Origin of the sequence: Achromobacter sp. GbtcB20 (assembly GCF_019091095.1) — a bacterium.
Classification (GTDB): domain Bacteria; phylum Pseudomonadota; class Gammaproteobacteria; order Burkholderiales; family Burkholderiaceae_B; genus Achromobacter; species Achromobacter mucicolens.
Window position 1 is genome coordinate 1 of record NZ_JAGXJZ010000023.1, and the last position, 54,049, is coordinate 54,049.

Here is a 54,049-nt window from a genome sequence, read left to right on the forward strand (position 1 = left end):
TGATTTCTTGTGCTTGCGATAAGGCCGAAACCCAATCGCTGCACTCGCATCAAGCGCCCACACTTATCGGTTGTTTAATTGTTAAAGAGCGGTACTGCTAAAACTTCAAATCACGGCGCTGATTTCTCAGCGCTTAGCGACTATCGAAACGTCAGGGTAAACCCTAATTTTTCGGCAACCGCCAAGCCCTCTACTATAACACAGCTTTTGCAGATTGTGCAACCGGCTTCTGCCTGATTTGCATCCCATCTTGCAACCCCGCTTGCTTTGCAAGCGGCTTCGGAACCCCGAAGGCTGGTTACCGCACAGGTGGCTGAAATTCAGTTTCGGGGTAAACCCTGATTCGTCATCACCAGCCAAGCCCAAGACTATAGCACAATTTTTGCAGATCTTGCAACTGGCTTCTGCCTGATTTGCGTCGATCTTTGCAATAACCGCTTGGCGCCGTTTCCAGCTGCTTTTGCGGCAGACCTGCCCTTGGGCCGGCCTGTTGCACTTGCTTGGCTTCGCTGTCGAAACTGCGTGAGCAGCGAAGGAGCGAGACTATAGCACAGAAATTCTGCGTGTGTGGCCAGCATGACACCCATTTTGCAGAAATATGATTCTTTTCGGGGACGCACCGCGATCAGCCTGCGGGGCGGCCCTCCTTCGCTCCTCTATATATAGGGAGGTGACTCCAGGCCCCTCTATATATACGTGGTTGCGAGCCGGTGCGATCACAACCCGCCCGTCCAGGCTGGGCAAGACCGGAGCGAGCGGTGCCGACCGACTGGCATGCAACATCCCGCCGCTTCAACGGCCAGGGCCGGCAGGAGCACCGCACCGCGCTATCTATATACGAAGCTCCGTCGTTTCCTTGATCTGCTGCAGGGCGAAGAACGAGCGCATGTCCACGACTGCAGGGTGGCGCATGAGCGTGTCCATGGCGAAGCGCGAGAAGTGCGCTAGGTCGGCGACCTGAATGCGCATCAAGTAGTCCATGTCGCCCGACATGGCGTAGCACTCGACGACCTCCGGCCACAACTGGACGTCGCGCGCGAAGTCGCTCATGGGCGCGTGACTGGAGCCGCTGTGCTTATTCAGTCGGATGTTCACATAAGCGAGCAGCCCCAGCCCGACCTTGGCCGCATCGATGAGCGCCACGTATTTCTTGATGAAGCCCTGCTCTTCCAGGCGCCGCACCCGGCGCAAGCAGGGGCTGGGAGACAGGGAGACGCGGTCCGCCAGTTCCTGGTTGCTGAGGCGCCCGTCCCGTTGCAGCTCGGCAAGAATCCTTAGATCTGTCCTATCGAGCTCAATTGCAGACATTTTCAACCCCATGATCACAATATTGGGCAATATTATTGCCGAAACCACGTGCTTTTGCGCCATGTTTGCAATTGTCTGCCCACCCTTCCTACCTACAATCTGCGTCTAGACTTGAAGAACAAGTCGTCCACTTAAAACATGCAAGGGAGCAGACTTATGAGCAGCGCTTTCCAACCCTGGGACAACCCGATGGGCACCGCCGGGTTCGAGTTCATTGAATATGCCGCGCCGGACCCCGCCGCGCTGCGCAAGGTGTTTGAACTGCTGGGATTCAAGGCCATTGCCAAGCATCGCCACAAGGACGTGACCCTGTACCGTCAAGGCGGCGTGAATTTCCTGATCAACGCCGAGCCCGATTCCTTTGCCCAGCGCTTTGCCCGTTTGCACGGCCCTTCGATCTGTGCGATTGGCTTTCGCGTGCAGGACGCCAATGCCGCCTACAAGCGCGCGCTGGAACTGGGCGCCTGGGGTTTCGACTCCCATAGCGGCCCGATGGAACTGAACATCCCCGCGATCAAGGGCATCGGCGATTCGCTGATCTATCTGGTGGACCGCTGGGCCGGCAAGGAAGGCCACGGCGGCATTGGCGACATCAGCATCTATGACGTGGACTTCATCCCGCTGGATCCGGCCAACGCGCAGACCGACGTCAACTGGCGCGGCGCGGGTCTGACGTTGGTGGACCACCTGACGCACAACGTGCACAAGGGCCGCATGGCCGAGTGGTCGGAATTCTACGAGCGCCTGTTCAACTTCCGCGAAGTGCGGTACTTCGACATCGAGGGCAAGGTGACGGGGGTGAAGTCCAAGGCGATGACCTCGCCTTGCGGCAATATCCGCATTCCCATCAACGAGGAAGGCACCGACGAGAAGGGCCAGATTCAGGAGTACCTGGATCTGTACCGCGGCGAGGGCATTCAGCATATCGCCATGGCGACCGATGACATTTATGCCACGGTGGAAGCGCTGCGCAAGACCGGCGTCGTGTTCCTGGACACGCCGGAGACCTACTACGAACTGCTGGATCGGCGCCTGCCGAACCACGGTGAGGACGTGGCGCGCCTGCAGAAGAACCGCATCTTGCTGGACGGCGCGCCGGGTGGCGGACTGCTGCTGCAGATCTTTACCGAAAACCAGATCGGCCCGATCTTTTTCGAGATCATTCAGCGCAAGGGCAATGACGGCTTTGGCGAGGGCAACTTCAAGGCCCTGTTCGAATCGATCGAGCTGGACCAGATGCGCCGCGGTGTTTTGAAGACCGTGGAATAACGCTTGAAGACAAGCGCCTGGCGTGCGTCGACATAGCCTGTTCAAACCCCGCCGAGTGGCGGGGTTTTTCTTTGAGCGCGCGTCGAGCTGCCACGCGCCGCATCGGGAAAAGCACCGCGCGGGGAAAGACCCCGCATGAAAAAAGGCCCCGCAGCGGTCGGCGCAACGCGTGTCCGCCGTACGGGGCCTTCAGTCACGCGCAGTGATTGCCGCCGCTTAGCGCTTCAGGCGATCCTGGAATTGCTTGCGGAACTTGGCGACCTTGGGTGCGATCACGAACTGGCAATAGCCTTGCTCGGGATGCAAGGCGAAATAATTGCTGTGATAGTCCTCGGCCTGCCAGAAATGCGCCGGCGCCAGCAGCTTGGTGACGATGGGCGCATCGTAGATTTTTTGCGCCTCGACCTCGGCGATGACGGCCTGGGCCTGCTCACGCTGCGATTCGTTTTGCCAGAAAATGGCCGATTCGTACTGCGGGCCAATGTCGTTGCCCTGGCGCCCCGGCGTGGTGGGATCGTGGGTGGCGAAAAAGACGCGCAGCAGATCGCTGTACGAGAGTTCGGCGGGATCGAACTCGATGCGGGCGACTTCGATGTGGCCGGTGTCCTTGCCGCAGACCTGTTCGTAGCTGGGATTGTCGACGTGTCCGCCGCTGTAGCCCGGCAACACGCTTTTAACTCCGCGCAGGTCGGCAAACACTGCTTCGACGCACCAGAAGCAACCGCCGCCAAGAACGGCGACTTCATTGCCCGGTGATGGTTGTTCTGCCATGACGATTCCTTTGCATTAGGCGGCCGCTGCGTGCGGCCCGCGCCCCCGGCTCGATACCGGGGCATGAAAATAAGACTACTGCTTTGCCGGCGCCAGCGACAAGATCCATTCGGACAAGGCGCGGGCGTCTTCGGGCGATACATGAGTCTGAGCGGGCATGGGCACCGCGCCCCAGGCGCCGCGACCACCGCTACGGATCTTGCCCGCCAGGTAATCGACCATGGCGTCGCCCTGCCCCGCGTATCGCTGCGCCACGCTCATCAAGGGCGGCCCGACCCGCTTGGCTTCCACCTGATGACAGGCCATGCAGGCCTTGCTCTTGGCCAGGTCCAGGCCAGTGGTTTGCGCATGCGCCGCGCCAGCGTTCAGGACGCCGGCCGCGGCCAACAACAGACTAATCTTCAAAAGCATCGGTTACTGCCCCACGGCTGGCGGTGCTGGCGAGCTTGCCGAACTTGGCAAGCACACCGCGTGTATAACGCGGCTTGGGTTGGACCCAGGCCTGACGACGAGCCGCCATTTCTTCGTCGCTGATGTTGAGCTGCAGCAGCAGCTTGTGGGCATCGATGGTAACCGAATCGCCTTCCTGGATCAGCGCGATGGGACCGCCCACATACGCTTCTGGTGCGACGTGTCCCACGACCATGCCCCAGGTACCGCCGGAAAAACGTCCGTCGGTGATGAGCCCGACGGTTTCGCCCAGCCCTTGTCCCACGAGCGCCGAGGTGGGCGCGAGCATTTCGCGCATGCCCGGGCCGCCCTTCGGGCCTTCATAGCGGATCACGACGACGTCGCCGTCGCGGATCTGCTGGGCCATGATGGCCGTCATGGCATCGTCTTCCGAGTCGAACACGCGTGCGGGGCCCGTGATGACGGGGTTCTTCAGGCCGGTGATCTTGGCGACGCACCCTTCGGGCGAGAGATTTCCCTTCAGAATGGCGAGGTGGCCCTGCGGATAGAGCGCGCGGTCGATGGGCATGATGACATCCTGGTCCGCGCGGGGCGCGTCAGGCACGTCCGCGAGCGTTTCCGCGATGGTCTTGCCGGTGATAGTGATGCATTCGCCATGCAGCAGCCCGGCATTGAGCAGGAGCTTCATGACTTGCGGAATGCCGCCGGCGCGATGCAGGTCGGTGGCCACGTACTTGCCGGACGGCTTCAGGTCGCACAGCACGGGCACGCGCCGGCGGATGCGTTCAAAGTCGTCGATGGTCCACGGCACTTCGGCCGCGTGCGCGATGGCCAGGAAATGCAGCACCGCATTGGTGGAGCCGCCCGTGGCCATGATGACGGACACGGCGTTCTCGATGGATTCGCGGGTGATGATGTCGCGCGGGCGCAGGTTGCGCTTGACCGCGTCGACGAGCACACGCGCGGACTCGGCGGCCGAGGTGACCTTTTCCTCGTCTTCGTTGGCCATCGTGCTGGAATACGGCAGACTCATGCCCATGGCTTCGAATGCCGAGCTCATCGTATTGGCGGTGTACATGCCGCCGCAAGAGCCCGAGCCGGGAATCGCGCATTTCTCGATCTGCTTGAAGTCCTCTTCGGGCATGCGGCCCATGGTGTATTCGCCGACGGCCTCGAACACGGACACGATGGTGAGGTCGTTGCCCTTGTAGCGGCCGGGCTTGATGGTTCCGCCGTAGACATAGATGCCGGGCACGTTGGTGCGCGCCAGGGCGATCATGCCGCCAGGCATGTTCTTGTCGCATCCGCCGATGACGACGACGCCGTCCATCCATTGGCCCTGCGCGGCGGTTTCGATGCAGTCGGCGATGACCTCGCGCGACACCAGCGAATACTTCATGCCTTCGGTGCCCATGGACATGCCATCAGAGATGGTGGGCGTGCCAAACACCTGGGGATTGGCGCGCGAGGCGCGGATCGCGTCGATGGCGGCGTCGGCCAACCGCTGCAAGCCGCTATTACAGGGCGTGATCGTCGAATGGCCGTTGGCCACGCCGATCATGGGGTTTTCGAAATCGGCTTCTTTGTAGCCCAGCGCGTAGTACATGGCGCGATTGGGCGCGCGCGCGACGCCTTGGGTGATGTGGCGGGAACGTTCGTTGTGCGGCATGGTCAGTGTCTCCTGTCGGCCGTCGGGGCGCGGACATGGCGAACGCACCCGGGGAAGCTGGCTCGCTTGGCATGCGAATCTTCAGTGCTCGCCGGTTATTATCATTCAACTTTATTGTGTCGGGCAGAACATGCTGGAATATCCAAAAATCGACCCCATCGCCCTGCAGATCGGGCCGCTAGCCATTCATTGGTATGGGCTGATGTACCTGGCGGGCTTCGCGCTCGTGTATTTGCTGGGCCGCCACCGCATCAAGAGCGGGCACACCACGTCCCTGAACGTGCGGGACCTGGAAGACCTGATCTTCTATAGCGTGCTGGGCGTGGTGCTGGGGGGCAGGCTGGGATACGTGCTGTTCTACAAGCCGGGCTATTACCTGTCGCATCCGCTTGAAGTGCTGTATCTGTGGCAAGGCGGCATGTCTTTCCACGGCGGCCTGATCGGCGTGATCCTGGTGATGCTGCTGTTCGCGCGCAAGAAGGGCCTGCCGTTCTTTGCGATCAGCGATTTCATTGCGCCGCTGATTCCGCTGGGACTGGGCTTTGGCCGGCTGGGCAATTTCATCAATGGCGAACTGTGGGGCCGTCCCACCGACGTGCCGTGGGCCATGGTGTTCCCCGACAGCGGCGACGGACTGCCGCGCCATCCGTCGCAGCTCTATGAGCTGGGCCTGGAAGGCATCGTGCTGTTTGCGCTGCTGTGGTGGTTTTCGAGCAAGCCGCGGCCGCTGGGTCAGGTCAGCGGATTATTCCTGATGGGCTATGGAACGTTCCGCTTCCTGGTGGAATTCACGCGCGAGCCGGACAACTTCCTGGGTCTGCTCGCGGGTGGATTGAGCATGGGACAGTGGCTGTCCCTGCCGATGGTCGCCCTGGGCGCCATCATGTTCAGTCTTACTGCAAAACGATCGTCCCGTTGACCGCGACGCTGACCGTCACGTTCCCTGCTTCAAGGGGAACGCTGACGTCGGCGCTGCTGAACGAACCGCCCTTGGCCATTGCCGCGCCGACCATGCGTTGCACCGGCACGGGGCCGCCGGAACCGCCGAGTTCAATCTTGGACAGGCGGTAGCCGGAAAAGCCGAAGGCATTGGCCGCGGCCAGTGCGCGATCCTTGAACGCCTGCGCGGCTTCTTTCAGCAGCTTGCGCTCTTCGGCTTCACGGGCGGCCGGCGACAGCGAGAAGCTGATGTTGGAAATGGCGGTCTTGTCGGACAGCTTGGAAGCCAGCGCGGCGGCAGCCGCGAAGTCCTTGGACTCCAGCACGATTTCGCCCTGGCCGCGCCACGAGGCGATCTTTCCCTTGTTGTTCATGTTGGGCCAGACATTGAAGCTGCTGGTGCGCACTTCCACGTCCTTCGTGTCGCGCGCACGCTTGACGGCGTCTTCGAGCGCGGCGGTCAGCTTCTGGCCGGCGGCCGGCTGGTCCGGCGCTTCAACTTCCGCGGACAGCGCAATGCGGACCGTGTCCTGCTTGACCTCGGAAGACGCCATGGCTTGCAAGGTCAGTTCGGGCGAGCGGTTTGCGGCGGGCTCGGCGGCGGCCGTTGCGGCAGGCGCCTGCGTCTGCGCGAAAACGGGTTGAGCCACAGCGATGGCGGCCACGGCTGCGCACGCCGCACCAAGCTTGGTGAGCGAAAAAACGGGGTGTTTGAACATGGACTGGTCCTAGGAGGGAGGACGAAGGGGATTTGCCGAGAGGCACCCGACGCGGACCTGCGCTAATGGCAGGCCCGCTGGGATAGATGCCCCGCCTGTGCCGTCAAGGCCGGCATCTCGAACCCTGAGGTTCAAGGTGGTCGCGTTCCGAAGAGCATCGGGTTCGTCTGCAAGAGACAATCACTCCAGCTCTGCACTCCCGCAACCAATATGCCAAAAAGACATAGGTTCAGAGAATGTATGGCCTAGTCACGAACACGGCAGGGACAAACTGAAAAATCTTGAATGCTGCTTATGAACGTTAGAGCAGTTTTTCCTGACCCGACAAGGCGTCATCGAGTACTGCGTTCATGTCCTCAATTCTACGCTTGAAGTCGCCGACCGCCAAACCGCCCAGCGGACCATCGGGCGCTTTCATTGCAAGCAACTCGCCAGCGACCTGCAATGCGGCCATCACGGCGATGCGTTCATTGCTGGAAACCTTGCCCGTGCCCTGGATGCGCAGCATGAGCTGATCGACATGGCGCACGGCGGCCAGCAACGTGGGCTTTTCTTCGGCGGAGCATGCAAGCGAGTACTCGCGGCCGAGGATCGATACGTCTACACGTTCCATTAGTGTTGCTCTCCGGACGGCGCACCCGGCAAGCGGGCCAGGACGGCGTCGATGCGCTCGCGGGCCGACGCGGCGGCCACGCGCAAGCGCTGTAGTTCTGTGTCGCGCGATTGCAGGCTACCCTGCAGTTCGCTTTCGCGTGCGGCGAACCGCGATTCGAGCGCGTGGCGCTCGGCGGTCTCGCGCGCGAGTTGTTCGCGCAGCGCGGCTTCCGCCCGCTTGGCTTCTTCGAGCATGGCCGAGACGGCGCCGTCGTTATCTTGAAGTTTGCTTTGCAGCGTGACGACTTCGGCTTCGCGGTCAGCGGCGCGCTGCTTGAGCACGCGCTGCTCGGCTTCGAATTCGTTCACGCGTAGACGCAACGCGTCACGCTCGGCGTGGAGTTGGCGGGTGCGTTGCACCAGTTGCCCGATTCGGGCGGCGAGTTGGTCTAGATCTTGCAGCATGGGCGCTATCGTAAACCATCCTGGGATGGACCGGGCCTCTTCACGCAAGGTGAGAAACCCGGCAATATTCAGTAGGAAATACGGTTGGGTTTTGGCGCGCGAAGGTTACCGGCTCTTGCCTGCCATGAAAAGTCCCATCCGCCGAAATTGCCGCATCCGGCCGATCCGGCTTTCGCGATTCTTTCTATAAACTTTCACTTAGCTTTCAAAAAGCCCTCAAACTTTCGACCGCGTTACAAACGGGGATCGGGAGTTCCCCAATTCTAGGGAAAACCCCAGGCTTTCACCGACCTTACAGGGTTTGCAGCGTGGCAGGCGTCCATTACCATTCGGCCTTTCAAGAAACCACGTCGTCGCTTTCAGAATAATTAATGGCACCCCGAAGTGCCTTTTTTGTGCCTGTCACTCGCCTTTCGGCGGGTGTCCCATCCGGCTACAAACCTCTTTTATCTACATGCTGTAAACAGGAGCCAACCAATCATGCAGCTACGCAATCGACAGGACTTCTGGTCGGGGGTGATGTTCATCGCCCTTGGGCTGGGATTCGCCTGGCAGGCCAGCAGCTACCAAATGGGTACTGCTGCCCGAATGGGACCCGGATACTTTCCTTTCTGGCTGGGCATTGTTCTCGCACTACTCGGCGCCATCGTGCTGCTTGGCTCGCTGTCCAAGAAAGCCCATGAAACGCATGTCGACAAGTTCGACTGGCGCATCGTCTTCCTGGTGGTGGGCTCGGTCGTTCTATATGGCCTGATCCTCAAACTTCTGGGCGTCTACATCTCGGTGTTCGTGCTGGTGGTCGTCAGCAGCCTTGCCAGCCATGAATTCAACCTGAAGGTCGCCGTGGCCAACGGCATCTTCCTGGTGCTGTTCACCTACCTGGCATTCATCAAGGGGCTGGGGCTGATTTTCCCGCTGTGGCCGTCGTTTCTGGGCATGAACTGAGGAGCAATCGGCCATGGAATTGTTTGACAACCTCATGATGGGTTTCTCGGTGGCGTTCACGCCCGAGAACCTCCTGTACGCACTGCTGGGCTGCATCCTGGGTACGCTGATCGGCGTGCTTCCGGGCATCGGCCCCGTCCCGACCATCGCCATGCTGCTGCCGATCACGTACGTGCTGCCCCCGGTGGCCGGCCTGATCATGCTGGCGGGTATTTACTACGGCGCCCAGTACGGCGGATCCACGACGGCCATTCTTGTGGCGCTGCCAGGGGAAACGTCTGCGGTGGTGACCGTGCTGGACGGTCACCAGATGGCCCGCAACGGCCGGGCGGGCGCTGCGCTGGCAATTGCCGCGCTGGGTTCGTTCTTTGCCGGTTGCGTTGCCACGCTGCTGCTGGCTGCCTTTGCGCCCCCGCTGGCTGAAGTCGCGTTCAAGTTCGGCCCCGCCGAGTACTTCTCGCTGATGTGCCTGGGCCTGGTCGGCGCCGTGGTGCTGGCTTCGGGTTCGCTGCCCAAGGCCATCGCGATGATCATCCTGGGCCTGCTGCTCGGCATGGTCGGCACCGACGTCAACTCGGGCGTTGCCCGCTTCGACTTCGGCGTGCCGGAACTGCAGGACGGCATCGACTTCGCCATCGTGGCCATGGGCGTGTTCGGCTTTGCCGAAATCATGACCAACCTCGAGCAGAAGGAAAACCGCGTCGACATCACCGACAAGATCGGCACGCTGTATCCGAACAAGCAGGAATTCAAGGAAGCCGCCCCGGCCGTGCTGCGCGGCACGGCGCTGGGTTCGGCCCTGGGCATCCTGCCGGGCGGTGGCGCGGTGCTGTCGTCGTTCGCGTCGTACACGCTGGAAAAGAAGATCTCGAAGAATCCGGAACGCTTCGGCAAGGGCCACCCGGCCGGCCTGGCGGGCCCGGAATCGGCGAACAACGCCGCAGCCCAGACTTCGTTCATTCCGCTGCTGACGCTTGGTATCCCCGGCAACGCCGTGATGGCGCTGATGGTGGGCGCCATGACCATCCACAACATCCAGCCCGGCCCGCAAGTCATGTCGAGCCACCCGGAGCTGTTCTGGGGCCTGATCGCCTCCATGTGGATCGGCAACCTGATGCTGGTGGTGCTGAACCTGCCGCTGATCGGCCTGTGGGTCAAGCTGCTGAAGGTGCCCTACCGCATCCTGTTCCCGGCGATTCTGGTGTTCTGCACGATCGGTGTGTACTCGCTTAACTACAACCCGTTCGACATCTTCACCACAGCCATGTTCGGCATCATCGGGTATGTGTGGTCGAAGCTGAAGTGCGAAGGCGCCCCGCTGCTGCTGGGCCTGGTGCTGGGCCCCATGATGGAAGAGAACTTCCGCCGTGCCCTGCTGCTGTCGCGCGGCGACTTCTCCACCTTCGTGACGCGTCCGCTGTCCGCTACCCTGCTGGCCGTCGCCGTGTTCCTGGTGATCCTGGTGGCCCTGCCGGCCATCCGCAAGAAGCGCGAAGAGACCTTCGTCGAAGAAGACTAAGGCACAGCGCGCCGCCCTTGATGCGGCGCCCCAGCCTTCAAAACCCCCGGGACTGTCCCGGGGGTTTTTCTTTGGGCGCTCGCCGCGCTGAAGAATACAAATAATTACGCCAAGCAACCAATCGTACAGAGACGGATTCATCTACGTTAAGCTACGGGTTTACCCCACGCGATGATTCGGACATGAATTTCGACTGGAAGAATCCCTACACGACCACCCGCACGCCTGTCTTCGCCCGCAATGTCGTCGCCACGTCCCACCCCTTGGCCGCTCAGGCAGGGTTGCGGATCCTGGCGCAAGGCGGCAATGCGGTGGACGCGGCCATCGCCGCGGCCTCTACCCTTGCATTGACCGAGCCAGTAAGCAACGGGCTGGGCTCGGACTGCTTTGCGATCGTCTGGGATGGGGCGAAGCTGCATGGCCTGAACGCTTCCGGACCAGCGCCGGCGGCCTGGAACGTGGACTACTTCCGGCGCAAGCATCAAGGCGCGATCCCCGCGCGCGGCTGGGACAGCGTGACCGTGCCGGGTTGCGTGGCCGGCTGGGGCGCCTTGCATGAGAAGCTGGGCCGCCTGTCTTTCGCCGATATCCTGGCGCCCGCCATCGAATACGCCGAACGGGGTTTCGCGATCACGCCGATGGTGCACCAGAAGTGGGCCGCGCAAGCCGACGTGCTGCAGCCGCAGCCGGGCTTTGCCGATCATTTCCTGCCGCGCGGGCGCGCGCCGCACATTGGCGAACACTTCGTGCTGCAAGGCGCGGCAGCCACGCTCAAGCGCATCGCCGCGACCAGCGGACGCGACTTCTACGAAGGCGAGACCGCCCACAAGCTGGTGGCGCACGCGCAGGCGCACGATGCAGCCCTGACGCTAAAGGATCTGCGCGAATTCGCGCCCGAATGGGTGACCCCGATCAGCCAGTCGTACCGCGGCCATACGCTGCACCAGATTCCGCCCAATGGCCAAGGCATCGCCGCGCTGATCGCGCTGGGGATCCTGCAGAATTTCGATCTGGCTGCTCGCCCGATCGATCATCCCGAGACGCAGCACTTGCTGATCGAGGCGATGAAGCTCGCCTTTGCCGATGTCTATGCGCACGTGGCCGATGCACGCCACATGCAGATCGCGCCCGAGCAGATGCTGCGCGCGGACTACCTGGCCGAACGGGCGCGCCTGATCGATCCGCGGTCGGCGCAAACCTTCGCCACCGGCCACGCGCCGCAAGGCGGCACGGTCTACCTGACCGCCGCCGACCGCAACGGCATGATGGTGAGCTTCATCCAGTCGAACTACATGGGGTTTGGGTCTGGCGTCGTGGCGCCAGGCACCGGCGTCAGCCTGCAGAACCGCGGGTACGGTTTCAGCACCGATCCCGATCATGCGAATGTGGTCGCGGGCGGGAAGCGGCCGTTTCACACGATCATTCCGGGTTTCCTGATGCGTGACGGCGCCCCGGTGATGAGCTTTGGCGTCATGGGCGGCAACATGCAGCCGCAGGGCCAGATGCAGGCGCTGGTGCGCATGCTGGACTACGGCCAGCAGCCGCAGGCCGCGTGCGACGCGCCGCGCTGGAAGTGGAACCGCGGCCTTGAGGTGGACCTGGAGGCGACGGTCTCGCCCGCTGTTGTCCAGGGGCTGCGCGAGCGCGGCCATGTGCTGCAGGGCATGGAAGATCCCTACATGGACTTTGGATCGGGCCAGTTCATCTGGCGGCTGGGCGATCCGGCCGTCGATGGCTACGTCAGCGCCAGCGACAGCCGCCGAGATGGACTCGCCGCCGGCTTTTGATTGCGTTAAGGTTAGTGTCCTGAAACAGACCTACCCTTATTCAGCGGAGTCCACTGCATGGCAACGATCGGTACCAAGAGCTACGACGCAGCCGTAGCCCAGAAAGTCGCTTTCCTCGGATTGGGCGTGATGGGCTTGCCCATGGCCGGTCACCTGGCCCGCGCCGGGCACGACGTCACCGTCTACAACCGCACGCCCGCCAAGGCGCAAGCCTGGGTTGCCGAGTTTGGCGGCCACAGCGCCGCCACGCCGCGCGAAGCCGTTGCCGGCGCACAGATCGTCTTTGCCTGCGTGGGCAACGATGACGACCTGCGCAGCGTCGTGCTGGGCCCGGACGGCGCGTTTGCGGGCATGGCGCCCGGCGCCGTGTTCGTCGACCATACGACCGCTTCCGCCGACGTGGCGCGTGAACTCCATGCGCACGCCAAGGAACTAGGCCTGAACTTCATCGACGCCCCCGTGTCGGGCGGCCAGGCGGGCGCCGTCAACGGCGTGCTGACGGTCATGTGCGGCGGAGAGCAGGCGGTGTTCGACGCGGTCAAGCCGGTGGCCCAGTGCTTTGGCCGCGCGGTCACGCTGGTCGGCCCCCCGGGCGCCGGCCAACTTGCCAAGATGGTCAACCAGATCTGCATCGCCGGCATCGTGCAGGGCCTGTCGGAGGCGATCGCGTTCGGCCAGGCGGCAGACCTGGACATGAAGCAGGTGCTGGACGTGATCAGCAAGGGCGCGGCGCAGAGCTGGCAGATGGAGAACCGCGGCGGGACCATGGTCGACGACAAGTTCGACTTCGGCTTTGCGGTGGACTGGATGCGCAAGGACCTAGGCCTGGTGCTGGCAGAAGCGCGCAACAACGGCGCGCGCCTGCCCTTGACCGCGCTGGTGGACCAGTTCTACGGCGACGTCCAGAAGCTGGGCGGCGGCCGCTGGGACACGTCCAGCCTCATCAAGCGGCTGCGCGACTGAAGATCTGGTTTTTTCGCGCCTACGAAAAAGGCGAGCCTCGCGGCTCGCCTTTTTTATGCCCGGTGCGCGCGGTCAGGCGGCAAGCGAGGCTTGGCCGGCGGCCGGCAGTAGCGCATCGATGCGTTGCTTGGTCAGGGCCAGCCCTTCCAGCGCGGCCACTTCGCCCATGGCCATGCCTTCGGCGGCAATGAAGGTCACATCGGTCATGCCCAGGAAGGCGAGCATCTGGCGCAGGTAAGGCGTCATCGTGTCCGAGGGCGTGCCCTCGGCCTTGCCGCCACGCGCGGTCAGCACGACCACCTGCTTACCCTTGACGAGCCCCTCGGGCACGCCTTCCGGCGTATAACGGAACGTGACCCCGGCGCGCGCCAGGTGGTCCAGATAGGACTTGAATTGCGCCGGCAGGTTGAAGTTGTACACGGGCACGGCGAACACGATGCGATCGGCGTTCATCAGTTCAGCAATGAGCGAGTCGCTCAGCTCGACCAGCCGCTGCTGCTCGACGGTGCGGGACTCGGCGGGCGTGAACAGGGCGCCGGCGGTGTTGCCATCGAAGTAAGGAATGGGTTGCGCGCCGATGTCGCGGACCTTGATGGCCGAGGCCGGGTTGGCAGCCTTGACGCGGGCAATCAGGTGATCGGCCAATTGCTTGCTGTTGGAACGTTCGCCGAGAATCGAGGAAAGGATGACCAAGGTCTTCATTGCAGTATCTCCAGTGGGTTCCCCCGGGCGGGGGTCTGGATCTGTCAGCGCCGTACCCGTCAGGATGATCGGGCGGGGCCTTGCCGCTTGGGCGGCGTTGGCAGATCCGTTGTGCATGGCGTCACTGTAGTTGGACCGATTGAATACATAAATACGGTTATGATGAACTGTTCGTTCCAAACATAGAACAATCATGCAAGATCTCAATGACCTCTACTACTTTTCGCAAGTCGTCGAGCAAGGAGGCTTCAGCGCGGCGGCACGCGCGCTGGACATCCCGAAATCCCGTCTCTCCCGCCGAATCTCACACCTGGAAGAAAGCCTGGGCGTGCGTCTCTTGCAGCGCACCACCCGCCGGCTGCGTCTGACGTCCGCCGGCGAACGCTATCTGCATTACTGCCGCGAGATGGCCGCCTCGGCTCGGGCTGCGGACGACGCCATGCGGCAGTTGCAGGCCGAACCCACCGGTCCGGTCATCGTGAGTTGCCCGGTGTCGATCGCGCAGGACGTGCTGGCGCCGCTGCTGCCGGAATTCCTGGATGCGTGGCCGGCGATCTCGGTGCAATTGCTGGTCACCAACCGGCGCGTGGACCTGATCCGCGAGGGCGTGGATCTGGCGTTGCGGGTCCGCACGAAGCTGGACACGGACGCGGAACTGGTCGTGCGGCATCTGGGCACGGCGCGCGGCACGCTGGTGGCCAGCCCCGGCTATCTGCAACGCCACGGCGCGCCCGACACGCCGCAGGATCTGGCCTCGCACGTCACGCTGAGCTTCAGCGATCCGCAAAATGAAGTGCGCTGGCCCCTGCGCAACGACAAGGGCGAAGAGGTGCACATCGAACTGAAGCCGCAGTTGTCATGCAACGATTTCATCGTGCTGACGGAAGCGGCCGTGCGCGGACGCGGCATTGCCCTGCTGCCGTCGATTGCCACGCAGGAGGAACTGCGCCGCGGGCAGCTAGTGCCGGTGCTGCCGCAATGGCAGTCGCCCGAGGGCATCGTGCACTGCATCTATCCGTCACGGCGGGGCATGATGCCCGCCGTGCGAACGCTGCTGGACTTCCTGTCGCAGCGCCTGCCCTCGATGTACGAGCGTCTGGATAAAGCCGCGTCTCCCGCGCCTCAGTAGCCGCGCGAGCGTTCCACCACGCCGGTGATGGCTTCGCCGCGCTTCAGTTGCGCGACCTTGCCCGCGATCTGCGCGATGCTTTCGTCGCGCAGTGTGCGCGCCGCGATATGGGGCGTGACGTGAACTCGCGGGTCGTGCCAGAACGGGTGATCCTTGGGCAGCGGCTCGGTGTGAAAGACGTCGAGCGTGGCGCCCGCGATCTCGCCCTCTTCAAGCATCTGCACCAGATCGTCCTCGACCAGATGCTCGCCGCGCCCGACGTTGACCAGATGCGCGCCGGGCAGCAGCCGCGACAAGGTCTCGCGATTCAGGATGCCCTGCGTGTCGGGTGTGAGCGGCAGCACATTGACCAGAAAGCGCGTGCGGCCAAGGAATTCAGGCAAGGCGGCTTCGCCTGCGAAGGATTCGACACCGGGAATCTGGCGCGGCGACCGCGACCAGCCCGCGACGGGGTAGCCGAACTCGGCCAGCGTTTGCGCCACGCGCGCGCCGACCTGTCCCAGCCCCAGAACCCCCACGGGCCAGTCGGCTTGCCGGGTGCCTTCGCGGGTGTCCCAATGCTGCCGTGCCTGCGCCTGGTCGAAGGCTTCGAAATCGCGCGAGACGCGCAGCAATGCATACAGCGCGTATTCGGCCATCTGCACCGCCATGCCGGCGTCTTCGAGGCGCACGATGCGCACGTGATCGGGAATCTCGGGCATCTTCAACAAGGCATCGACGCCCGCGCCCAGATTGAAGAGCGTCTTCAAACCGGTTTCGTGCTGGAAGAGCTGGACGGGCGGACGCCAAACCAACGCGACTTCGGCGCCAGAAGGCGGACCGTCCGGGTTCCAGACCGAAATACGGCAGCCGGGCATCGCGGCCTCGAGGCGAGGCACCCAGGCGTCGGGATCGTGATGGGGACAAGCAAAGAGAATGTGCATGGTGGCAGCGGGCAGGCGATGAAAACCCCAAGCATGAGGGATGCCGCCGCACAAATCAAACGGCCCGGGCGCAAGCGGGGCCTGCACAAGTAGAACGGCCCGACCTAAGCCGGGCCGCGTGTGCCGGATGCCGAGACCGGGGATCAGGCCGTCTGCGGCACTTCGGGCTTGTTCTTGTGCTTGTTGCGGCGCAGGAAGGCCCAGACCTGCAGCGTAATCAACAATGCGCTCGCGCCGATGAACCATGCGCTGATCGGACGTTCGACGAACACGGCCAGGTCACCGCGCGAGAGCAGCAGCGCGCGGCGGAAGTTCTCTTCGACCATGGGGCCGAGCACGAAGCCCAGCAGGATGGGCGCGACCGAGAATTCCAGCGTCATGAGCACCGCGCCAATCACGCCGAACGCCAGCACTTCCCAGATCTGGAAGAGACTGTTCTGCGTGCTGTACACGCCCACTGCGATGAAGAACAGCGCCGACGGGAAGAGGTAGCGGTAAGGCACCTGCAGCAGCTTGACCCACACGCCGATGAGCGGCACGTTCAGCACCATGAGCAGCACGTTGCCCACCCAGAAGCTGGCGATCAGGCCCCAGAAGATGTCCGGATGCTCGGTGATGAGCTGCGGGCCGGGCTGGATGCCCTGAATCAGCAGCGCGCCCAGAATCAGCGCCATCACCGCGTCGCCGGGAATGCCCAGGCTCATCGTCGGGATGAAGTCGACCTGCGTCTTCGAGTGCGACGACGCTTCCGGCGAAGCCACGCCGGCGATCATGCCGGTGCCGAACTTCTCGGGCGTCTTGGAGATCTTGCGTTCCAGCGCGTAAGCAACGAACGTGGTGATCGTCGGGCCGGTACCGGGCATGGCGCCGAACAGCGTGCCGACGGCCGTGCCGCGCACCATGGGCCAGAAGGCGGTCTTCAGTTCCTGCTTGCTGGGCCGCATGTCGCGCAGGCGCAGCTTGGCGCCGCTGCCGATGATGGTCATGCGGTTCACGCTCATCAGGAAGTCGGCAACGCCGAACAGACCCATCGAGATCGCGACCAGTTCCAGGCCGTCGGACAGGTCGAGCAAGCCGAACGAAAACCGGATGGTGCCCGTGTTCACGTCGGTGCCCACCACGCCGCACATCAGGCCGAACAGCGTCATTGCCACGCCCTTGAGCGGCGAGCCGCGCGACATGGTGGCGCCTGCCAGGAGGCCCAGCAGCATGATCGAGAAGATCTCGGTCGGGCCGAACTTGAACGCGACTTCAACCAGCAGCGGCGAGGCAAAGATCATGACGATGATGCCGACCGATGCCGCGAAGAACGAGCAGATCATCGTGATGCCGAGCGCTGTCCCGCCCTTGCCCTGTTTGGTCAGTGGATAACCGTCCAGGCAGGTAACCGCGTGCGGCGGATGCGAAGGCAGGTTGAGCAGGATCGCGCCGATGGCGCCGCCGTATTGCGAGCCATAGAAAATGCCGGCCAGCATCAGGATGGCGGGCACGGGCTGCATGACGTAGGTGAGCGGCAGGAGGATCGAGATCGCGGACAGCGCACCCATGCCGGGCAGCACGCCGATGAGGTTGCCCACCAGCACGCCGAAGAACGACCACATCAGGTTGTGCCATTGGAACGCGACGCCGAAGCCGTACCAAAGGTCTACCAAAGCTTGAGAAATCATGGCGCTTCAACCCCAACGGAACAGCGGAAGCTGCAATTGCAGCGCCCACCAGAAAACGACGACCGCGATCGCGGACATGGCGATCGACAGCAGGACGGCCTGCTTGATCGTGTTGGTGCGGTCGCCCAGCGCGGAGATGAAGACGATGGCGAATGTGGCGGGCAACAGGCCGCCGTAATGGCCCAGCAGCAGGAAGGCCAGGATGCCGAGCAGGATGCAGACACTGCCGCGGATGTCCGGCATGCCGGTGGGATGGCCTTCAGCGGGCGCGGGAGCCGAAGGTTCGGCCGAGCGCGCCGACATCGCGATCAGCAGGCCCGTGAGCGCCAGCAGGCCGCCCAGCGCCGCGGGAAAGAATCCCGGGCCCATGTGGCTGAGCGAGCCGATGTGATAGTCCGTGCCGCCGTAGATCGCGGCCAGACCGATCAGGACCATCAGCGCACCGCCGTAATAGTCCTTTCTGTTGATTGTCTTTTTCACTTCCGTCCTCCTTCCTTGTGCCGGACAGCGCCGGCCTTTCATGCGCTGCTCGAAGCGGGCAGCGCCCGGCCCCTGACGACAGGCCGGATCGCAGATTACGGAAGGAAGCTGCTAATCCGCTTTCTATGCGCTGTCGCATTCCTGAATCCGGGGGTTATCCCTGATCGGCAGGCGCGCCAGGCGCAAGAAAGTAGCGGACAGTGAAGAAACGGGCGCTATTGATCGCCCTTGAGCTGGACCTCTGCGGGCCTCGGATACTGCGATACGGTGGGCGCCAGCGGCAGCCACAGCACCGACGCAAGGCCAACGCCGCCCTGGTCGTTGGGCTCGCCGTCGCGCAGTTCGATATCGCCCTCGTTGCGGCGCGCATAGGCGCGCGCAATGCCCAATCCCAAGCCGGAACCGGAGGAAGTCATGGGCTTGTCGGTGCCCACGCGCTCGAATCGCGTGAAGGCGCGCGTGCGCATGACCGGATCCAGGCCGGGGCCGTTGTCGGACACGGCAACCTCGACGCGGTTGTCGGCGCGGCACACGGACACCGTGATGCGCGCGCCCGCCGGGGCGTAATGGATGGCGTTGTGCACAAGGTTGGACAGCGCTTCGTGCAGCTCGGCTTCGTTGCCCGACACCGGCACCGGCGTGTCCTGGCCGTCTTCGGCATCGGCCTGCACCCAACCCAGGTCCTGCTGTTTTTCGTGCGCGAGCGGCAGGTACTGCAACACGACTTCGCGCGACACGGCGTTCATGTCGAGCAACTGGCGCGGGGTCTGGCCGGCCTGGTTGGCGTGCGCCAGCGACAGCAACTGCTCGGTCAGCCGGCGCGTGCGGCCCAACTGGTCGACGATGGCGCGCAGCCCTTCGCGCACGCGTGCCGGGTCGCGTTCGCGCAGCGTGTATTGGGCCTGCGTCAGCATGATGGCAAGCGGCGTGCGCAACTGGTGCGAGGCGTCGGCAAGGAAGCTGGATTGCTCGTCCAGCACCCGCCGGTAACGGGCGATATGGTGATTGACGGCCTCCACCAGTGGAGCGACTTCACTGGGCACGCGCGAGGCGTCCAGCGGCGTCAGGTCGTCGGGGCGGCGGCTGCGGATGTCGGACTGCAGCCGCCGCAGCGGCTTCAGCGCCCAGGACACGCCCCACCACACCAGCAGCACGACCAGCGCCAGCATCCGCGAATCGCGCAGGATCTCCTGGCGCCGCGCGCTGTTCTCGGCCTCGATGCGCTTGCCAGTGCTTTCGGCCACGACCACCAACACCTGGCGGTGCTGGCCCTGGTAATAGAGATCGCGCACGACGGACACGACCCGCACGGGGTCGTTGCGATACACGCCGTCGTAGAAGATGGGTTGGCCGTTCGAGCGAGGCCAGGACGGCGGACGCGGCATTTCCGGCATGCCGAGCAGCGTCTTGCCCTGCGTCTGGGGCACGGGCGACCCGTCGGGCAATGGAGGATCGATTTCCTCGATGCGGAAATACTTGCGCAGGCCCGCCCGGGATTCGAGCATGACCTGCGCATACAGCGGCGTAGCCACCTGCAGGTTGCCGTCGGGCGTGAATTCCAGGCTGCTTTCAAGCACCCGCGCCGGTTCCACCAAGGCGCTGTCGTAGGCCTCGTTGGTGATTTCGGAGAGGGTGCGGTAGTCGTTCAGGCTGTCGATGACCAGCAGCACCACCACGCCGGGCAAGAGCAGGATGATGAGAAGCGCGCGGATGCCGACGCGCGGCAAACCGGGAATCCGCAGGCTCACTTAGGGTTCCGCGGACTCGCTGGCCACGCTTTCGAGCATGTAGCCCAGCCCGCGCACGGTCACGATGCGCACGTCGCTGCCGGCCAGCTTCTTGCGCAGGCGGTGCAGCACGACTTCGATGGCGTCCGGATTGGCTTCGCTGTCGTGGGTGAAGACCTTGCCGAACAATTGCGACTTGTCCACCGGGTAGCCGCTGCGCGTCAGGAGCGCCGCCAGGGCGGCGTGTTCACGCGGGGTCAGGAACAGCAGCGATCCGTCCAGCGTGAAGGCACGGCTTTCGCTGTCGTAGGACAGCGAACCGCACTGCAGGCGCGGGTGCTGGCGGCCACGGCTGCGGCGCACGAGCGCCGTCAGGCGGGCTTCCAGTTCTTCCAGTGCGAAGGGCTTGGTCAGGAAGTCGTCCGCGCCCAGGTTCAGGCCGCGGACGCGATCCTGCAGCGCGCCTTGCGCGGTCAGCAGGAGGACGGGGGTGCGGTCGTCGCGGTTGCGCATTTCGCGCAGGACGACGAGCCCATGCTTGTCGGGCAGGCGCAAGTCCATGACGATGGCATCGTATTCCGTGCCTGCCATGAAGGCTTCCGCCGTGCGCGCATCCGCCGCGTGATCGGGTACGAACCCGCTTTGGGCGAGCGCGCGCATCAGCCAGGACGCCATGTCCCGTTCGTCTTCAACCAACAATATGCGCATGACCGTCCGTTCCTTCGGGCAAATTCTCTGCTGCCCGCTGACCATGCACACGCTGGCGCAGGTAGCGGGTTTCGTGATGGCGCCGAAAGAGGATAGCCGACAACTCGTTCAACGCCTGGGTATAGACGTCTCGCTTGAACTCGATGACGGCATCCAGCGGAACCCAGTACTGGCTCCAGCGCCAGGCGTCGAATTCCGGATGCTGCGTCGCGCGCAAGCACACATCACTGTCACGTCCCACCAGGCGCAACAAGAACCAAATCTGTTTTTGTCCTTTATAGTGGCCGCGCCACTCACGCCGGACAAAGTGATCGGGCACGTTATAACGTAACCAATCGCGTGTACGCCCCAAAATACGGACATGCTCGGGCTTCAGGCCCACCTCTTCATGGAGTTCGCGATACATGGCCTGCACCGGGCTTTCGCCATACTTGATGCCGCCCTGAGGGAACTGCCATGCATGTTCCCTGATACGCTTGCCCCAAAAGACCTCGTTTCTAGTGTTGACGAGAATGATGCCGACATTGGGGCGGTAGCCTTCGCGGTCAAGCATGGGCCACCCCCACCGAATTCAATACAATTACGGTCGATTATACGTATCTGCTGCCACCTTTAAACATGCGCGCATCCAACTACCATCTCAACACCCTCAAAGAAGCCCCTTCCGAAGCGGAAGTCGCCAGCCACCAGCTGATGACCCGCGCCGGGATGATCCGCAAGCTCGCGGGCGGCATCTACACCTACATGCCGCTGGGCCTGAAGGTCATCCGCAAGGTCGAGGCGATCATCCGCGAAGAAATGAACGCGGCGGGCGCCATCGAGTTGCTGATGCCCGTGGTGCAGCCGGCCGAGCTCTGGCAGGAATCCGGCCGCTGGGAGCAGTACGGCGCGGAACTGCTGCGCATCAAGGACCGGCACCAGCGCGATTTCGTGCTGCAGCCGACGTCCGAGGAAGTCATCACGGACATTGCCCGCAATGAAATCCACAGCTACCGCCAGCTGCCGCTGAACTTCTATCACATTCAGACCAAGTTCCGGGACGAGCGCCGTCCCCGCTTCGGCCTGATGCGCGGCCGCGAATTCACGATGAAGGACGCCTACTCCTTCGACCGCGACGAAGCCGGCGCCCAGCGCAGCTACGACACCATGTTTGCTGCCTACATGCGCATCTTTGGCCGCCTGGGCCTGGAATTCCGCGCGGTGGCGGCCGACACGGGCTCCATCGGCGGCACGCGCAGCCATGAATTCCAGGTGATCGCCGACACGGGCGAAGACCTGCTGGTCTACAACGCGGAATCGGACTACGCGGCCAACATCGAACTGGCGGAAGCGCCCAGCCTGTATGCCACCCGTGCCGCCGCCGCCCAGGCGATGGCGGACGTCGCAACGCCCGGCGCCGCCAAGTGCGAGGACGTGGCCAAGCTGCTGGGCATTCCCCTGGAGCGCACGATCAAGTCGATCGTCCTGGCCACCGACGGCGAAAAGGGCAAGGTCGACGTCTGGCTGCTGCTCCTGCGCGGCGACCACGAACTGAACGAGATCAAGGCGGGCAAGCTGCCGGGCCTGGCGGGCTTCCGGTTCGCCACCGAAGCCGAGATCGTCGAGTACTTCGGCTGCAAGCCCGGCTACCTGGGCCCGGTCAAGACGGCCAAGCCGGTCCACGTGATTGCCGACCGCACCGTCGCCAACATGGCCGATTTCGTCTGCGGCGCCAACCGCGAAGACTTCCACATCCAGGGCGTGAACTGGGGCCGCGACCTGCCCGAGCCTGAACTGGTGGCCGACCTGCGCAATGTCGTGGCGGGCGACCCCTCGCCGGATGGCAAGGGCACGCTGTCGATCCAGCGCGGCATCGAAGTGGGCCACGTCTTCTATCTGGGCAAGAAGTACTCCGAAGCCCTGAAGGCCACCTTCCTGGACGAAACCGGCAAGCCGGCCGTCCTGGAAATGGGCTGCTACGGCATCGGCGTGACCCGCATCGTGGGCGCCGCCATCGAGCAGAACCACGACGCCCGCGGCATCATCTGGCCCCGCGCGCTCGCCCCCTTCGAAGTGGTCATCTGCCCCGTGGGCTGGGGCAAAAGTGAAACGGTGCGTGACACCGCGCAAAAGCTCTATGAATCCTTGCTCGCGCGCGGCGTGGACGTCATGCTGGACGACCGCGATGCGCGCCCCGGCGTCATGTTTGCCGAGTGGGAACTGATCGGTGCGCCACTGCGTGTAACAGTTGGAGAACGCGGTCTGAATGACGGTGTGGTGGAATTGCAGGCCCGTCGGGAAACCGAAGCGGCCAAGATTCCGGTAGAGTCCGCGCTGGAAGCGGTGCTGACGAAGCTCGACACGCTTTAACCCTGTAGCTGCTACGGACTTGCCGCGTCCCGACCCGCACCATCATTTCCTGAGTATCGTGACCGATCAGAAGTCCGCCGAATCCACCCTGCAAGTCCGCGTCTACTACGAAGACACGGATGCCGGCGGGGTGGTCTTCTACGCTAACTACTTGAAATTCCTGGAGCGGGCACGCACCGAATGGCTGCGCGATCTGGGCGTCAACCAATCCGGGTTGGCCGCCAGCGAGCAACGGCTGTTCGTTGTCCGCGCCCTGGACATGTCCTACCGCAAACCGGCCAGACTGGACGATTTGCTTACCATACGCAGCCGAGTCACCAAACTGGGCCGCGCTTCGATACACTTCGCGCAGCGCGCGGAGCGCAACGGGGAACTGCTTGCCGAAGGCAACATCCAAGTCTGTTGCGTCGATGCCGTTCACATGCGGCCGGCAGAATTGCCGGCCGACATTCGCGCAAAACTGGAATTCATTCAGGAATAACCATGCAAGTCACCAACGACATGTCGTTGCTTTCGCTGATTTCGCACGCCAGCGTGCCGGTCCAGCTGATCATGCTGATGCTGTTGGGCATCTCGATCATGTCCTGGACCTACATCTTCGCCAAGCGCATGGCCATCAAGCGGGCCCATGACCAGACGCGCCGCTTCGAAGACGACTTCTGGTCGGGCGGCGACCTGTCGATGCTGCAGCAGGCCGTGGCCTCGCGCCGCGACGAGCAAGGCGCCCTCGCCCGCATCTTCGATGCCGGCATGACCGAATTCCTGAAGGCCCGCCGCGGCAATGCCAGCGGCGACGCCACGGCAGTGCTGGACGGCCCGCGCCGCGCCATGCGCGCCGCCTACCAGCGCGAAATGGACGCGCTGGAATCGCACCTGAACTTCCTGGCCTCCGCCGGTTCGGTGTCCCCGTACATCGGTCTCCTGGGCACGGTCTGGGGCATCATGCACGCCTTCATCGGCCTGTCGAACATGCAGCAGGCCACGCTGGCCTCGGTGGCTCCCGGCATTGCCGAGGCGCTGATCGCCACCGCCATCGGCCTGTTCGCCGCCATTCCTGCCGTGGTTGCCTACAACCGTTTCACGAATGACATCGACCGCATCTCGATCCGCTTTGACAGCTTCGTCGATGAATTCCTGAACATTCTGCAACGGCAGGTGCGCTAATGCCCTCGGTAAGCTCGCGCGGCAGGTCCGGCCGCCGCATGAAGGCCGACATCAACGTGGTGCCGTACATCGACGTGATGCTGGTGCTGCTGGTCATCTTCATGGTGACCGCGCCCCTCATCACGCCCGGGCTGATCCAACTGCCGTCGGTGGGCGCCGCCTCCGACGTGCCCGTCAAGCCGCTGGAAGTCCAGATTTCGGAAGACGGCAAGATCGCGCTGCGCATGCGCGAAGCCGGCGCCACCATGCAGGACATCGCGCGCACCGAACTGGTGGCGCAAGTGCGTTCGCGCATTACCGCGGAAACGCCGGTGGTCATCGCCGCCGACGGCAAGGTGCCCTACGAGACGGTTGTGAAGGTCATGGACGAGCTGCGCACCAACGGCATCACCCGCCTGGGTCTGCTGGTGGACCAGTCCGCCGCAGGCGCCCAACAGCCCGCACCCGCCAAGAAACGCTAACGCGCCGCCATCCGCCGGCCCGGCCGGCATGCACCGCACATGACGCCACCCATAATTCGACACCGCAGCGGCCCGCCGGCCACCCCGCCCAACAACGACAACCGGAATTCGCTGATTCTGGCTGTGGCGGTGCACCTGCTGCTGCTGGTTGCCCTAATCTTTGGCGTGAACTGGCATACCGAGAACCCTGGCCCCGTCCAGGTGGAACTCTGGGCAGACGGCAATTCGCCCGTCTCGCCGCCGCCCACGCCGCAGCCCGAACCGCCCAAACCCCAACCCAAGCCGCAGCCCGAGCCGGAGCCTGAAAAGACGCCGGAGCCGCCGCCTCCGCCCCCGCCTCCTCCGCCGCCGCCTGAGCCCCAACCGCAGGTCCAGGCCAAGACCGAGGAAGTCGATCCCGAGATCGCCATCCAGGAGGCGAAGAAAAAGCGCGAGCAGGAAGAGAAGGCCCGCGAAGCCGCCGAGGCCGCCAAGGAAAAGGCGCGCCTGGAAGAGGAGCGCAAGCAGGCCGAGCTGAAGGAAAAGAAGCGCCTGGAGCAGGAACGCCAGGCCGCCGAGAAGGCCGCTGCTGAAAAGGCCGCTGCCGAGAAGGCTGCCGCCCAGAAGGCCGCGGCGGAGAAGGCTGCCGCCGAAAAGGCGGCTGCTGAAAAGGCCGCCGAGAAAGCTGCCGCCGAAAAGGCCGCCGCCGAGAAGAAGGCCAAGGAAGAAGCCGCCAAGAAGGCAGCAGCTGAAAAGGCTGCCGCCGAGAAAGCCGCTGCCGAGAAGGCTGCGGCCGAGAAGGCGGCCGCCGAGAAGGCGGCCGCCGAAAAGGCTGCCGCCGAGAAGGCCGCCGCTGCCAAGAAGGCCGCCGCCGACAAGGCATTGAAGGACGCGTTCCGCAACGACGCCCTGGGCGCCGCCGGCATTCCGGGCGGCACCGCCGACCGCAACCAGGCGGGCGGCGGACGCGACAGCGGCTACGGCGCCAAGGTCCGGGCCTGCGTGCAGCCCGGGGTGGCGTATCCGCCTCCGCCCCGCAGCGGCTCGGGAAATCCGACCGCGCAATACCGGGTACAGTTAGGTTCTGACGGGAAGGTGAATGGCGTCACGTTGACCAGTTCTTCTGGCAACCCGGGCTTTGACCGCGCGGTCGAAACCGGCATCCGCCGTTGCAACCCGTTCCCGAAGCCCTCGACGGGCCGCTACGAACCCATTATTGACGTTGTCTACAGAATGTATGACTGACAGGAGATTGACGAACATGACTCCCGCTTATAGTCGACGAGTATCCACTCTCGCGCTCTGGAGAGCGTATGGAATCGGATTGCTGATGGTGGCGCTTGCCTGCCTGATGGCCATGAAGCCCGCCCACGCGCAGCTGCGTGTCGACATCTCCGGCACCGGCGCCACGCAATACCCCGTGGCCATCGCCGACTTCGCGGTCGATGACACCCACGGCCGCGCTCTGGCCGAAGTCATTCGCGCCGACCTGACCCGCACCGGCCAGTTCCGCCTGATCAACGCAGCGGGCTCCGGCCTGAACGTGGATTCCCCGATCGCCCACGACGACTGGCGCGGCAAGGGTGCGGACTTCATCGCCTACGGCAGCATCACGCGGGGCGCCGATGGCCGCTACGACGTGCGCTACCGCCTGGCCGACACGGTCAAGAAGTCGCAACTGGACGGCGTGGCCTTCTCGGGCACCGAGCAGGAACTGCGCCGCGTGGCCCACCAGATTGCCGACCGCATCTACGAAAAGATCACCGGCGTTCGCGGCGTGTTCTCGACGCGTATCGCGTACGTGCTGAAGAAGGGTTCCACCTACGAACTGCAGGTGGCTGACGCCGACGGCCAAAACCCCCAGGTTGCCCTGCGCTCGCGCGAGCCGATCATTTCGCCGTCCTGGTCGCCCGATGGCAGCAAGCTTGCTTACGTGAGCTTCGAGTCCGGCAAGCCCGTCGTCTATGTGCACACCCTGGCCACCAGCGCGCGTGCACCGGTCGCCAACTTCAAGGGCAACAACAGCGCCCCGGGATGGTCGCCTGACGGCAGCAAGCTCGCGGTCGCCCTGACGCGTGACGGTTTGTCGCAAATTTACGTCGTTAATGCGGCCGATGGCTCGAATCCGACCCGAGTTACGCGTTCTCCCGGGATTGACACCGAGCCGAGCTTTACGCCTGACGGTGCTTCCATTATCTTTACGAGTGACCGCAGCGGCGGGCCGCAAATCTATCAGACCGGCTCGACAGGCGGCGAAGCCCGCCGTCTCACGTTTAATGGTGGTTACAACATATCACCCCGAATTTCCCCCGACGGATCGACGCTGCTGTACGTTGCAAGACGAGACGGCGCGTTTCGAATCGCATCCTTGAACCTGTCCACTGGCGCCGAAGCCTTGCTGACTGATGGTCGTGACGATCAGTCGCCCAGCTTTGCGCCAAACGGCATGCAAGTGCTCTACGCAGCCATCCAGAATGGCCGTAGCGTGCTTGCAGGTGTCTCGAGCGATGGACGCGTACGACAGACGCTTTCGGTACTGAACGGGGAAATACGTGAACCGACTTGGGGCCCATTTACCCGATAACACGTGTGACTCTCTTTGCAAAGGAACTATCATGAAGTCGCGCATTGCCAAAAGCCTAACCATCGCCGCTCTGGCTGCCGCCCTGGCAGCTTGCAGCTCCGTCCCTCTCGACGATAAAGCGGGTCAGGGTGGAGGCGCTGGCCAAGGATCTTCGGCCTCTGGCCAAATCCTTGATCCTTTCAACCCCCAAAGCATCCTGGCGCAACAGCGCTCGGTGTACTTTGATTTCGACAGCTACACCGTGTCGGACCAATACCGTGGCCTGGTCGAAACCCATGCCAAGTACCTGGCCTCGCACCAACAGCAAAAGGTCAAGATCGAAGGCAACACCGACGAACGCGGCGGTGCTGAGTACAACCTGGCCCTCGGCCAGCGTCGTGCCGACGCCGTGCGTCGCATGATGACCCTGCTGGGCGTCAGCGACAACCAGATCGAAACCATCAGCTTCGGCAAGGAAAAGCCGCGCTCGACGGGTACGACTGAAGCCGACTTTGCCGAAAACCGCCGCGCCGATATCAATTATCTGCGTTAAGCTTTTCGCTTAGTCTGGAGCCCTACCTCGCGTCGGGACGGCCAGCCGGCCGTCCCGACGTTTGTTTTTATCCCCGGGAATATTCATGCGCGATCAAGTTCTGTCCCTGCGTCCCCTGATTGTGGCCACTGGCCTGGCGCTAGCCGCCCTCACGGCCCCCGCTCACGCTTTTTCCGACGATGAAGCCCGCAAGGCCATCCTGGATTTGCGCCAGCAGGTGCAGCAGCAGAACGAGCAAAGCCAGCGCGCCAAGCTGCAATTGGCCGACCAGATTCAATCCCTGCAGCAGGAAATTGCCCAGCTGCGCGACCAGCTCGAACTGGTATCGCGCCAGCAACCGAGCGCCAAGCCGGGCGGCGCCGCGCCGGGTAGCGCAAATCCCCCGGGCGCCTCTGCCGGCGATCCCCAGGAACAGACCGCCTATGACGGCGCGATGGACCTGTTCCGCAAGGGCCAATACAAGGAAGCCGCCGAATCGCTGGCCGCCTTCACCGCGCTCTACCCCAACAGCCAGCTCGCGCCCAGCGCCCAGTTCTACCAGGGCAGCAGCCGCTATGCGCTCAAGGACTTCAAGGGCACCATCGAGCAGCTGAACGCCATGGTGCAGAAGTCGCCGGACAACGCCCGCGCGCCGGATGCCCTGCTGATCATCGCGGGCAGCCAGATCGAACTGAACAACCGCGCCGGCGCCAAGGCCACCTTGCAACGCATCGTGCGCGACTACCCCACCACGCCGGCCGCCACCACGGCCAAGAGCCGGCTGCAACTGCTGCAGTAATGCCGCACGCCGCCAGCGCGGCAGGCGCTTACCGCCAGATTCTTCGCCGCCGGGCGGGGCTGATTGCCCTGCTGCTGGCGGCGATTCTATTTGCGCTGCTGATCGACTTCACCGTGGGCCCGTCCGGCCTGCCCTGGCGCGCGCTCTGGCAGACGCTTGCCGCGCCCGTCGATGCTGATCCCACCTATCGCGTGATTGTCTGGGACATCCGCCTGCCGTCAGCCCTGATGGCGGCGCTGGTAGGCATGGCGCTCGGCCTGGCGGGCGCCGAGATGCAGACCATCCTGAACAATCCCTTTGCCAGCCCGTTCACCCTGGGCGTGTCGTCGGCAGCGGCCTTTGGCGCCTCGCTGGCGATCGTGCTCCAGTTCGGTCTGCCGGGCGTGCCCGCCGGCTGGCTGATTGCCGCCAACGCCTTTCTGTTCGCCCTGCTGGCGGCGCTGCTGCTGGATGCCGTGGCCCGCTGGGGCGGCATGAACACATCGGGCGTCGTGCTGTTCGGCATCGCGATGGTGTTCACCTTCAATGCGCTGGTGTCGCTGGTGCAATTCACCGCCAGCGCCGAAGCGTTGCAGAACCTGGTGTTCTGGACGATGGGCAGCCTGGCGCGTTCCAGCTGGACGACCGTGGGCGTGCTGGCGCTGGCGTTCGCGGTGGCCTTGCCGCTGGCCATGCGGCAATCCTGGAAGCTGACCGCGCTGCGGCTGGGCGAGGACCGCGCCGCCAGCTTTGGCGTGGATGTGCGCCGCGTGCGCGTTGCGGCGTTGGCGCGCGTGAGCCTGCTGTCCGCGCTGGCGGTCGCCTTTGTCGGGACGATCGGCTTCGTCGGACTGGTGGCGCCGCACATCGCGCGCCGGCTCTTCGGCGAAGACCACCGCTTCTATCTGCCGGGCAGCGCCCTGGTGGGCGCGGTGATCCTGTCGCTGGCGTCGATCGCATCCAAGAATCTCCTACCGGGCGTGGTGGTGCCCGTGGGCATCGTGACCGCGCTGGTGGGCATTCCCTTCTTCGTTTCCGTCGTGCTGCGCAGGCAATTGCCATGACAAGGCCCGCTCCCGCTCCACACCCCGCCGGCCTGGCGGTCCAGGCGCTTTCGGCCGGTTACGGGCGCGAAGACGTGCTGCACGACCTGACGATCCCCGCGCTTGCCGCGGGCAAAGTGACGGCGCTGCTGGGTCCGAACGGCAGCGGCAAGTCCACGTTGCTCAAGGCGCTGGCCGGCCTGGTGCGGCCCCGCGCGGGCGGCGCGGCGCTGGACGGGCTGGACCTCACGCGCCTTGACCACGCCGAGCGTGCCCGCCACGTCGTGTACCTGCCTCAAAGCCTGCCCGCGGCCGTGCACCTGCGCGTATTCGAGTCCGTGCTGGTCGCGGCCCGCGCCAGCGGCGCGGCGGCGCGCCCCGTGGACCTTCAAGCCATCGACCAGCTGCTGGCGCGGCTGGGCATCGCGCATCTGGCCCTTCACTATCTGGACGCGCTGTCTGGCGGGCAAAAACAATTGGTGGGGCTGGCGCAGGCGCTGATCCGCCACCCGCGCGTGCTGCTGCTGGACGAGCCGCTATCGGCCCTGGACCTGAACTACCAATTCCACGTCATGCGCCTGCTGCAGCACGAAACGCGCGAGCATGGCCTGATCAGCCTCATCGTGCTGCACGACCTGAACGTGGCGCTTCAGCATGCGGACCAGGCCGTGATGATCCATGAAGGGCGGCTGCACGCCGCCGGAAGCCCGGCCGACGTCATCACGCCCGACGCGCTGGCTGCCGTCTATGGCGTGCAGGCGCGCGTGGAGGCGTGCTCGAAAGGCCGGCGGCAGGTGCTGATCGACGGGTTGCAGGCGCACCCGGGCTGAACCGCGCAGCCCGGCACGGGCAAGCTCAGGCGCGCTGCGCCACGTCCGCGACGGGCGCGCCCGTCATGTCCGCCAGCTGGGCCGGCGTCAGGTTGAACACGGTATGCGGATGACCGGCGGCGGCCCACAGGCTTTCGTAATTGAAGAGGTCCGCGTCCAGCAGCATGACCGGCTTGACGGCGTGGCCGATGGGGCAGACGCCGCCGATGGCATAACCGGTCATGTCGCGCACGAAGCGCGCGTCGGCCTTGGCCAGTTCGCCCACCTGCGCCGCGACCTTGGCTTCATCCACACGGTTGGCGCCACTGGCGATGACGAGCACCGGCGCGTTGTCGGTGGCGCGGCGGAAGATGATGGACTTGGCGATCTGGGCGACTTCGCAGCCCAGCCCCGCGGCCGCCTCGGCCGAGGTCTTGCCCGTCTGGGGCAGCACCACCACGGGTTTGTCATGCCCCAATTCCACGAGCAGACGCGCAACGCGCTGAGCGGATTCCGGCAAGGCGGCGATGGATTCTGGCGACATCGTTGAAAACTCCGTTCAAGAAAACTGGCCCGCGCGCGGACGGCGCCGGCGGGGCGCAGACGAGTGTATCAGCGTCCGGCCCGGCAGCCGTGCGCCGATGCCGGGCTAGAATGCGGACCTGGCTACACGTCCCGATCCCCATGCGTTCCGAACCCGTTTTGCCTTTGCAGACCGCGCCCATCGGCGGTTATGCCATGTCCTACACCGAGTACGGCAGCGGCACGCCGCTGGTGCTGGTGCACGGCTCCCTGTCCGACAGCCGCTACTGGAAGTCGCAGATGGCGCCGCTGGGGCGTTCGTTCCGGGTGCTGGCCGTGTGCCTGCGCCGCTATTGGCCCGAGACCTGGGACGGCGAAGGCGGCGGCTTTTCGGTCGAGCAGCACGCCAGCGATGTGCTGGAATTCATCGACACGGTGGCAGGCGGCCCGGCCCATCTGGTGGGCCACTCACGCGGCGGGCGTGTCGCCCTGGAAGCCGCCCTGCGTCAGCCGAAATCGTTGCGCAGTCTTACGCTGGCGGATCCCGGCCTGCAGTTGCCCGGTTGCGTCGATGAACGCGGGGGCTTTCGCCAACGCGCCCTGACGCTGATCCGGCAAGGCGACATCGAGGAAGGGTTGGCGCTGTTCGTGGATACGGTGACCGGCCCCAACACCTGGCAGCGCATGGTCCCGTGGTTCAAGGAGATGGTGCGCGACAACGTGGGCACGCTCTTCGGACAGGTGGACGAACGGCCGGACACCCTGACGCCCGAGCAGATCGCCGGCGTGACGATGCCGGTGCTGCTGATCGGCGGCGCGCTAAGCCCGGCGCCCTATCCCGCGGTGCTCGATGCGCTGGCGCAATGGCTGCCGCAATCCCGCCGCATCGATATCGTGGGCTCTTCGCACGGCATGAACCTGGGCAACCCCCGCGCCTTCAATGACGCCATCCAGGAATTTATCGGCGGTTGATCCGCGCGGTCAGGGCTCGACCGACGGCGTGTGCTTCAGGCGCCGCAGCACAAACGTGGAACGGCTGTGCCGCACGCCGCGCAACTTGTACAGCCGCTTGCGCAGGAATTCTTCGTAGCCTTCCGTGCCCGCCACGGCAACCTTGATCAGGTAGTCGTATTCGCCCGTGACCAGAAACGCCTCGACCACTTCGGGCAGGCGGCTGATTTCCTCGCCAAAGCGCGCCAGCGTGTCGTCGTCGTGGTGCTCAAGCGTGACCTCGATCATTACCGTGTCCGGCAGCCCCAGCGCCTTCTGGTTCAGCAAGGCCGCATAACCTTCGATTACCCCCGCCTCTTCCAGCGCCTTGACGCGGTTCCAGCAGGGCGTGGGCGACAGGCCGACCGTTTCGGCCAGCTTCAGGTTCGTCAGCCGGCCATCCGCGCGCAGGGCGCGCAGGATCTTGCGGTCGGTGTCATCGAGTTTGGGCAATGTGGGCATGGTTGACGGATTATTGAAGGAAGAATCCCTATGGCAACGGATTTTACAGAAATTAGATTCTTCAAAGCGTCGTAAACCGGCGTGAATCAAGAAACCTATTTTGCGCATGACGCCGTAGACTTTCCTCAAGGCGCGCACCTATCCCGCGCGTCCCGATTCGGCGCTCACGCTGCGGCACAACCCGGCGGGTGCGCCGGCAGTTTTCACGCAGCAAGCCCGCGCGCCGATCCGCGCGGCTGGAAATCATGCCTCACGCAGCAGCACCCGCGAAATCCGGTCTCGGCCTATCCGGCGCCGTCATGCTTTTCGTCGCCCCCGCGCTCTTCGCCTCAAACATGGTTGCGGCCCGCTGGGCGCACGACGCCAACCTTCCCCCCGTCTTTCTCGCCTTCGGCCGCTGGCTGATTGCCCTGCTGATCCTGTTGCCCTTTGCCGCCCCCGCCTTGCGCGCCCATCGCCGGGCCTTGTGGCGCGGCCTGCCGGCGCTGTTGCCGCTGGCCGTGCTGGGCATGGGCGTGGCGGTGGCGCCGCAGTACATCGGTGCGCAGACCACCAGCGCCACCAACATTGCGCTGATCTTTTCGTGCAGCCCGCTGCTGGTGACGCTGCTGGAAGCGGTGTTCTGGCGCAAGCCGCTGTCAGCGCCCCGCGCGGCCGGCCTGGCGCTGGCGTTGACCGGCGTGCTGGTGGTGCTGACGCGCGGCGACGCCCACGCGCTGGCGCGGCTGGCGTTCGGACAAGGAGATCTGTGGGTGCTGCTGGCCGCCACCGGCTGGGCGTTGTACACGGTGCTGCAAAAGCGCCTGACCCTGCCCGCGGTGCCCGACAGCGCGCGGCTCGCGACGATGATGCTGGGCGGCGCGGTGGCGCTGGCGCCCTTTGCCGGCATTGAAGCGGCAGCCGGCATGGCGCCTGCGTGGACGGACCCGCGCCTGGCGGCGGTGCTGCTGTTCCTGGCGGTGGTGCCGAGCCTGGGCGCCTATTACGTCTATGGCCGGCTTATCAGCGTGGCCGGGCCCGCAACCGCGGGCCTGTCGATGTTCCTGGTGCCGATCTACGCGGCGCTGCTGGCCTGGCCGCTGCTGGGCGAGGCGCCGCAGCTCTTTCATGCCTACGGCTTTGCCATGATCCTGCTGGGCGTGAAGCTGGCCTCGTCGCGGCTGCGCCCGGCGGCGGCCGCAGCCGCCGCCTGAGGTCACTGCATGACGGTCAGCGGCCCGCGCCCTGCGCCGCCATGACTTCCTGCGCCACTTGGCGGGGCGCTTCGGCGTAGTGCTTGAACTCCATCGTGTAGGTGGCGCGGCCCTGTGTCAGCGAGCGCAGCGACGTGGAGTAGCCAAACATCTCGGCCAAGGGCACCTCGGCGCGCACGACCTTGCCGCCGCCGCCCGCGATGTCTTCCATGCCCTGCACCATGCCGCGGCGCGACGACAGATCGCCCATGACGTTGCCGGTGAAGTCTTCGGGCGTCTCGACCTCGACCTGCATCATGGGTTCCAGCAGCACGGGATCGGCGCGCCGCATGCCTTCCTTGAACGCCATCGAGCCGGCCATCTTGAACGCGTTTTCGTTCGAGTCGACGTCGTGGTACGACCCGAAGAACAGCGTCACCTTCACGTCCACAACCGGATACCCGGCCAGCACGCCGGCGTTAAGGGCCTCGCGAATGCCCTTGTCCACAGCGGGGATGAATTCGCGCGGCACCACGCCGCCCTTGATCGCGTCGACGAACTCGTAGCCCTTGCCCGCCTCTTGCGGCTCGAGCTTGAGCACCACGTGGCCGTACTGGCCGCGGCCCCCCGACTGCTTGACGAACTTGCCTTCGACCTCGTTGCAGGTCTTGCGGATGGTCTCGCGGTACGCCACCTGCGGCTTGCCCACCGTGGCTTCCACGTTGAATTCGCGCTTCATGCGATCGACCAGGATTTCCAGGTGCAGCTCGCCCATGCCGGAGATGATGGTCTGCCCGGATTCTTCGTCGGTGCGCACGCGGAACGACGGATCTTCCTGCGCCAGGCGGCCCAGCGCGATGCCCATTTTTTCCTGGTCGGCCTTGGTCTTGGGTTCCACGGCCTGCGAAATGACGGGCTCGGGGAACACCATGCGTTCGAGGATGATGATGTGCGAGGGATCGGTCAGCGTGTCGCCGGTGGTGACGTCCTTGATGCCGACGGCCGCGGCGATATCGCCCGCATACACTTCGGTGATCTCGCGCCGTTCGTTGGCGTGCATCTGCAGAATGCGGCCCAGGCGTTCTTTCTTTTCCTTGATGGGGTTGTAGACAGAGTCGCCCGACTTCACCACGCCCGAATACACGCGGAAGAACACGAGCTGCCCGACGAAGGGATCGGTCATGATCTTGAAGGCAAGCGCGGAGAACGGCTCGTTGTCGGTCGGATGACGCTCGATTTCGTGGTCGCGCTGGTCATGGCCCTTGATGGCGGGCACATCCACCGGCGAGGGCATGTAGTCGATGACCGCATCCAGCATCGCCTGCACGCCCTTGTTCTTGAAGGCGCTGCCGCACAGCATCGGCACGATCTCGTTGGCGATCGTGCGGGCGCGCAGCCCTTCCTTGATTTCCGCTTCGGTAAGCGGCTCGCCGGACAGGTATTTTTCGAGCAGGGTTTCGTTGGCCTCGGCGGCCTTTTCCACCATCTTCTCGTGCCATTCCTGCGCCTGGTCCTGCATCGCCGCGGGGATGTCCACGTACTGGAACTTCACGCCCTGGCTGGCGTCGTCCCAGATGATGGCCTTCATCTTGACCAGATCGATCACGCCCTCGAAGTGGTCTTCGGCGCCCACCGGCAACTGGATGGGCACGGCGTCGCCCTTCAGGCGCTCGGCGATCTGGCGCTGCACGCGCAGGAAGTCCGCGCCGACGCGATCCATCTTGTTGACGAAGGCAAGCCGCGGCACCTTGTATTTGTTGGCCTGGCGCCAGACGGTCTCGGACTGCGGCTGCACGCCGCCCACGGCGTCATAGACCATGACGGCGCCGTCCAGCACGCGCATGGAGCGTTCGACCTCGATGGTGAAGTCGACGTGGCCCGGCGTGTCGATGATGTTGATGCGGTGCTCGGGATAGTTGCCCGCCATGCCCTTCCAGAAGGCGGTGGTGGCGGCCGACGTGATGGTGATGCCGCGTTCCTGCTCCTGCTCCATCCAGTCCATCACCGCCGCGCCGTCATGGACCTCGCCGATCTTGTGGGTGATGCCGGTGTAGAAGAGGATGCGCTCGGTGGTCGTCGTTTTGCCTGCGTCAATATGGGCGCTGATGCCGATATTGCGATAAAGCTCGATGCGCGTCTTGCGGGTCATGGCCTCTTCCTACGGTTGGATGAAGATGCGTAAATATTACGCGCCATGCGGCAAGATACAAGCCTGAATCGGCCCGCTGACGCGAGTTTGGCGGGTCCATGAGTTTGGCCCCGCCATACCAACGTATAAGCGCATGCGCCGGGCATGAAAAAGCCCCTCTGGCAGAGGGGCTTTGGCGCATGCGGTGGCGCGCAATTACTTCTTGTCTTCCTTGACGCGATAGACCAGCACGGCAGTGGTGGCCAGCGAGAGCACCTTGGCGGTGACGCTGCCCAGCAGCAGGCGCGACAGGCCGCTGCGGCCGTGGCTGCCGATGAAGATCAGATCGCAGCCCGCATCGGTGGCGGCCTGAACGATGCCGTCAGCCACGTTGAAGTTGGACACGGCGCGCGCTTCGACCTTGACGCCAGCGGTATCGGCACGGTCGCTGATCTGCTTGAGGTACTTGTCGGCTTGCTCGGCGGAGGCCTTTTCGTAGTCTTCGTCGGTGATGGCATAGGCCGCGGCCATGCCGTCAAAACCGATGGTGGCCGCGAAGGGCTGCGTCACGTAGAGGGCGACGACTTCGGCGCCGACTTCGCGCGCGAAGCAGATACCTGCGTTGGCGGCTTGCGCCGAGAGCGGGGAACCGTCGGTGGGAATCAGGATCTTCTTGAACATCTTGCCTGCTCCTGTGTTGGAGGAATCTTTATGCTACCGGAAAGCCGCCGGGCCGACATCAGCCGAACTGGCGGCCTTGACGAGGGTCAAGGCGGGGTTTATCCCAACTGCTGGGCAGCCGCGAACAGGTTGGTGCAGCGGGTGCCGGTGCGGCAGTATGCCAGGACCGGGCCCGGCAGGGTGCGCAGCAGTTCCGCAAAGCGGGCGACGTCGGCGGCCGTCATGGCGCTGCCCACGACGGGCTGATATTCGATCTGCAGGCCGGCTTCCTGCGCGGCGCGCGACACGTCGGCGGCGGTGGGCTGGTCCGGACCGCCTTCAAAATCGGGGCGGTTGATGATGACGCTCTTGTACCCGGCGGCGGCCACGTCGGCCATGTCGTCGGGGCCCAGTTGCGGGGCGACGGCAAAGTTCTGGGTAAGGGGCTTGATGGGTGCGGACATGACGGTTCCTTCGGTGACTGGGCGATCTGGCTCGGAATTATTGATTGTAGGACCCGTTTTGCGCGAAAAGTTTTTCCAGTTCGGCCCAGATGCCCCGGTGGTCGGCAATCGATACCGAAAAGCGCAGCATGGTCGACGGCGCCTGCGTCGGCGAGAACAGCGTCCCCGGCGCGAGCAGCATGCCGCGGTCCGCGGCCTCGCGCGCCAGCACCTCGGAATCCCGGCCGCAATCGGCCCAGACGAACATGCCGGCGTGCGCCTCGTGCGGGATGGTCAGGCCCAGTTTCAGCAAGCCCTTCATGCAGCGCTGGCGCGCGTCGTCGACCCGCTGTCGCACGCGTTCGATATGGCGCCGGTACTGCCCTTCCATGAGGACGCGGTGCACGACGCGCTCGCCCAGTTCGGGTGAAGTCAGACCCGCCAGCATCTTCAGGTCGGCCAGCTTCTGCAGCAGTTCGGCATTGGCCGCCACATAGCCCACGCGCAGGCTGGCCGCCAGCATCTTGGAGTATCCCCCCACGAAGATGACGCGGTTCAGCCGGTCCAGGGCCGCGAGCTTGATGGCGCCGCCCGGATGCAGCTCGCCGTAGGTGTCGTCTTCGACGACCATGAAATCGTGGCGTTCGGCGATGCGCAGGATGCCGTAGGCGGCCCCGGCGGACAGCGTGTGGCCGGTGGGGTTGTGAACCGATCCGTTGATGATGAACAGCTTGGGCTTGTGCTGCGCGGCCAGTTGCTCAAGCAGGTCGAGGTCCGGGCCGTCGGGGCCGCGCGGCACGCCGATCAGGCGGGCGCCAAAGGCGGCAAGGCGGCCGAAGATCACGAACCAGGCCGGGTCCTCGACCAGGACGGTATCGCCCGGTTTGACCAGATGGCGCGCGATGAGATCCAGCCCGTGGGTGACGCCGTTGGTCGTGAGCAGGTTGAGCTCGGGATGGGCGGGAACGCCCTCGTTCTGCAGCACCGCGGCGATCTGCTGGCGCAGGGGCGCAAAACCCTGGGGGCTGCCGTAGCTGACGAGGTTGGCGCGCACCGAGCGGCCCACCGCGCGCACGGCGCCAGCCACGATGTCGGGATCCAGCCAATCGGCCGGCAGGAGGCCCGCCCCGCCCGGCATGCCCGGCGCGTTGGATTCCCGGAACATGCTGCGCAACAGCCAGGCGATGTCCACCCGCGCGGGCGGCGCGAGCGTGCTGGGCGCGGCGGCGGCCACCGCCGTCAGCGGGCCGCTGCGGGCCTTCACGAAAAACCCCGCGCCCCGGCGCGATTGCACCAGCCCGCGGGCCACGAGGCGGTCGTAGGCCTCGACCACGGTGAAACGGCTGACGCCCGACTGTTCGGCCATCTTGCGGATGGACGGCAGGCGCGTGCCGGGCCGCAAGCCTTGCTCGTCGATGCGGCGGGCCAGGCCATCGGCCAGTTGCGCCACCAGGGTGGCATCGGCCTGGCGCACGGGCTGCCAGGGCATGGAAGGAGAGGACGGAGCAACTGTCATGGAGATTTGGCCAGGCCAGTGATTAAAGTGACATGCCATTGTGTACCGGTACTGTACTGATGGCTGTGCGTAGAGTGACAGCAATGCCGAAAGCCTGCAACCGCAGTCGCGGCCATTGAGACATTTTTCCGGTGCTGTCATGACCCGTCCCGCGCTCTTCCCCTCGCCTTCGGCAGCTCCCGCCGCCTCGTCTTCCCTGTGGGAGGGATACGGCTACGGTTTCCTGGGCGTGCTGGTGTTTTCGCTAACGCTGCCCATGACCCGCGTGGCGGTGGCCGAACTGGCGCCGCTGCTGGTGGGATTGGGCCGCGCGCTGATCGCCGCGCTGCCCGCCGTGGCCCTGTTGTGGTTGACCCGCAGCCGCCGGCCCAATCGCGCGGAATGGCCGGGCGTGATCCTGGCGGCGCTGGGCATCGTCGTGGGCTGGCCGCTGGCCTCGTCGATCGCGATGCAGACGGTGCCTTCGTCGCAAGGCGCGGTATTCAACGGCCTGCTGCCGCTGTCCACCGCCGCCTTTGCCGCGCTGCGCAGCGGTGAAAGGCCTTCCGCCGCCTTCTGGGGCTGGGCCGTCGCGGGCGCCGCGCTGGTTACCGCTTATGCGCTGCGCCAGGGCGAAGGCACGCTGACCGCCGGCTACCTGTGGCTGCTGGTGGCCGTGGTGCTGGGCGGCATGGGCTACGCCGAGGGCGCGCGCGCCTCGCGCACGCTGGGCGGTTGGCGCACAATATGTTGGGCGCTTGCCATCAGCGCACCCGTGGTGGCCCTGCCGGTCGGCTGGATGGCGGCGCAGCAGCCCCACTGGCCCAGCTCGGACGTCATCGCTGCCTGCGCCTACCTGGCCTTCGGCTCGATGTTCCTGGGATTTTTCGCCTGGTACCGCGGCCTGGCCGCCGGCGGAATTGCCCGGGTCGGACAAGTGCAATTGCTGCAACCCTTCCTTACCGTCGTGGCCGCTGCTTTGCTGTTTGGCGAAACCGTGGAGGCGACGACGTTCGTGTTTGCCGCCGCCGTGATCGCCGTTATTGCCGGCGGACGCCGCGCCATCGTGAGGACCCCGAAATGAACCTGCTTCCTGCCAATTGGGCCGACGTCCCGCTGGCCTCGCTTTCCCTGCTGGGCCCGCTGGCGTTGTTTGCGCTGGTCAGCTCGATCACGCCCGGCCCCAATAACGTCATGCTGGCCTCGTCGGGGTTGAACTTCGGGTTCCGGCGCAGCGTGCCGCATCTGCTGGGCGTGAACCTGGGCTTCACGCTGATGATCTTTCTGGTGGGCGTCGGCCTGGGTTCGGTCTTTCAGCAGACGCCTGCCCTCTATACCGTCCTGAAGTACGCCGGCGCGGCCTATCTGCTGTATCTGGCGTGGAAGATCGCCAACTCCGGCCCGCTGGACGAGGGCGAGGCGCGCGGCAAGCCGTTCACGTTCCTGCAGGCCGCCGCCTTCCAGTGGGTCAATCCCAAGGCCTGGGTGATGGCGGTGGGCGTGGTGGCAACCTACACGCCGCAGAACGGCTTCTTCGCCAACCTGGTGATCGCGACGCTGGTCTGCGGCATCGTCAACCTGCCCAGCATCGGCATCTGGGTGACCTTCGGCACGGCTCTGCGCCGCGTGCTGCACCGGCCTGCCGCCATCCGCGCCTTCAATGTGGGCATGGCCCTGCTGCTGGTTGCCTCGCTGTATCCCGTCGCCCTGGAACTGCTCCACTGACCCGCCGTTCAGGCCAGCAGCCCCACCACCACGGCCGGCGTGACCAGCACGTTGAACAGGCCCGCCATCACCATCACCAGGCCCGCGACCGCGCCCTCTTCGGCGGCCAGCTCGCGGGCCTTGGCCGTGCCCGCGCCGTGCGCCCCCATGCCGAATAGCGCGCCGCGCGCCAATGCCGAGCGCAGCGGCAGCCACCTGCACATGAGCTGGCCGATGGCCGCGCCAAACACGCCCGTCACGATGACGAAGACGGCCGTCAGGTCGGGCACGCCGCCCACGTGGGACGACACCGCCACGGCAAACGGCGTGGCGACCGAACGCGGCAGCAGGCTAAGCCGCAGGTCCGGCGGCAAATCCAGCAGGCTGCCCAGCAGCCATGCGCTGGCGCCCGCGATGCCGCTGCCCACCGCCACCCCGGCGGCCAGCACCGGCCAGTAGCGCCGGATCAGCGCGCGCTGCTGATACAGCGGCAAGGCGAACGCCACGATGACCGGGCCCAGCATGGCCATCAGCCAGTGCGAGCCGGACATGTATTCGCGATAGCCGGTATGCAGCAGGATGGCCAGCGTCAGCAGGAGCGCGGGCGCAACGACCAGCGTGGACGTCCACCAGTAGGCATAGCGGCGGTAAAACAGACGCGCGCAGACGTAGGCGGCGACCGTCGCGGCTGGCCAGAAAAGCAGGTTGAATTCAGGCCGCATGGCGGTTCATCCAGCGGTAGCAGAGATCGATGGTCAGCGCCGTGCCTGCCATGACGAGCGCCGTGCCCAGCAGGATGACCGCCAGCAGCTTGACGCCCAGGAGTCCCAGGAATTCACGGTGGTCCAGCAGCGACATGACCGCCGGCACGAAGAAGAGCAGCATTTCGCCCAGCAGCCAACTTGCGCCGCGCTGCACATTGCGCACGCGCAACCGGCGCGTCGCCAGCAGCAGGAGCACCAGCGCCATCCCGATGACGCCGCCGGGCACCGGCAGGCCCGAGGCCTGCGCCACCGCCTGCCCCGCCAAGGAAAAAAGCACGATCAACGCGATCTGGAGCAAACGGCTGCGGCGCAGGGCGCTGCGCAAAAGGATGGAATGGCGAAAGCGGGTCATGAGACGAAATCCAGCGGCAAGGTTCCGTTGTACGCCTGCGCCAGGCATAGATAAAATGAATTCGATGAATTTCTTCTATTCCAATCAGGCATAACCATGGAACTGCGTACGTTGCGCGCCCTGGTCGAAGTCGTCCGGCAAGGCGGCTTTTCCCAGGCGGCGAAGGTCATCCATGCCACCCAACCCACGGTCAGCAAGGCCGTGCGTCAACTTGAGGATGAACTGGGCATGCCGCTTCTGGACCGGCAGGCGCAGCCGTTAAGGCTGACGGCGGCCGGCGAGATCGTGTACCGGCGCGCCATCGCCATGTTGGCCGAACGCGACGACCTGCGGGCCGAGCTGGACGATCTGAAGGGCTTGAAGCGCGGCGTGCTGCGCCTGGGCCTGCCGCCGCTGGGCAGCAGTTCTTTGTTCGCGCCAATGTTCGCGCGCTTTCGCAGCCGCTATCCCCGCATCGAGATCAGTCTGGTGGAACATGGCAGCCGCCGCCTCGAAGAGATGGTGATGGCCGGCGAAATCGAGCTCGCCGGGTCGCTCAAGCCTGTGCCCGACCATTTCGAATGGCAGCCGGTGGCACGCGAACCGCTGGTCGCCCTGATGCCCGCCGACCATCCGCAGGCGCATGCGGCCTCCGTGGGGCTGCACGACCTGCGCGACTCGCCCTTCATCCTGTTCGAGAGCGGCTTTGCCTTGAATCGCATCATCCACGACGCGTGTCAGCGGGCGGGCTTCGTGCCGGCCATCGCCGCGCGCAGCGGCCAGATCGATTTCATCGTGGCGCTGGTGGCCGCGGGGCTGGGCGTCGCCTTCCTGCCGCGCATCACGGCAGACGTGGCGCTGCACGCAGGCGTGGCGCGCGCGCCCTTGCGCGACACGGGGACGGACTGGGAAATGGTGCTGGTGTGGCGCCGCGGCGGCTATCTGTCCTACGCCGCGCAGGCATGGCTGGCGTTGACGCGCGAGGTGCATCCCGGCACCCCGTGACGGCGCCGAGCCGGCCACGCCGGAGTATGCTGATGCCGGAACCCAACCCGACTTGCCGGGTCAGACCCTTCATGCCCGCCTTGCCCCGCTTCTCTGCCCGCCGACTGTTTGCCGCCGCCGTAGTCACCGCCGCCGGCGTGGTCGGTTGCACGCAACTGGATTCCTGGCAACGCCAGACCATTTTTTCGCCGCAATCCGAGCCGCAATCGTGGTGGCGGGACCCTGCCGCCGGGACGCAGGTGTACGACCTGACGCTGGAAAACGGCGACAAGGTGCGTGCCTGGTATCTGGCAAGCCCCAAGCCGGGCGCCCCCACCGTCCTGTATCTGCATGGCGCGCGCTGGAACCTGAACGGCAGCGCATTCCGCATCGACGGCTGGAGCCGCATGGGATATTCCATGCTGGCGATCGACTATCGCGGCTTTGGCGCGTCCACGCCGCGTCTGCCGTCCGAGGAAAGCGCGCTGCAGGACGCCATGGCGGGCCTGAAGGAACTGGCGCGGCTGCAGCCCGATCCGGCGCGCCGCTTCGTCTACGGGCACAGCCTGGGCGGCGCAATCGCCATCGACCTGGCCTCGCGTCCCGAGCAGCCGGACTTTGCTGGCCTAATCGTGGAATCCAGCTTCACCAGCATCGGCGCGATGCTGGCCACCCTGCGCTGGGGCAACGTGCCCGGCGCCAGCCTGCTGGTCACGCAGCCGTTTGCCTCGGTGGACAAGCTGGCCCAACTGCACACGCCGATGCTGTTCATGCACGGCACCGCGGACCGCGTGGTGCCGCACACCATGAGCGACGAGCTCTTTGCGGCCGCCCGCAACGTGGCGCCGGACTTGAAGCGGCTGGTCAAGATTGAAGGCGCCTCGCATTCGGGCGCCTTCCGCAGCGGCACGCAGTACGAAACCGCCGTCAAGACCTTCATGCAGGACGCCCGCCAGGCCTACCAGCGCAAGAAGGGTTAAGCCTTTATGCCCCGGCGGCGGCAGCGCCGCGGCGCGACAGCCAGGCGATCACCCGGGGACGCGCGAGGTCGTAGGCCAGGTTGTAGAAGAAGGCATAGGGCAGATAGAACAGCACCAGCGCGATATCCAGCACGAAGGCTTCCCACAAGCTGATGCGGAGCCACCAAGCGGCCAGCGGGATCACGATGAGGATCAGGCCGAACTCAAAGCCGAATGCATGCACCACGCGCACCCGAAAAGTGCGCGTCCAGCCAAACCGGTTTTCGATGCGGTCAAAGCCCGCGTTGTAGATCATGTTCCACACCAGCGCGATCCAGGCGATCACCGCGGTCAGCACGCCCATTTCAAACAGGGATTTGCCCATGGCCCAGGCCGCCACGGGGGCACACAGGCCGATGGCGATGATTTCGAACAGGAAGGCATGGAGGAATCGTTCTTTGAGGGTTTTCTTGGCTTGCGTCATGACCCACCTGCGGTCGGTTTGCTTCGGAATGACGGCATTTTCCACGCCTATTCCGTTACGATAAAGATCATATCCATCGGAAAATCCGATACTCCGACCGGTCACCGCCATGCGTCATTCCCTTGAATCCCTGGCTGCCTTCGCCCAGGTAGCCGCCGAAGGCTCTTTCTCGGCCGCGGCCCGCAAGCTGGGCAAAAGCCAATCCACCATCAGCGAAACCATCGCCAACCTGGAGGTGGATCTGAACGTCACGCTGTTCGATCGCAGCCAGCGCCAGCCCGCGCTGACCGCCGCGGGCAAGGTGCTGCTGGGACAGGCCATGCAGGTGCTGGCCGCCAACGACCGGCTGAACCGCAGCGCCAGCCAGTTGTCCGAAGGCCTGGAACCCCGGCTTACGGTCGTGCTGTCCGACACCTTCCAGTCGCGCACGTTCGAAACCATGCTGAGCCAGATCGACAAGCGCTACCCGGCCCTGCGCTTCGAATGCCTGATCGCGGAATACGAGGACGTGGTGGCGCTGGTGCAGCAGGGCCGTGCCCACGTCGGCCTGATGGCCGCGCAGGAAACCTACCCGCCGGACGTGGCGCATGCGTGCCTGGCCGAGGGCTCGGAAATCGTCCTGTGCGTGGGGCGTTCGCATCCGCTGGCCAGCCTGCCGTCGGTCACGTCCGACCACCTGAAAACCGAACGCGAACTGCGCCTGAGCACGTACGAGCTGGATGACAAGGACGCCACGCCCGCGCACGCGACGTGGTCGGCGCCCGGCTACCTGATGCTGCTGGAAATGGCCAGTCTGGGATTCGGCTGGACCGAACTGCCGCGCTGGATGATCCAGCGCTTTGGCGGCGATCAGCTCGTGGAACTGAAGGTGCCAGGATGGCCGCGCCGGATCCATGTCGACGCGGTCTGGTCGACCCGGCGCGCGCTGGGCCCGGCGGGCGCATGGCTGCTGGAAAGCCTCACGCGGGGATAGCGCGTCCCACTACCGGCAATTCGTGATCGGCGCGTGTCAACGCCAGGCGCGTGATGCGCACGCCGTTGGCGTCCAGCCAGTCACCCAGCTTGGGGCTGGCCAGCACGTCGAATTCGGCACGGCGCTGGCGCGCCATCGTGCTGTCCTGCTCGTTGCTTCTAGCAAATCCCAATGCCGGATGGCACATGACGAGGTCGCCCTCGCGCGCATTGAACAGCCAGGTCTGCAAGAGCTGCGCGTAGCGGCGCTGGCCGCCGTCGAACGCATACACGCCCAGCAGGCGCCGGTTGGTCCGCAAGCCGCTTGAACGGGCCTCGCGCGCCAGCGCCGACGCGCCCAACGCGCCGATCACGTGTGCCTTGAACGATTCCTTAAGCGGAATGCCGCATTGCATGCCGGGCGCCGTCTGGCGCAACCAGGGCCGTTGCGTCCCGTAACGCTGCGCGAGCCGCGCCAGGACGCGCATGCGGATGCCGGGCAATTGATGGACGTGCTGATGCCCGTCGACATAGTCCGGCGCGCGGCCGAACGCGGCTTCGAAAGCGTCGAACTGTTCATCAAGCCGCGCATCGATCCAGGCGGCATCGAGCCGGCCCGCATAGGCCTTCAGGATCAACGCGCCGAGCGAAGGCAGCGGTTCGGCGTCCGCGCCCAGCGTTTCCGAGAAGTTCAGATGCAGGCCGATGTCCACATCCTGCGCCGCCAGCCTGGGCGCATTGGCGGCGAACGTGGGGCCCAACGAGAGGCAGCTGACCGAGCTGACCCGCCGCATGCCGGCCAGCGCAATCATGCCCTCATCGACATCCGCATTCATGCCAAAATCATCACCGCACACCACGACGCGCTTGCTCATCAGCGTCTCTCCATTCAGCTCTTCGACACATTCCCCATGCGCACCCTCATCCGGCAGATCAGTCTTTTCGTCGCCGTCGGCTGCGCTGCCGCCGCAACGCATTGGGCCGTTGCCGTGGGCTGCGTCGAAGCGTTTGGCGCACCGCCGCTGGCGGCCAACCTGATCGGCTGGCTGATCGCCTTCGTGGTGTCCTTCAGCGGCCATTACCGGCTCACGTTTCGACATTCGCCCATACCCTGGACCGTAGCGGCCCGTCGTTTCTTTTTTATTTCAGCGATCGGCTTTGCGATCAACGAATCTGCCTATGCCTGGTTGCTGCACGCCACCGACGTACCTTACGACACGTTGCTGGCGCTGATCCTCATCGGTCTGGCGTTCGGCACCTTCATCGCTAGCCGGCTGTGGGCGTTCCGGCACAAACCCGCTGCCTGAGCGCCGCGCCCGCGTCCACGCGCCACATCGCATGCCGGGCGCTCGTCACGACGGGCGCCAGCCCTTGCAGTGGCAGGTAGATGGCGCCATCGCCATGCCCGCCCCACACCCAGAACCGCGCACCGTCCGGCGCCGCGCACAGCGTGGCGTTGAACTGCTCGGCGCTGATCAGCACCTGTTTGCCGGTGACCGGATCGAACTTCGCGGCGTCGTACAGCTCCTTGCGCCAGTTGTCGCGCACCGGCACCTCGGGATTGAGCCAGTCGTCCACGACCCAGGTGGGCCGCGGGGCGCGCGCGTAAAGCGCCAGGTCGAAGGGATAGGCGTGCAGCGACACGAAGGTATCGTCCGGCCGCGCTTCCTGCCGCACGACCTGGGCCAGCGGCGCGGCGCTGCCCTTCGCATTGAATGCGGCGATGCCCACGGCGATGACGCAGATCCCGGCGGCGACCGCGGCGCTGATGCGCACCAGCCGCGGCGTCGTCAAACCGTTCTCGCTGCGCCACGCTGCCAGGATGACCTCCGCCAGCAAAAACGCGAGCGGCGCCAGCGCAGGCAGCACATAGCCGATCAGCTTGGAATGCGGCAACGAAAAAAACACCACCACCACGGCGAACCACACCGCGGCCAGGCGCCGCAGGCTGCGCGCCGGCCCCGCGATCCAGAACGCGCGGCGCAGGATGCCCCCGCCCCATAGTGACCACGGCAGGCTCAATCCGGCCAGCACGGGCAGGTAGAACCAGAACGGCTGGGCATTGTTGAAGCCGGCGGCCGCGAAGCGCTGGAAATGCTGGTAGACGAAGAAGTAGTCATAAAAGCCCGGAAACCGCACCTGCATCAGCACGAACCACGGCGCCGCCACCGCCAGGAACACCAGCAGCGCCGGCGGCCAGACCAGCGCCCTAAGCCCGCGCCAGCGCCGCTCCCAGACCAGCCACAGCAACAGGATGGCGCCGGGCAGCACCAGGCCGATCAGCCCCTTGGCCAGCACCGCCAGCGCGGCCAGCGCGCCAGCCGCCACGGACATCGCGCGCCACCGTTCGCCACGCTCGACGCGCAACACGGTTTCCGCGGCGGCCAGCACGCACAGCGTGATGAGACCGGCGACCAGCATGTCCAGATTGGCAAACTGCGCGCCGCCGTAGAAGAACGGCACGGTGCAAAGCACCAGCACCGTCAACGAGGCGGCCGCCGCGTCGCGATGCCGGCGCACGAATACGTACAACCCGGCGGCCGCGCTCCACGCGGCCAGCCATGACGGCAAGCGCGCCGCCCACGGATGCACGCCGAACACGGAAAACGACAGTTCGGTCAGCCAGTAATACAGCGGCGGCTTGTGAAAGTACGGCATGCCGTCCAGCAGCGGGACGGCGTGCGAGCCGCTGCGCAGCATGTCCCAGGCGACGCCGGCGTAGCGCCCTTCGTCGGGCAGCGTCAGCGGACGCATCCACGCCAACCAGGCCAGCCAGATTCCCGCGGCCAGCAGCAGCCATCCTGCCGGCGGGGTCCATTCGGAGCGCGCCGGCTTGTTAAGGTTGGCCATCATCAGCCCTGCGCCTTGCCGGCGGGACCGCCTCGGGTGCGTCGAACGACAAACAGCGGTCGGCCCTTCACTTCGTCGAAGATGCGGGCGACATATTCGCCCACAACGCCTAGCGAGATCAGGTTGACGCCGGCAAAGAACAGCACCGCCGTGACGATGGTCGTCCACCCGGATACGGCGTTGCCGGACATCAGGTAGTCCACCACCAGGAATCCCGCATAGGCCAGCGCCAGGACGGCAAACGCCACGCCCACCAGGCTGACCATGCGCAGCGGCCAGGTCGTAAAGGCAGTCAATCCGTCCAGCGCCAGACGGAACAGGCGCAGACCGCTGTAGGTGCTGGTGCCGTGCATGCGCTCGTCGGGCGTGTACGGCAGGGCCTCGCCCTTGAACCCGACCCAGGCATACAGGCCTTTCATGAAGCGGGTGCGCTCGGGTAGCGCGATCAGCGCGTCGACCACGCTGCGGTCCATCAGCCGGAAGTCGCCGGCGTGCGCCGGCACCTGCACGCCGCGCGCATTGCTAAGCAACTGATAGAACCAGCGCGCGCCCGAGCGCTTGAGCCAGGACTCGTCGGCGCGGTCGCGCCGCACGGCGTACACCATTTCAGCGCCGGCAGACCAGCGCGCGAGCATCAGCTCGATCAGCGCGGGCGGATGCTGCAGATCGGCGTCCAGGCAGATCACCACGTTGCCGGTGGAGGCCTCCAGGCCCGCGCTCAGCGCGGCTTCCTTGCCGAAATTGCGCGACAGCTGCACATGGCGAAAGCCCTCGTGCTCGGTCCATTCCGACATCAGCGCTTCGGTGCCGTCGGTGCTGCCGTCGTCGGCCACGATGATTTCCCAGCTGGTGCACAACGCCGACAGCCGGTTGCGCAGAAGCGGCAGCAGCACGCGCAGGTTCTCGCACTCGTTCAAGCACGGAATGACGCAGGTAACACGGGTGTCATACGGCACGTCGGCCGTCTGCGGCGGCCACACGGAACGCAGGGGCAGAGGCTTACCCAACACCTGCGGCGCTGGGGGGTCGGACCGGAACTGGATGTGCATGGGACTTTGATTGGACGGAATGCGGGGCACGATGCGGTGCAGTATGCGCAGGGGCTCGTCGAATTTTCATGAAATGCCGGCGCGCCCCGATCGTTACAATGGCGGGCAGTTTTCAGGCTTCGACACGTCATGCAATACCAAGTCCGTCCCATGCTGGCCAGCGATGTGGACGCCATCCTCCAGGCCCAGGCCCTCGCCTATCCGCAGTTTCTGCTGGAGGGCGCCGGCTTTTTCCTGAACCGCCTCGCGCTCGCTCCCCAATATTGCTGGGTTGCCCAGCCGGATGCGCCACGCAGATCCGGCGCGGTGCTGGGCTATCTGATTTCCTATCCCTGGGACGCGGGCCTGCCGCCCGCCCTGGATGTGCCGCTTTCCGCGCTGCCGCCGCGGGCCGATCACTGGTTCCTGCATGACTGCGCGGTCGTGCCGGCGGCGCAGGGCTTGGGCGTGGGCCAGGCGCTGGTGGGCGCCGCCGCCGCGCGCGCCGTGGACAACGGCCTGACGCGCGCCAGCCTGGTGTCCCTGGCGTCGGCGGCCGGCTACTGGCTGCGGCATGGGTATGCGCCGCTTGCCCCGCAGCCTCCCGGCCTGGCCGAGAAACTCGCCGGCTATGGCGCAGGCGCCAGTTACATGTCGCGCGCCTTTCCCTTCCCGGCCTCAATCCCCGCACGCGCCTGATAAAGCCGTCTTTCAAAACGTGTACAGCCACGCTTTGCCGGACGTAAGATAGGTCCGCAGTCCGCAAACGATGCGGCGGCAAAACGGTCTGAAAACGCGGTTTGAAAACGGCTTGAAATCGGTTTGAACAGTCTGGCTTGCTGCGCCCCGGCGGGGCGCGAAGGTTCATATGATCTCCCTTTCGCCCGTCCAATCCCTGCTCGCCTGCTGTCTCGTGCTCGTCATCGGACGCGTCATGACCACGCGCATCGGCGTCCTGGCGCGCTACAGCATTCCGGACCCCATCGTGGGCGGGCTGCTGTTCGCCGTGCTGGCCTACCTGCTGTCCACCTGGGGCGGCGTCGCCGTTTCGCTGGAAACCAGCATCAAGCCCACGCTGCTGCTGCTGTTCTTTGGCTGCATCGGGCTGACCGCCAACTTGAAACTGCTGGCCCGGGGCGGCCCCCGCCTCATTGCCTTCCTGCTGGCGCTGATCCCCTTTCTCGTCTTGCAGAATGCCGTCGGCCTGGGCATGGCCTGGCTGCTGGACATGCACCCGCTCATGGGACTCTTGGGCGGCACGATCACGCTCGTGGGCGGACATGGCACCGGCGCGGCCTACGCGACACGCTTTGCTGACTTCAACAACATCCAGGACGTCATGCCGCTGGCCATGACAGCTGCGACGCTGGGCCTGGTGCTGGGCGGCGTCGTGGGCGGGCCCGTGGCCGAATGGATCATGCGCCGCCACAAGGTGTCGGGCAGCCTTGACCATACCGCGGCTCAAGGCGACCAGCCCCCCGACCTGAACGAAGACAACCAGCCGCCCACGGCCGGGACGTTCATCCTGTCCATGACCGCGGCGTTTGTCTGCCTGGTGGTCGGCGGCGTCCTGGCGGCGCTGGTTGAAGACGCGCCCGTCAGCCTGCCCAACTTCCTGTGGTGCCTGGCCACCGGCGTGCTCATCCGCAACGCCGGTCCGCTGGTCGGCATCCGGCTCGACGACCGGGCCACCGACATCATCGGCACGATCTCGCTGTCGCTCTTCCTGGGCATGACGATGATGACGCTGGACCTGTCGAGCGTCGCGCGCCTTGCCGGCCCGCTGGCGCTGATGCTGGCGGTGCAGACGCTGGTGTGCGCGATGTACGCCGGCTGGGTGGTGTTCCGGCTGCTCAAGCGGGACTACGAGGCGGCGATCATGTCCGCCGCGTTCTGCGGCTTCGCGCTGGGCGCGACGGCCACCGCCATCGCCAACATGCAGGCCCTCACGCGCCGCCACGGCCCGGCGCCGGAAGCATTCATCGTGGTCCCCGTCACCGGGGCCTTCCTGGTGGACATCCTGAACGTGATCGTCCTGAGCTCGCTGATCTCCTTGCCATTCGTGGGAGGGATGTAGCCATGTTCAAGAAACTACTGATGGTCCTGCTGTGCGCGATGCTGGCCGCCTGCGGCCGCGCGCCCGACGTGGACGCCCTGCGCGCCGACGTCACGCGCAGCCTGGAGGCCACCTACGGACAGGACCTGTTTCGCATAAGCGATCTCAGGCGCATGGGCTCGGCCACGGACAGCACCGCCCCGGCCGGCGAAACCCGCCGCGTCGTCTATTACGACGTCGACCTGGAACTGACCCGCGACATTTCACTGGGCGCATGGGACCAGCCCGGCGCGGCGTCGCTGGTGACGCTGCTGGGCGCGGGCCCGCGCAGCATCAGCGGCGTGAAGTCCGGCGGCAACAAGGCGGGCGATCGCATCATCGCCCATGCCAGCGCCATCTACCGCGAAGAAGGCGGGACGTGGAAGCTGGTGACGCCGGCAGGCTTCAAGGCGGCCGAAGCGCCGTCGCTGGACACCGGCGCGCCGCCCCCGGTCACGCGCCAGTTGCTGGACACGCTGGACCAGATCACGCATTCGGTGACCTACAGCGCGTCCAGCACGGCCCAGCACGTCGTGCAGCAGGAGCTGGAACGCTCGGTGGCACGCATCAACGGGCGCCTGTCCCGGCTGCAGCAGGGTTACCCGCTGGCCGGCGGCCCGGACCGCGGCGAGTACCTGGCGTTTGCGCGCGCCCTGAGCGACGTCGCCCGAAAACGCCAGATCCGGGTGTCGCCGCTCATCACCGGCGGCGGGGCCGACAATATCGCGCTCTTGCGCAGCGGCGACGCCGTGGTCGGCCTGGCCCAGGCCGACACGGCGCGGCTGGCCTACGAGGGCGCGGGCCCCTTCGCGGGGCAAGGCCCCTTCCCCGGCCTGCGTGCCCTGGGCAGCCTGTACCCGGAACTGGTCCATATCGTCGTGCGTGACGACCCCGCGCTGCGCGGCGTGCGGGATCTCAAGGGCAAGACGATCGCGCTGGGGCCGGAAGGATCGGCCGTGCGCGAGACGCTGCAAACCGTGCTGGCGGCGCATGGCCTGCAGGCGGGTCGCGATTACAAGGTGTCCGACTCGCCTTTCGTCGCCGCCCTGCCGCTTTTGCATGCTGGCACGGTCGACGCTGCAGCCCAGGTGATCGGCGTGCCGGCCACGCCGCTGCGCGATGCGCTGATTCCGGCGCAGCTCAAGCTGCTGCCGCTGGACCCGGACGCCATCAAGACCCTCACGTCCGGGGACAGCGTGCTGATGCCGCTGGACATCGCGGCCGGCACCTACCCCAATCAGGCACAGCGCATTCCGACGGTGGGGGTGGCGGCGCTGATGCTGACCACCACCGACCTCACGCGCGACGAAGCACTTGTCGTGGTGCGCGCCGTCTACCAGGCCGGGCAGGACCTGCTGGCTGCCGGTTCGACACAGGGTTCGCAGGTGTCTGCGGCCACCGCCCGGCTTGGCCTGAGCGTGCCGCTACATGACGGCGCCGAGGAAGGCATCGCCCAACTGGAGCACGCCAAACCGCGCTGAGCCGGGTTGCGTCTATGATGGCGCTCCCTATCAGGAAATCCGATGAACAAATTCGACCTCCAAAAGAACCAGGCCCTGAAGCTGGCCGGCCAACTCAAGCAATCGGCCACGCCGGACCGCTTCGGCGCCGCGTCCCAGATGCCCGACCGTCGCGAACAGCGCAAGCTGGATCAGGCCGCCGGCCTGGTCCCCTTCCCTCTGAAGCTGTCGCAGGCGCAGGCCGACAAGCTGCGCGCCGCCGCCGCCGAACGCGGCGTGTCGACCAATGACCTCGTGGCCGAGGCGCTTGAGAAAGCGCTGGGCGCGTAAGCGCGATGCACATCTGGGTCGACGCGGACGCCTGTCCCGCCGTCATCAAGGACATCCTCTTTCGCGCCGCGCAGCGCTGGCAGATGCCGCTGACGCTGGTGGCCAACCAGGCGCTCTACACCCCGCCATCGCCGCTGATCCGTGCCGTGCAGGTGCCGCGCGGCTTTGACGTGGCCGACGCGCACATCGTGGAGCGGGCGGAAACGGGCGATCTCGTCATCACCGGCGACATTCCGCTGGCCGCGCAGGTGCTTGAGAAAGGCGCCATGGCGATCAATCCTCGCGGCGAACGCTATTCGACGGAGACGATCCGCGAACGGCTGGCGCTGCGGGACATGATGGAGGAATTGCGCGCCAGCGGCGTGGACACGGGCGGCCCGTCGTCCTTCAGCCAGTCCGACCGCAAGGCGTTTGCAAACCAGCTGGACACGCTGCTTGCGCGCGTGGCCCGGCAGCAGGCGCAAAAAAGCTGAAGCCGGCGGCGGCGGGGTCAAGAAAAGGTGATGTAGGCCTTGTAGATGATCGCGCCGATGGCGGTGACCAGGCCAAGGCCCATCAGGGTCATGCCAAGATTGCGGTCACGAAACCCGAAGCCGATCAACATGAGCGCCACGCCCGTGCAAATGATGATGAGCATGGTATTGGTGTGCGGACTCATGGCCTTCTCCTGTTTGCTTGGCAGTCAATCGCCGATTTATTGATGATAGACAGGCGTGGAACAGGCTTGGCGCAACCGCAGTACCGCCGGGTTGCGCCAGATCAGAGAAAGAGTAATGAATCAAAAACAAAAAAGCCAACCGATGAAGGTTGGCTTTTTGCGTGCTGCCCGAAGAACAAGACCGGCATCGCGAAAACCTGCTGCGAACTGGCCGTTGTCTTTTGGGGCACTTCAAAGGCTTGAGCGCCTTGGAAGGTCTTTGGTGGGTAGTACTGGGTTCGAACCAGTGACCCCTGCCGTGTGAAGGCAGTGCTCTACCACTGAGCTAACCACCCCGAAAGAGGCGAAATAATAGCACGAATTTTTAAACGCGTGCAAGTCGCCTCTGATAACTTCTTATGCGGCTGCCGCGACGGGCGCATCGACCTTGCGCCACACGCACTCGCCACCCACGCTCTTGTCCAGCGCGGCTAGGTAGGCCTCGTGTTCGGCAAGTTCTTCGGCGCTGGCCGTGATGACCGGCAGACCCGAGGCGTCGAACCGGGCAAGCACCATGCCGCCGCCGCTGGCGCCGGCGCTGTCGTCCACATCGATCAGCAGCGCATCCTGGCCACGCGTCATCGCCAGCCAGACTTCAGCCAGAAGCTGCGAGTCCAGCAATGCGCCGTGCAGCGTGCGGTGCGCGTTCGAGATGCCGAAGCGGTCGCACAGCGCATCCAGCGAATTGCGCTTGCCCGGGAACAGCGACCGGGCGTGCAGCAGCGAGTCGGTGACGGTCTCGCAGAATTCGGTGATGGGACCGCGGCCGATCTTTGCGAGTTCGGCGTTGAAGAACTTCACGTCGAACGCGGCGTTGTGCGCGATCAGTTCGGCGCCCTGGATGAACTTGACGAATTCGTCCGCGACTTCGGCAAAGCGCGGCTTGTCCGACAGGAACTCGGTGGTCAGCCCGTGCACCGCCAGCGCCTCGGGATCGCTGTCGCGGTCCGGGTTCAGGTAGATGTGCAGGTTGTTGCCGGTCGGCGTGCGGTTGACGATTTCCACGCAGCCGATTTCGACGATGCGATGACCCTGTGCTGGGTCCAGTCCGGTGGTTTCCGTGTCAAAGATGATCTGGCGCATAACTATTCCGACGCTTGGGGCTGCGAGGCGGGCGGCGTGGGCGCGGAATGCGCCTGGCTGCCGGCGGTGCCTGGCTTCTTGCGT

59 protein-coding genes, 1 tRNA gene and 1 other RNA gene (1 of these 61 cut by a window edge) are annotated in these 54,049 nt (G+C 65.2%); 30 read left to right on the forward strand and 31 right to left on the reverse strand.

What is annotated here, in order from left to right; translation table 11 throughout:
- Positions 1-831: 831 nt before the first annotated feature.
- On the reverse strand, positions 832-1,308 hold the full coding sequence (locus tag KVT32_RS23310) for an Lrp/AsnC family transcriptional regulator (RefSeq protein ID WP_056327939.1): 477 nt from the start codon (positions 1,306-1,308) through the stop codon (positions 832-834).
- A 156-nt stretch (positions 1,309-1,464) separates the two neighbouring features.
- Between KVT32_RS23310 and hppD the strand changes: the two genes are divergently transcribed.
- Positions 1,465-2,577 carry a 4-hydroxyphenylpyruvate dioxygenase gene (gene hppD / locus KVT32_RS23315; RefSeq protein ID WP_062840947.1) on the forward strand — a complete coding sequence of 371 codons (1,113 nt, stop codon included), beginning with the start codon at positions 1,465-1,467 and terminating at the stop codon, positions 2,575-2,577.
- 216 nt (positions 2,578-2,793) lie between these two features.
- Here hppD and msrA read toward each other — a convergent pair whose 3' ends face one another.
- The 3 genes from msrA to ilvD all read right to left on the reverse strand — a co-directional run bounded on the left by msrA (position 2,794) and on the right by ilvD (position 5,428).
- The gene (msrA, locus tag KVT32_RS23320) at positions 2,794-3,348 is read right to left on the reverse strand and encodes a peptide-methionine (S)-S-oxide reductase MsrA (protein ID WP_217618893.1); all 555 of its coding nucleotides are present in this window, start codon (positions 3,346-3,348) and stop codon (positions 2,794-2,796) included.
- A 75-nt stretch (positions 3,349-3,423) separates the two neighbouring features.
- Positions 3,424-3,759 carry a c-type cytochrome gene (locus tag KVT32_RS23325; protein ID WP_062840949.1) on the reverse strand — a complete coding sequence of 112 codons (336 nt, stop codon included), beginning with the start codon at positions 3,757-3,759 and terminating at the stop codon, positions 3,424-3,426.
- Positions 3,743-5,428 (reverse strand): dihydroxy-acid dehydratase, encoded by a 1,686-nt coding sequence (gene ilvD, locus KVT32_RS23330; RefSeq protein WP_152383384.1) that lies wholly within the window; start codon positions 5,426-5,428, stop codon positions 3,743-3,745. The genes KVT32_RS23325 and ilvD overlap by 17 nt, the downstream gene beginning before the upstream one ends.
- A gap of 130 nt (positions 5,429-5,558) precedes the next feature.
- On the opposite strand from ilvD, the gene lgt reads away from it, so the two are divergent.
- Positions 5,559-6,347: a prolipoprotein diacylglyceryl transferase gene (lgt, locus tag KVT32_RS23335; protein ID WP_056327922.1), complete on the forward strand. Its 789-nt coding sequence runs from the start codon at positions 5,559-5,561 to the stop codon at positions 6,345-6,347.
- Here lgt and KVT32_RS23340 read toward each other — a convergent pair.
- The 4 genes from KVT32_RS23340 to KVT32_RS23355 all read right to left on the reverse strand — a co-directional run bounded on the left by KVT32_RS23340 (position 6,322) and on the right by KVT32_RS23355 (position 8,145).
- The gene (locus KVT32_RS23340; RefSeq protein ID WP_062840951.1) at positions 6,322-7,086 is read right to left on the reverse strand and encodes an SIMPL domain-containing protein; all 765 of its coding nucleotides are present in this window, start codon (positions 7,084-7,086) and stop codon (positions 6,322-6,324) included. The genes lgt and KVT32_RS23340 overlap by 26 nt on opposite strands.
- A gap of 84 nt (positions 7,087-7,170) precedes the next feature.
- Positions 7,171-7,356, reverse strand: a non-coding RNA gene (gene ssrS / locus KVT32_RS23345) — 6S RNA.
- Positions 7,357-7,387: 31 nt separating this feature from the next.
- Positions 7,388-7,699 (reverse strand): cell division protein ZapA, encoded by a 312-nt coding sequence (locus KVT32_RS23350; RefSeq protein WP_056327920.1) that lies wholly within the window; start codon positions 7,697-7,699, stop codon positions 7,388-7,390.
- Complete coding sequence (locus tag KVT32_RS23355; protein WP_056327919.1) at positions 7,699-8,145, reverse strand: hypothetical protein; 447 nt, start codon at positions 8,143-8,145, stop codon at positions 7,699-7,701. Before KVT32_RS23355 ends, KVT32_RS23350 begins: the two co-directional genes overlap by 1 nt.
- Before the next feature lie 480 nt (positions 8,146-8,625).
- Between KVT32_RS23355 and KVT32_RS23360 the strand changes: the two genes are divergently transcribed.
- The 4 genes from KVT32_RS23360 to KVT32_RS23375 all read left to right on the forward strand — a co-directional run bounded on the left by KVT32_RS23360 (position 8,626) and on the right by KVT32_RS23375 (position 13,359).
- Positions 8,626-9,090: a tripartite tricarboxylate transporter TctB family protein gene (locus KVT32_RS23360; RefSeq protein ID WP_056327918.1), complete on the forward strand. Its 465-nt coding sequence runs from the start codon at positions 8,626-8,628 to the stop codon at positions 9,088-9,090.
- 13 nt (positions 9,091-9,103) lie between these two features.
- Positions 9,104-10,609, forward strand: a complete 1,506-nt coding sequence (locus KVT32_RS23365; RefSeq protein ID WP_056327917.1) for a tripartite tricarboxylate transporter permease — start codon at positions 9,104-9,106, stop codon at positions 10,607-10,609.
- Between the two features lie 182 nt (positions 10,610-10,791).
- Entirely contained in the window at positions 10,792-12,396 is a 1,605-nt protein-coding gene (locus KVT32_RS23370) for a gamma-glutamyltransferase family protein (RefSeq protein WP_217618894.1), read from the forward strand.
- Positions 12,397-12,453: 57 nt separating this feature from the next.
- Positions 12,454-13,359, forward strand: coding sequence for an NAD(P)-dependent oxidoreductase (locus tag KVT32_RS23375; protein ID WP_062840955.1), 906 nt, complete (start codon positions 12,454-12,456; stop codon positions 13,357-13,359).
- A 72-nt stretch (positions 13,360-13,431) separates the two neighbouring features.
- On the opposite strand, the gene KVT32_RS23380 is transcribed toward KVT32_RS23375, so the two are convergent.
- Positions 13,432-14,061 (reverse strand): FMN-dependent NADH-azoreductase, encoded by a 630-nt coding sequence (locus KVT32_RS23380; RefSeq protein WP_217618895.1) that lies wholly within the window; start codon positions 14,059-14,061, stop codon positions 13,432-13,434.
- A 193-nt stretch (positions 14,062-14,254) separates the two neighbouring features.
- Here KVT32_RS23380 and KVT32_RS23385 point away from each other — a divergent pair, with 193 nt between their 5' ends.
- A complete protein-coding gene (locus tag KVT32_RS23385; RefSeq protein WP_056327913.1) occupies positions 14,255-15,190 on the forward strand; it encodes a LysR family transcriptional regulator in 936 nt (311 codons plus the stop codon).
- Here the strand turns inward: KVT32_RS23385 and KVT32_RS23390 are convergent.
- The 6 genes from KVT32_RS23390 to KVT32_RS23415 form a co-directional block, all read right to left on the reverse strand.
- Entirely contained in the window at positions 15,184-16,113 is a 930-nt protein-coding gene (locus tag KVT32_RS23390) for a glyoxylate/hydroxypyruvate reductase A (RefSeq protein WP_056327912.1), read from the reverse strand. The two genes, KVT32_RS23385 and KVT32_RS23390, sit on opposite strands and share 7 nt — an antisense overlap.
- 143 nt (positions 16,114-16,256) lie before the next feature.
- Positions 16,257-17,780 carry a tripartite tricarboxylate transporter permease gene (locus KVT32_RS23395; RefSeq protein ID WP_056327911.1) on the reverse strand — a complete coding sequence of 508 codons (1,524 nt, stop codon included), beginning with the start codon at positions 17,778-17,780 and terminating at the stop codon, positions 16,257-16,259.
- Between the two features lie 6 nt (positions 17,781-17,786).
- A complete protein-coding gene (locus KVT32_RS23400; RefSeq protein ID WP_056327938.1) occupies positions 17,787-18,215 on the reverse strand; it encodes a tripartite tricarboxylate transporter TctB family protein in 429 nt (142 codons plus the stop codon).
- A 260-nt stretch (positions 18,216-18,475) separates the two neighbouring features.
- Positions 18,476-20,008, reverse strand: coding sequence for a sensor histidine kinase (locus KVT32_RS23405; protein ID WP_226848077.1), 1,533 nt, complete (start codon positions 20,006-20,008; stop codon positions 18,476-18,478).
- Positions 20,009-20,695 carry a response regulator gene (locus KVT32_RS23410; RefSeq protein ID WP_056327910.1) on the reverse strand — a complete coding sequence of 229 codons (687 nt, stop codon included), beginning with the start codon at positions 20,693-20,695 and terminating at the stop codon, positions 20,009-20,011.
- On the reverse strand, positions 20,676-21,248 hold the full coding sequence (locus KVT32_RS23415) for an RNA pyrophosphohydrolase (RefSeq protein ID WP_056327909.1): 573 nt from the start codon (positions 21,246-21,248) through the stop codon (positions 20,676-20,678). Before KVT32_RS23415 ends, KVT32_RS23410 begins: the two co-directional genes overlap by 20 nt.
- A 65-nt stretch (positions 21,249-21,313) precedes the next feature.
- Between KVT32_RS23415 and KVT32_RS23420 the strand changes: the two genes are divergently transcribed.
- The 10 genes from KVT32_RS23420 (at position 21,314) to KVT32_RS23465 (ending at position 30,394) form a co-directional block, all read left to right on the forward strand.
- Positions 21,314-23,044 carry a proline--tRNA ligase gene (locus tag KVT32_RS23420; protein WP_152383380.1) on the forward strand — a complete coding sequence of 577 codons (1,731 nt, stop codon included), beginning with the start codon at positions 21,314-21,316 and terminating at the stop codon, positions 23,042-23,044.
- Positions 23,045-23,102: 58 nt separating this feature from the next.
- Positions 23,103-23,525: a tol-pal system-associated acyl-CoA thioesterase gene (gene ybgC, locus KVT32_RS23425; RefSeq protein ID WP_056327936.1), complete on the forward strand. Its 423-nt coding sequence runs from the start codon at positions 23,103-23,105 to the stop codon at positions 23,523-23,525.
- Positions 23,526-23,527: 2 nt separating this feature from the next.
- Positions 23,528-24,208 (forward strand): protein TolQ, encoded by a 681-nt coding sequence (tolQ, locus tag KVT32_RS23430; RefSeq protein WP_056327907.1) that lies wholly within the window; start codon positions 23,528-23,530, stop codon positions 24,206-24,208.
- A complete protein-coding gene (tolR, locus tag KVT32_RS23435) occupies positions 24,208-24,669 on the forward strand; it encodes a protein TolR (RefSeq protein WP_056327906.1) in 462 nt (153 codons plus the stop codon). The genes tolQ and tolR overlap by 1 nt, the downstream gene beginning before the upstream one ends.
- A gap of 39 nt (positions 24,670-24,708) precedes the next feature.
- Positions 24,709-25,893: a cell envelope integrity protein TolA gene (tolA, locus tag KVT32_RS23440; RefSeq protein ID WP_217618896.1), complete on the forward strand. Its 1,185-nt coding sequence runs from the start codon at positions 24,709-24,711 to the stop codon at positions 25,891-25,893.
- A gap of 16 nt (positions 25,894-25,909) precedes the next feature.
- Positions 25,910-27,232 (forward strand): Tol-Pal system beta propeller repeat protein TolB, encoded by a 1,323-nt coding sequence (gene tolB, locus KVT32_RS23445; RefSeq protein ID WP_152383378.1) that lies wholly within the window; start codon positions 25,910-25,912, stop codon positions 27,230-27,232.
- Positions 27,233-27,263: 31 nt separating this feature from the next.
- Entirely contained in the window at positions 27,264-27,764 is a 501-nt protein-coding gene (gene pal / locus KVT32_RS23450) for a peptidoglycan-associated lipoprotein Pal (protein WP_056327903.1), read from the forward strand.
- A gap of 85 nt (positions 27,765-27,849) precedes the next feature.
- Positions 27,850-28,542 carry a tol-pal system protein YbgF gene (ybgF, locus tag KVT32_RS23455; RefSeq protein ID WP_056327902.1) on the forward strand — a complete coding sequence of 231 codons (693 nt, stop codon included), beginning with the start codon at positions 27,850-27,852 and terminating at the stop codon, positions 28,540-28,542.
- Entirely contained in the window at positions 28,542-29,585 is a 1,044-nt protein-coding gene (locus KVT32_RS23460) for an iron ABC transporter permease (RefSeq protein ID WP_217618897.1), read from the forward strand. The genes ybgF and KVT32_RS23460 overlap by 1 nt, the downstream gene beginning before the upstream one ends.
- A complete protein-coding gene (locus KVT32_RS23465) occupies positions 29,582-30,394 on the forward strand; it encodes an ABC transporter ATP-binding protein (RefSeq protein WP_152383376.1) in 813 nt (270 codons plus the stop codon). Before KVT32_RS23460 ends, KVT32_RS23465 begins: the two co-directional genes overlap by 4 nt.
- 25 nt (positions 30,395-30,419) lie before the next feature.
- On the opposite strand, the gene KVT32_RS23470 is transcribed toward KVT32_RS23465, so the two are convergent.
- A complete protein-coding gene (locus KVT32_RS23470) occupies positions 30,420-30,917 on the reverse strand; it encodes a YbaK/EbsC family protein (protein WP_056327899.1) in 498 nt (165 codons plus the stop codon).
- A gap of 140 nt (positions 30,918-31,057) precedes the next feature.
- Here KVT32_RS23470 and KVT32_RS23475 point away from each other — a divergent pair, with 140 nt between their 5' ends.
- The gene (locus KVT32_RS23475; protein ID WP_217618898.1) at positions 31,058-31,867 is read left to right on the forward strand and encodes an alpha/beta fold hydrolase; all 810 of its coding nucleotides are present in this window, start codon (positions 31,058-31,060) and stop codon (positions 31,865-31,867) included.
- 9 nt (positions 31,868-31,876) lie between these two features.
- Here KVT32_RS23475 and KVT32_RS23480 read toward each other — a convergent pair whose 3' ends face one another.
- Positions 31,877-32,347, reverse strand: coding sequence for an Lrp/AsnC family transcriptional regulator (locus KVT32_RS23480; RefSeq protein WP_056327897.1), 471 nt, complete (start codon positions 32,345-32,347; stop codon positions 31,877-31,879).
- Positions 32,348-32,646: 299 nt separating this feature from the next.
- Here KVT32_RS23480 and KVT32_RS23485 point away from each other — a divergent pair, with 299 nt between their 5' ends.
- Positions 32,647-33,540: a DMT family transporter gene (locus tag KVT32_RS23485; protein ID WP_217618899.1), complete on the forward strand. Its 894-nt coding sequence runs from the start codon at positions 32,647-32,649 to the stop codon at positions 33,538-33,540.
- A 16-nt stretch (positions 33,541-33,556) separates the two neighbouring features.
- On the opposite strand, the gene fusA is transcribed toward KVT32_RS23485, so the two are convergent.
- From fusA to KVT32_RS23505, 4 genes are all read right to left on the reverse strand, one after another.
- Complete coding sequence (fusA, locus tag KVT32_RS23490) at positions 33,557-35,668, reverse strand: elongation factor G (RefSeq protein ID WP_056327895.1); 2,112 nt, start codon at positions 35,666-35,668, stop codon at positions 33,557-33,559.
- A 195-nt stretch (positions 35,669-35,863) separates the two neighbouring features.
- The gene (locus tag KVT32_RS23495; protein WP_056327894.1) at positions 35,864-36,328 is read right to left on the reverse strand and encodes a universal stress protein; all 465 of its coding nucleotides are present in this window, start codon (positions 36,326-36,328) and stop codon (positions 35,864-35,866) included.
- A gap of 98 nt (positions 36,329-36,426) precedes the next feature.
- Positions 36,427-36,771: a TIGR01244 family sulfur transferase gene (locus KVT32_RS23500; protein WP_062838528.1), complete on the reverse strand. Its 345-nt coding sequence runs from the start codon at positions 36,769-36,771 to the stop codon at positions 36,427-36,429.
- 37 nt (positions 36,772-36,808) lie between these two features.
- Positions 36,809-38,224: a PLP-dependent aminotransferase family protein gene (locus tag KVT32_RS23505; RefSeq protein ID WP_217618910.1), complete on the reverse strand. Its 1,416-nt coding sequence runs from the start codon at positions 38,222-38,224 to the stop codon at positions 36,809-36,811.
- A gap of 181 nt (positions 38,225-38,405) precedes the next feature.
- Between KVT32_RS23505 and KVT32_RS23510 the strand changes: the two genes are divergently transcribed.
- Positions 38,406-39,329 (forward strand): DMT family transporter, encoded by a 924-nt coding sequence (locus tag KVT32_RS23510; protein ID WP_217618900.1) that lies wholly within the window; start codon positions 38,406-38,408, stop codon positions 39,327-39,329.
- A complete protein-coding gene (locus tag KVT32_RS23515) occupies positions 39,326-39,970 on the forward strand; it encodes a LysE family translocator (RefSeq protein WP_062838525.1) in 645 nt (214 codons plus the stop codon). Before KVT32_RS23510 ends, KVT32_RS23515 begins: the two co-directional genes overlap by 4 nt.
- Positions 39,971-39,978: 8 nt before the next feature.
- On the opposite strand, the gene KVT32_RS23520 is transcribed toward KVT32_RS23515, so the two are convergent.
- Complete coding sequence (locus tag KVT32_RS23520; RefSeq protein WP_056327889.1) at positions 39,979-40,671, reverse strand: LrgB family protein; 693 nt, start codon at positions 40,669-40,671, stop codon at positions 39,979-39,981.
- Entirely contained in the window at positions 40,661-41,065 is a 405-nt protein-coding gene (locus KVT32_RS23525) for a CidA/LrgA family protein (protein WP_056327888.1), read from the reverse strand. Before KVT32_RS23525 ends, KVT32_RS23520 begins: the two co-directional genes overlap by 11 nt.
- A 96-nt stretch (positions 41,066-41,161) precedes the next feature.
- Between KVT32_RS23525 and KVT32_RS23530 the strand changes: the two genes are divergently transcribed.
- Positions 41,162-42,049: a LysR family transcriptional regulator gene (locus KVT32_RS23530; protein WP_056327887.1), complete on the forward strand. Its 888-nt coding sequence runs from the start codon at positions 41,162-41,164 to the stop codon at positions 42,047-42,049.
- 71 nt (positions 42,050-42,120) lie between these two features.
- Entirely contained in the window at positions 42,121-43,008 is an 888-nt protein-coding gene (locus KVT32_RS23535) for an alpha/beta hydrolase (RefSeq protein WP_217618912.1), read from the forward strand.
- Between the two features lie 4 nt (positions 43,009-43,012).
- Here KVT32_RS23535 and KVT32_RS23540 read toward each other — a convergent pair whose 3' ends face one another.
- The gene (locus tag KVT32_RS23540; RefSeq protein WP_217618911.1) at positions 43,013-43,471 is read right to left on the reverse strand and encodes a multidrug/biocide efflux PACE transporter; all 459 of its coding nucleotides are present in this window, start codon (positions 43,469-43,471) and stop codon (positions 43,013-43,015) included.
- A 109-nt stretch (positions 43,472-43,580) separates the two neighbouring features.
- On the opposite strand from KVT32_RS23540, the gene KVT32_RS23545 reads away from it, so the two are divergent.
- Positions 43,581-44,444 carry a LysR family transcriptional regulator gene (locus KVT32_RS23545; RefSeq protein ID WP_142051236.1) on the forward strand — a complete coding sequence of 288 codons (864 nt, stop codon included), beginning with the start codon at positions 43,581-43,583 and terminating at the stop codon, positions 44,442-44,444.
- On the opposite strand, the gene KVT32_RS23550 is transcribed toward KVT32_RS23545, so the two are convergent.
- Positions 44,431-45,297, reverse strand: a complete 867-nt coding sequence (locus tag KVT32_RS23550) for a ChbG/HpnK family deacetylase (RefSeq protein ID WP_152383368.1) — start codon at positions 45,295-45,297, stop codon at positions 44,431-44,433. The two genes, KVT32_RS23545 and KVT32_RS23550, sit on opposite strands and share 14 nt — an antisense overlap.
- Before the next feature lie 36 nt (positions 45,298-45,333).
- Between KVT32_RS23550 and KVT32_RS23555 the strand changes: the two genes are divergently transcribed.
- Entirely contained in the window at positions 45,334-45,729 is a 396-nt protein-coding gene (locus KVT32_RS23555; protein WP_152383367.1) for a GtrA family protein, read from the forward strand.
- Here KVT32_RS23555 and KVT32_RS23560 read toward each other — a convergent pair.
- Together KVT32_RS23560 and KVT32_RS23565 are read right to left on the reverse strand one after the other, a co-directional pair.
- Positions 45,689-47,272: an ArnT family glycosyltransferase gene (locus KVT32_RS23560; protein WP_370638971.1), complete on the reverse strand. Its 1,584-nt coding sequence runs from the start codon at positions 47,270-47,272 to the stop codon at positions 45,689-45,691. The genes KVT32_RS23555 and KVT32_RS23560 overlap by 41 nt on opposite strands.
- A gap of 2 nt (positions 47,273-47,274) precedes the next feature.
- On the reverse strand, positions 47,275-48,321 hold the full coding sequence (locus KVT32_RS23565) for a glycosyltransferase family 2 protein (protein WP_056327883.1): 1,047 nt from the start codon (positions 48,319-48,321) through the stop codon (positions 47,275-47,277).
- Positions 48,322-48,471: 150 nt separating this feature from the next.
- Here KVT32_RS23565 and KVT32_RS23570 point away from each other — a divergent pair, with 150 nt between their 5' ends.
- The 5 genes from KVT32_RS23570 to KVT32_RS23590 all read left to right on the forward strand — a co-directional run bounded on the left by KVT32_RS23570 (position 48,472) and on the right by KVT32_RS23590 (position 52,658).
- Complete coding sequence (locus KVT32_RS23570) at positions 48,472-48,999, forward strand: GNAT family N-acetyltransferase (protein WP_217618913.1); 528 nt, start codon at positions 48,472-48,474, stop codon at positions 48,997-48,999.
- 169 nt (positions 49,000-49,168) lie between these two features.
- Positions 49,169-50,377 carry a sodium/glutamate symporter gene (gltS, locus tag KVT32_RS23575; RefSeq protein WP_217618901.1) on the forward strand — a complete coding sequence of 403 codons (1,209 nt, stop codon included), beginning with the start codon at positions 49,169-49,171 and terminating at the stop codon, positions 50,375-50,377.
- A gap of 2 nt (positions 50,378-50,379) precedes the next feature.
- Positions 50,380-51,876, forward strand: a complete 1,497-nt coding sequence (locus KVT32_RS23580; protein WP_180100339.1) for a TAXI family TRAP transporter solute-binding subunit — start codon at positions 50,380-50,382, stop codon at positions 51,874-51,876.
- A gap of 42 nt (positions 51,877-51,918) precedes the next feature.
- Positions 51,919-52,185, forward strand: a complete 267-nt coding sequence (locus KVT32_RS23585; RefSeq protein ID WP_056327879.1) for a hypothetical protein — start codon at positions 51,919-51,921, stop codon at positions 52,183-52,185.
- 5 nt (positions 52,186-52,190) lie between these two features.
- Positions 52,191-52,658 carry a YaiI/YqxD family protein gene (locus KVT32_RS23590; protein ID WP_056327878.1) on the forward strand — a complete coding sequence of 156 codons (468 nt, stop codon included), beginning with the start codon at positions 52,191-52,193 and terminating at the stop codon, positions 52,656-52,658.
- Positions 52,659-52,675: 17 nt separating this feature from the next.
- Here the strand turns inward: KVT32_RS23590 and KVT32_RS23595 are convergent, their stop codons facing one another.
- From KVT32_RS23595 to KVT32_RS23610, 4 genes are all read right to left on the reverse strand, one after another.
- Entirely contained in the window at positions 52,676-52,843 is a 168-nt protein-coding gene (locus KVT32_RS23595; RefSeq protein ID WP_167427935.1) for a hypothetical protein, read from the reverse strand.
- Between the two features lie 260 nt (positions 52,844-53,103).
- Positions 53,104-53,178: transfer RNA gene (locus KVT32_RS23600), tRNA-Val, on the reverse strand.
- Between the two features lie 61 nt (positions 53,179-53,239).
- The gene (gene dnaQ, locus KVT32_RS23605; RefSeq protein WP_056327877.1) at positions 53,240-53,965 is read right to left on the reverse strand and encodes a DNA polymerase III subunit epsilon; all 726 of its coding nucleotides are present in this window, start codon (positions 53,963-53,965) and stop codon (positions 53,240-53,242) included.
- Positions 53,966-53,967: 2 nt separating this feature from the next.
- A protein-coding gene (locus KVT32_RS23610; RefSeq protein ID WP_152383363.1) for an efflux RND transporter permease subunit crosses the window boundary here: on the reverse strand, positions 53,968-54,049 show its end. 3,017 nt of this gene lie beyond the right edge of the window; 82 of the gene's 3,099 nt are visible here — the last part of the coding sequence; its start codon lies beyond the right edge, outside the window — the gene reads right to left on this strand; it ends in the stop codon at positions 53,968-53,970.

Bases quoted from the DNA above. Each gene is read 5' to 3' on its own strand.
- KVT32_RS23480 (WP_056327897.1), bottom strand. From the start codon at position 32,347: ATGCCCACATTGCCCAAACTCGATGACACCGACCGCAAGATCCTGCGC.
- dnaQ (WP_056327877.1), bottom strand. From the start codon at position 53,965: ATGCGCCAGATCATCTTTGACACGGAAACCACCGGACTGGACCCAGCA.
- KVT32_RS23375 (WP_062840955.1), top strand. From the start codon at position 12,454: ATGGCAACGATCGGTACCAAGAGCTACGACGCAGCCGTAGCCCAGAAA.
- gltS (WP_217618901.1), top strand. From the start codon at position 49,169: ATGATCTCCCTTTCGCCCGTCCAATCCCTGCTCGCCTGCTGTCTCGTG.
- KVT32_RS23525 (WP_056327888.1), bottom strand. From the start codon at position 41,065: ATGACCCGCTTTCGCCATTCCATCCTTTTGCGCAGCGCCCTGCGCCGC.
- KVT32_RS23365 (WP_056327917.1), top strand. From the start codon at position 9,104: ATGGAATTGTTTGACAACCTCATGATGGGTTTCTCGGTGGCGTTCACG.
- KVT32_RS23420 (WP_152383380.1), top strand. From the start codon at position 21,314: ATGCGCGCATCCAACTACCATCTCAACACCCTCAAAGAAGCCCCTTCC.
- KVT32_RS23485 (WP_217618899.1), top strand. From the start codon at position 32,647: ATGCTTTTCGTCGCCCCCGCGCTCTTCGCCTCAAACATGGTTGCGGCC.
- KVT32_RS23395 (WP_056327911.1), bottom strand. From the start codon at position 17,780: ATGATTTCTCAAGCTTTGGTAGACCTTTGGTACGGCTTCGGCGTCGCG.
- KVT32_RS23560 (WP_370638971.1), bottom strand. From the start codon at position 47,272: ATGGCCAACCTTAACAAGCCGGCGCGCTCCGAATGGACCCCGCCGGCA.
- KVT32_RS23545 (WP_142051236.1), top strand. From the start codon at position 43,581: ATGCGTCATTCCCTTGAATCCCTGGCTGCCTTCGCCCAGGTAGCCGCC.
- ybgF (WP_056327902.1), top strand. From the start codon at position 27,850: ATGCGCGATCAAGTTCTGTCCCTGCGTCCCCTGATTGTGGCCACTGGC.
- tolA (WP_217618896.1), top strand. From the start codon at position 24,709: ATGACGCCACCCATAATTCGACACCGCAGCGGCCCGCCGGCCACCCCG.
- KVT32_RS23520 (WP_056327889.1), bottom strand. From the start codon at position 40,671: ATGCGGCCTGAATTCAACCTGCTTTTCTGGCCAGCCGCGACGGTCGCC.
- fusA (WP_056327895.1), bottom strand. From the start codon at position 35,668: ATGACCCGCAAGACGCGCATCGAGCTTTATCGCAATATCGGCATCAGC.
- KVT32_RS23535 (WP_217618912.1), top strand. From the start codon at position 42,121: ATGCCCGCCTTGCCCCGCTTCTCTGCCCGCCGACTGTTTGCCGCCGCC.
- KVT32_RS23585 (WP_056327879.1), top strand. From the start codon at position 51,919: ATGAACAAATTCGACCTCCAAAAGAACCAGGCCCTGAAGCTGGCCGGC.
- KVT32_RS23340 (WP_062840951.1), bottom strand. From the start codon at position 7,086: ATGTTCAAACACCCCGTTTTTTCGCTCACCAAGCTTGGTGCGGCGTGC.
- KVT32_RS23310 (WP_056327939.1), bottom strand. From the start codon at position 1,308: ATGTCTGCAATTGAGCTCGATAGGACAGATCTAAGGATTCTTGCCGAG.
- tolQ (WP_056327907.1), top strand. From the start codon at position 23,528: ATGCAAGTCACCAACGACATGTCGTTGCTTTCGCTGATTTCGCACGCC.
- KVT32_RS23565 (WP_056327883.1), bottom strand. From the start codon at position 48,321: ATGCACATCCAGTTCCGGTCCGACCCCCCAGCGCCGCAGGTGTTGGGT.
- lgt (WP_056327922.1), top strand. From the start codon at position 5,559: ATGCTGGAATATCCAAAAATCGACCCCATCGCCCTGCAGATCGGGCCG.
- KVT32_RS23410 (WP_056327910.1), bottom strand. From the start codon at position 20,695: ATGCGCATATTGTTGGTTGAAGACGAACGGGACATGGCGTCCTGGCTG.
- KVT32_RS23460 (WP_217618897.1), top strand. From the start codon at position 28,542: ATGCCGCACGCCGCCAGCGCGGCAGGCGCTTACCGCCAGATTCTTCGC.
- KVT32_RS23530 (WP_056327887.1), top strand. From the start codon at position 41,162: ATGGAACTGCGTACGTTGCGCGCCCTGGTCGAAGTCGTCCGGCAAGGC.
- tolR (WP_056327906.1), top strand. From the start codon at position 24,208: ATGCCCTCGGTAAGCTCGCGCGGCAGGTCCGGCCGCCGCATGAAGGCC.
- KVT32_RS23590 (WP_056327878.1), top strand. From the start codon at position 52,191: ATGCACATCTGGGTCGACGCGGACGCCTGTCCCGCCGTCATCAAGGAC.
- KVT32_RS23510 (WP_217618900.1), top strand. From the start codon at position 38,406: ATGACCCGTCCCGCGCTCTTCCCCTCGCCTTCGGCAGCTCCCGCCGCC.
- tolB (WP_152383378.1), top strand. From the start codon at position 25,910: ATGACTCCCGCTTATAGTCGACGAGTATCCACTCTCGCGCTCTGGAGA.
- KVT32_RS23370 (WP_217618894.1), top strand. From the start codon at position 10,792: ATGAATTTCGACTGGAAGAATCCCTACACGACCACCCGCACGCCTGTC.
- KVT32_RS23515 (WP_062838525.1), top strand. From the start codon at position 39,326: ATGAACCTGCTTCCTGCCAATTGGGCCGACGTCCCGCTGGCCTCGCTT.
- hppD (WP_062840947.1), top strand. From the start codon at position 1,465: ATGAGCAGCGCTTTCCAACCCTGGGACAACCCGATGGGCACCGCCGGG.
- pal (WP_056327903.1), top strand. From the start codon at position 27,264: ATGAAGTCGCGCATTGCCAAAAGCCTAACCATCGCCGCTCTGGCTGCC.
- KVT32_RS23415 (WP_056327909.1), bottom strand. From the start codon at position 21,248: ATGCTTGACCGCGAAGGCTACCGCCCCAATGTCGGCATCATTCTCGTC.
- KVT32_RS23350 (WP_056327920.1), bottom strand. From the start codon at position 7,699: ATGGAACGTGTAGACGTATCGATCCTCGGCCGCGAGTACTCGCTTGCA.
- KVT32_RS23500 (WP_062838528.1), bottom strand. From the start codon at position 36,771: ATGTCCGCACCCATCAAGCCCCTTACCCAGAACTTTGCCGTCGCCCCG.
- KVT32_RS23385 (WP_056327913.1), top strand. From the start codon at position 14,255: ATGCAAGATCTCAATGACCTCTACTACTTTTCGCAAGTCGTCGAGCAA.
- KVT32_RS23470 (WP_056327899.1), bottom strand. From the start codon at position 30,917: ATGTCGCCAGAATCCATCGCCGCCTTGCCGGAATCCGCTCAGCGCGTT.
- KVT32_RS23390 (WP_056327912.1), bottom strand. From the start codon at position 16,113: ATGCACATTCTCTTTGCTTGTCCCCATCACGATCCCGACGCCTGGGTG.
- KVT32_RS23580 (WP_180100339.1), top strand. From the start codon at position 50,380: ATGTTCAAGAAACTACTGATGGTCCTGCTGTGCGCGATGCTGGCCGCC.
- KVT32_RS23475 (WP_217618898.1), top strand. From the start codon at position 31,058: ATGCGTTCCGAACCCGTTTTGCCTTTGCAGACCGCGCCCATCGGCGGT.
- KVT32_RS23465 (WP_152383376.1), top strand. From the start codon at position 29,582: ATGACAAGGCCCGCTCCCGCTCCACACCCCGCCGGCCTGGCGGTCCAG.
- KVT32_RS23400 (WP_056327938.1), bottom strand. From the start codon at position 18,215: ATGGTCCTGATCGGTCTGGCCGCGATCTACGGCGGCACGGACTATCAC.
- msrA (WP_217618893.1), bottom strand. From the start codon at position 3,348: ATGGCAGAACAACCATCACCGGGCAATGAAGTCGCCGTTCTTGGCGGC.
- KVT32_RS23325 (WP_062840949.1), bottom strand. From the start codon at position 3,759: ATGCTTTTGAAGATTAGTCTGTTGTTGGCCGCGGCCGGCGTCCTGAAC.
- KVT32_RS23380 (WP_217618895.1), bottom strand. From the start codon at position 14,061: ATGAAGACCTTGGTCATCCTTTCCTCGATTCTCGGCGAACGTTCCAAC.
- KVT32_RS23550 (WP_152383368.1), bottom strand. From the start codon at position 45,297: ATGAGCAAGCGCGTCGTGGTGTGCGGTGATGATTTTGGCATGAATGCG.
- KVT32_RS23570 (WP_217618913.1), top strand. From the start codon at position 48,472: ATGCTGGCCAGCGATGTGGACGCCATCCTCCAGGCCCAGGCCCTCGCC.
- KVT32_RS23355 (WP_056327919.1), bottom strand. From the start codon at position 8,145: ATGCTGCAAGATCTAGACCAACTCGCCGCCCGAATCGGGCAACTGGTG.
- KVT32_RS23555 (WP_152383367.1), top strand. From the start codon at position 45,334: ATGCGCACCCTCATCCGGCAGATCAGTCTTTTCGTCGCCGTCGGCTGC.
- KVT32_RS23495 (WP_056327894.1), bottom strand. From the start codon at position 36,328: ATGTTCAAGAAGATCCTGATTCCCACCGACGGTTCCCCGCTCTCGGCG.
- KVT32_RS23360 (WP_056327918.1), top strand. From the start codon at position 8,626: ATGCAGCTACGCAATCGACAGGACTTCTGGTCGGGGGTGATGTTCATC.
- KVT32_RS23540 (WP_217618911.1), bottom strand. From the start codon at position 43,471: ATGACGCAAGCCAAGAAAACCCTCAAAGAACGATTCCTCCATGCCTTC.
- ilvD (WP_152383384.1), bottom strand. From the start codon at position 5,428: ATGCCGCACAACGAACGTTCCCGCCACATCACCCAAGGCGTCGCGCGC.
- KVT32_RS23595 (WP_167427935.1), bottom strand. From the start codon at position 52,843: ATGAGTCCGCACACCAATACCATGCTCATCATCATTTGCACGGGCGTG.